Source organism: Nonomuraea sp. NPDC049378 (genome assembly GCF_055586745.1).
Genome location: NZ_JBVJHP010000028.1, coordinates 1 through 55297, shown reverse-complemented (window position 1 = coordinate 55297; position 55297 = coordinate 1). Strand labels below are relative to the sequence as shown.

The 55297-nt window shown below is 70.7% G+C and carries 58 protein-coding genes, 1 tRNA gene and 2 riboswitches (1 of these 61 cut by a window edge); of the genes, 31 read left to right on the top strand and 28 right to left on the bottom strand.

Features of this window, described 5'->3' with window-relative positions; all coding sequences use genetic code 11:
- The 8 genes from ACZ6SA_RS42470 to ACZ6SA_RS42435 all read left to right on the top strand — a co-directional run.
- On the top strand, positions 1-1173 hold the 3' portion of the coding sequence (locus ACZ6SA_RS42470) for a glutamine synthetase family protein (protein ID WP_347649839.1). 198 nt of this gene lie to the left of the window's left edge; the window shows 1173 of its 1371 coding nt (coding positions 199-1371); the start codon falls outside the window, past its left edge; its stop codon occupies positions 1171-1173.
- 10 nt (positions 1174-1183) lie between these two features.
- Positions 1184-2530: an aldehyde dehydrogenase family protein gene (locus ACZ6SA_RS42465; RefSeq protein ID WP_465834741.1), complete on the top strand. Its 1347-nt coding sequence runs from the start codon at positions 1184-1186 to the stop codon at positions 2528-2530.
- Between the two features lie 8 nt (positions 2531-2538).
- Positions 2539-3303 (top strand): 3-oxoacyl-ACP reductase, encoded by a 765-nt coding sequence (locus ACZ6SA_RS42460; RefSeq protein ID WP_465834739.1) that lies wholly within the window; start codon positions 2539-2541, stop codon positions 3301-3303.
- A gap of 10 nt (positions 3304-3313) precedes the next feature.
- Complete coding sequence (locus ACZ6SA_RS42455) at positions 3314-4006, top strand: gamma-glutamyl-gamma-aminobutyrate hydrolase family protein (protein WP_465834737.1); 693 nt, start codon at positions 3314-3316, stop codon at positions 4004-4006.
- 53 nt (positions 4007-4059) lie between these two features.
- Positions 4060-4157, top strand: a riboswitch (glycine riboswitch).
- 19 nt (positions 4158-4176) lie between these two features.
- Positions 4177-4276, top strand: a riboswitch (glycine riboswitch).
- 34 nt (positions 4277-4310) lie between these two features.
- Positions 4311-5396, top strand: coding sequence for a glycine cleavage system aminomethyltransferase GcvT (gcvT, locus tag ACZ6SA_RS42450; protein WP_347649835.1), 1086 nt, complete (start codon positions 4311-4313; stop codon positions 5394-5396).
- Entirely contained in the window at positions 5393-5782 is a 390-nt protein-coding gene (gcvH, locus tag ACZ6SA_RS42445; protein ID WP_465834734.1) for a glycine cleavage system protein GcvH, read from the top strand. Before gcvT ends, gcvH begins: the two co-directional genes overlap by 4 nt.
- Before the next feature lie 72 nt (positions 5783-5854).
- The gene (locus ACZ6SA_RS42440; RefSeq protein ID WP_465834732.1) at positions 5855-7231 is read left to right on the top strand and encodes an L-serine ammonia-lyase; all 1377 of its coding nucleotides are present in this window, start codon (positions 5855-5857) and stop codon (positions 7229-7231) included.
- The gene (locus ACZ6SA_RS42435) at positions 7225-7434 is read left to right on the top strand and encodes a Txe/YoeB family addiction module toxin (RefSeq protein ID WP_465834730.1); all 210 of its coding nucleotides are present in this window, start codon (positions 7225-7227) and stop codon (positions 7432-7434) included. The genes ACZ6SA_RS42440 and ACZ6SA_RS42435 overlap by 7 nt, the downstream gene beginning before the upstream one ends.
- A gap of 97 nt (positions 7435-7531) precedes the next feature.
- Here the strand turns inward: ACZ6SA_RS42435 and ACZ6SA_RS42430 are convergent.
- Both ACZ6SA_RS42430 and bcp read right to left on the bottom strand, forming a co-directional pair.
- Positions 7532-7614 (bottom strand) — tRNA-Leu (locus tag ACZ6SA_RS42430).
- 133 nt (positions 7615-7747) lie between these two features.
- Positions 7748-8221, bottom strand: coding sequence for a thioredoxin-dependent thiol peroxidase (gene bcp, locus ACZ6SA_RS42425; protein WP_347649830.1), 474 nt, complete (start codon positions 8219-8221; stop codon positions 7748-7750).
- Between the two features lie 150 nt (positions 8222-8371).
- Between bcp and ACZ6SA_RS42420 the strand changes: the two genes are divergently transcribed.
- Positions 8372-8704, top strand: coding sequence for a DUF3618 domain-containing protein (locus ACZ6SA_RS42420; RefSeq protein WP_465834728.1), 333 nt, complete (start codon positions 8372-8374; stop codon positions 8702-8704).
- 86 nt (positions 8705-8790) lie between these two features.
- On the opposite strand, the gene ACZ6SA_RS42415 is transcribed toward ACZ6SA_RS42420, so the two are convergent.
- Positions 8791-9984 (bottom strand): amino acid deaminase/aldolase, encoded by a 1194-nt coding sequence (locus tag ACZ6SA_RS42415; protein ID WP_465834726.1) that lies wholly within the window; start codon positions 9982-9984, stop codon positions 8791-8793.
- Positions 9985-10121: 137 nt separating this feature from the next.
- Between ACZ6SA_RS42415 and ACZ6SA_RS42410 the strand changes: the two genes are divergently transcribed.
- The 9 genes from ACZ6SA_RS42410 (at position 10122) to ACZ6SA_RS42370 (ending at position 20028) form a co-directional block, all read left to right on the top strand.
- Entirely contained in the window at positions 10122-10721 is a 600-nt protein-coding gene (locus ACZ6SA_RS42410) for a DUF6286 domain-containing protein (RefSeq protein ID WP_347649827.1), read from the top strand.
- Entirely contained in the window at positions 10721-11215 is a 495-nt protein-coding gene (locus ACZ6SA_RS42405; RefSeq protein ID WP_443155560.1) for a hypothetical protein, read from the top strand. The genes ACZ6SA_RS42410 and ACZ6SA_RS42405 overlap by 1 nt, the downstream gene beginning before the upstream one ends.
- A 247-nt stretch (positions 11216-11462) precedes the next feature.
- Complete coding sequence (locus ACZ6SA_RS42400) at positions 11463-12632, top strand: sensor histidine kinase (protein ID WP_465834723.1); 1170 nt, start codon at positions 11463-11465, stop codon at positions 12630-12632.
- 14 nt (positions 12633-12646) lie between these two features.
- Positions 12647-13297, top strand: coding sequence for a response regulator transcription factor (locus ACZ6SA_RS42395; RefSeq protein WP_347649824.1), 651 nt, complete (start codon positions 12647-12649; stop codon positions 13295-13297).
- Between the two features lie 115 nt (positions 13298-13412).
- Positions 13413-14159 carry an ABC transporter ATP-binding protein gene (locus ACZ6SA_RS42390; RefSeq protein WP_347649823.1) on the top strand — a complete coding sequence of 249 codons (747 nt, stop codon included), beginning with the start codon at positions 13413-13415 and terminating at the stop codon, positions 14157-14159.
- Position 14160: 1 nt separating this feature from the next.
- Positions 14161-16650: an ABC transporter permease gene (locus ACZ6SA_RS42385; RefSeq protein WP_465834720.1), complete on the top strand. Its 2490-nt coding sequence runs from the start codon at positions 14161-14163 to the stop codon at positions 16648-16650.
- A 197-nt stretch (positions 16651-16847) separates the two neighbouring features.
- Complete coding sequence (locus tag ACZ6SA_RS42380; protein ID WP_347649821.1) at positions 16848-17789, top strand: ABC transporter ATP-binding protein; 942 nt, start codon at positions 16848-16850, stop codon at positions 17787-17789.
- Positions 17786-18223, top strand: coding sequence for an ABC transporter permease (locus tag ACZ6SA_RS42375; RefSeq protein ID WP_465834718.1), 438 nt, complete (start codon positions 17786-17788; stop codon positions 18221-18223). Before ACZ6SA_RS42380 ends, ACZ6SA_RS42375 begins: the two co-directional genes overlap by 4 nt.
- A complete protein-coding gene (locus ACZ6SA_RS42370; protein WP_465834716.1) occupies positions 18220-20028 on the top strand; it encodes an alpha/beta fold hydrolase in 1809 nt (602 codons plus the stop codon). Before ACZ6SA_RS42375 ends, ACZ6SA_RS42370 begins: the two co-directional genes overlap by 4 nt.
- Before the next feature lie 14 nt (positions 20029-20042).
- Here the strand turns inward: ACZ6SA_RS42370 and ACZ6SA_RS42365 are convergent, their stop codons facing one another.
- The 5 genes from ACZ6SA_RS42365 to rph form a co-directional block, all read right to left on the bottom strand.
- On the bottom strand, positions 20043-20312 hold the full coding sequence (locus ACZ6SA_RS42365) for a hypothetical protein (RefSeq protein WP_347649819.1): 270 nt from the start codon (positions 20310-20312) through the stop codon (positions 20043-20045).
- A complete protein-coding gene (locus ACZ6SA_RS42360) occupies positions 20309-21349 on the bottom strand; it encodes a toxin glutamine deamidase domain-containing protein (RefSeq protein WP_465834713.1) in 1041 nt (346 codons plus the stop codon). The genes ACZ6SA_RS42365 and ACZ6SA_RS42360 overlap by 4 nt, the downstream gene beginning before the upstream one ends.
- Before the next feature lie 84 nt (positions 21350-21433).
- Positions 21434-23167 (bottom strand): molybdopterin-dependent oxidoreductase, encoded by a 1734-nt coding sequence (locus tag ACZ6SA_RS42355; protein ID WP_465834711.1) that lies wholly within the window; start codon positions 23165-23167, stop codon positions 21434-21436.
- 46 nt (positions 23168-23213) lie between these two features.
- Positions 23214-23804, bottom strand: a complete 591-nt coding sequence (rdgB, locus tag ACZ6SA_RS42350) for an RdgB/HAM1 family non-canonical purine NTP pyrophosphatase (protein ID WP_347649816.1) — start codon at positions 23802-23804, stop codon at positions 23214-23216.
- Positions 23801-24520, bottom strand: a complete 720-nt coding sequence (rph, locus tag ACZ6SA_RS42345) for a ribonuclease PH (protein ID WP_465834709.1) — start codon at positions 24518-24520, stop codon at positions 23801-23803. The genes rdgB and rph overlap by 4 nt, the downstream gene beginning before the upstream one ends.
- 53 nt (positions 24521-24573) lie before the next feature.
- Between rph and ACZ6SA_RS42340 the strand changes: the two genes are divergently transcribed.
- Positions 24574-25827 (top strand): MFS transporter, encoded by a 1254-nt coding sequence (locus ACZ6SA_RS42340; protein WP_347649815.1) that lies wholly within the window; start codon positions 24574-24576, stop codon positions 25825-25827.
- On the opposite strand, the gene ACZ6SA_RS42335 is transcribed toward ACZ6SA_RS42340, so the two are convergent.
- From ACZ6SA_RS42335 to ACZ6SA_RS42325, 3 genes are all read right to left on the bottom strand, one after another.
- Positions 25812-26564, bottom strand: a complete 753-nt coding sequence (locus ACZ6SA_RS42335; protein ID WP_347649814.1) for an MBL fold metallo-hydrolase — start codon at positions 26562-26564, stop codon at positions 25812-25814. The two genes, ACZ6SA_RS42340 and ACZ6SA_RS42335, sit on opposite strands and share 16 nt — an antisense overlap.
- Positions 26561-27502 carry a glutamate racemase gene (murI, locus tag ACZ6SA_RS42330; protein ID WP_465834706.1) on the bottom strand — a complete coding sequence of 314 codons (942 nt, stop codon included), beginning with the start codon at positions 27500-27502 and terminating at the stop codon, positions 26561-26563. The genes ACZ6SA_RS42335 and murI overlap by 4 nt, the downstream gene beginning before the upstream one ends.
- 123 nt (positions 27503-27625) lie before the next feature.
- Positions 27626-28417 (bottom strand): thioesterase family protein, encoded by a 792-nt coding sequence (locus ACZ6SA_RS42325; protein ID WP_347649812.1) that lies wholly within the window; start codon positions 28415-28417, stop codon positions 27626-27628.
- A 283-nt stretch (positions 28418-28700) separates the two neighbouring features.
- Between ACZ6SA_RS42325 and ACZ6SA_RS42320 the strand changes: the two genes are divergently transcribed.
- Positions 28701-30392 (top strand): DUF3352 domain-containing protein, encoded by a 1692-nt coding sequence (locus ACZ6SA_RS42320; RefSeq protein ID WP_465834703.1) that lies wholly within the window; start codon positions 28701-28703, stop codon positions 30390-30392.
- Positions 30393-30513: 121 nt separating this feature from the next.
- Here ACZ6SA_RS42320 and ACZ6SA_RS42315 read toward each other — a convergent pair whose 3' ends face one another.
- The 5 genes from ACZ6SA_RS42315 to clpS all read right to left on the bottom strand — a co-directional run bounded on the left by ACZ6SA_RS42315 (position 30514) and on the right by clpS (position 33192).
- Complete coding sequence (locus tag ACZ6SA_RS42315) at positions 30514-31461, bottom strand: PLP-dependent cysteine synthase family protein (RefSeq protein ID WP_465834701.1); 948 nt, start codon at positions 31459-31461, stop codon at positions 30514-30516.
- A gap of 1 nt (position 31462) precedes the next feature.
- The gene (locus tag ACZ6SA_RS42310; protein ID WP_347621821.1) at positions 31463-31735 is read right to left on the bottom strand and encodes a MoaD/ThiS family protein; all 273 of its coding nucleotides are present in this window, start codon (positions 31733-31735) and stop codon (positions 31463-31465) included.
- A gap of 216 nt (positions 31736-31951) precedes the next feature.
- On the bottom strand, positions 31952-32353 hold the full coding sequence (locus ACZ6SA_RS42305; RefSeq protein WP_132594099.1) for a M67 family metallopeptidase: 402 nt from the start codon (positions 32351-32353) through the stop codon (positions 31952-31954).
- Between the two features lie 10 nt (positions 32354-32363).
- Entirely contained in the window at positions 32364-32888 is a 525-nt protein-coding gene (locus ACZ6SA_RS42300) for a DUF2017 domain-containing protein (RefSeq protein WP_347649809.1), read from the bottom strand.
- Positions 32889-32898: 10 nt separating this feature from the next.
- Positions 32899-33192 (bottom strand): ATP-dependent Clp protease adapter ClpS, encoded by a 294-nt coding sequence (gene clpS / locus ACZ6SA_RS42295; protein ID WP_132330654.1) that lies wholly within the window; start codon positions 33190-33192, stop codon positions 32899-32901.
- Positions 33193-33238: 46 nt separating this feature from the next.
- Here clpS and ACZ6SA_RS42290 point away from each other — a divergent pair, with 46 nt between their 5' ends.
- Positions 33239-34522, top strand: coding sequence for a nicotinate phosphoribosyltransferase (locus tag ACZ6SA_RS42290; protein ID WP_465834698.1), 1284 nt, complete (start codon positions 33239-33241; stop codon positions 34520-34522).
- A 15-nt stretch (positions 34523-34537) separates the two neighbouring features.
- A complete protein-coding gene (locus tag ACZ6SA_RS42285; protein WP_465834696.1) occupies positions 34538-35107 on the top strand; it encodes a nicotinamidase in 570 nt (189 codons plus the stop codon).
- 10 nt (positions 35108-35117) lie between these two features.
- On the opposite strand, the gene ACZ6SA_RS42280 is transcribed toward ACZ6SA_RS42285, so the two are convergent.
- The 4 genes from ACZ6SA_RS42280 to ACZ6SA_RS42265 all read right to left on the bottom strand — a co-directional run bounded on the left by ACZ6SA_RS42280 (position 35118) and on the right by ACZ6SA_RS42265 (position 36601).
- Positions 35118-35321 (bottom strand): PIN domain-containing protein, encoded by a 204-nt coding sequence (locus ACZ6SA_RS42280; protein WP_465834694.1) that lies wholly within the window; start codon positions 35319-35321, stop codon positions 35118-35120.
- 111 nt (positions 35322-35432) lie between these two features.
- A complete protein-coding gene (locus ACZ6SA_RS42275; RefSeq protein ID WP_465834692.1) occupies positions 35433-35675 on the bottom strand; it encodes a ribbon-helix-helix domain-containing protein in 243 nt (80 codons plus the stop codon).
- A 144-nt stretch (positions 35676-35819) separates the two neighbouring features.
- A complete protein-coding gene (locus ACZ6SA_RS42270; RefSeq protein ID WP_347649804.1) occupies positions 35820-36191 on the bottom strand; it encodes an STAS domain-containing protein in 372 nt (123 codons plus the stop codon).
- A 185-nt stretch (positions 36192-36376) separates the two neighbouring features.
- The gene (locus tag ACZ6SA_RS42265) at positions 36377-36601 is read right to left on the bottom strand and encodes a hypothetical protein (RefSeq protein WP_347649803.1); all 225 of its coding nucleotides are present in this window, start codon (positions 36599-36601) and stop codon (positions 36377-36379) included.
- Between the two features lie 388 nt (positions 36602-36989).
- Here ACZ6SA_RS42265 and ACZ6SA_RS42260 point away from each other — a divergent pair, with 388 nt between their 5' ends.
- The 3 genes from ACZ6SA_RS42260 (at position 36990) to ACZ6SA_RS42250 (ending at position 39818) form a co-directional block, all read left to right on the top strand.
- Entirely contained in the window at positions 36990-38087 is a 1098-nt protein-coding gene (locus tag ACZ6SA_RS42260) for a helix-turn-helix domain-containing protein (protein ID WP_465834689.1), read from the top strand.
- Positions 38077-39222, top strand: a complete 1146-nt coding sequence (locus tag ACZ6SA_RS42255; RefSeq protein WP_465834687.1) for a hypothetical protein — start codon at positions 38077-38079, stop codon at positions 39220-39222. Before ACZ6SA_RS42260 ends, ACZ6SA_RS42255 begins: the two co-directional genes overlap by 11 nt.
- 92 nt (positions 39223-39314) lie before the next feature.
- Complete coding sequence (locus ACZ6SA_RS42250; RefSeq protein ID WP_465834685.1) at positions 39315-39818, top strand: GNAT family N-acetyltransferase; 504 nt, start codon at positions 39315-39317, stop codon at positions 39816-39818.
- 70 nt (positions 39819-39888) lie between these two features.
- On the opposite strand, the gene ACZ6SA_RS42245 is transcribed toward ACZ6SA_RS42250, so the two are convergent.
- The 6 genes from ACZ6SA_RS42245 to ACZ6SA_RS42220 form a co-directional block, all read right to left on the bottom strand.
- Positions 39889-41640 (bottom strand): DEAD/DEAH box helicase, encoded by a 1752-nt coding sequence (locus ACZ6SA_RS42245; protein WP_347649799.1) that lies wholly within the window; start codon positions 41638-41640, stop codon positions 39889-39891.
- 134 nt (positions 41641-41774) lie between these two features.
- Entirely contained in the window at positions 41775-42944 is a 1170-nt protein-coding gene (locus ACZ6SA_RS42240) for a hypothetical protein (protein WP_465834683.1), read from the bottom strand.
- A gap of 83 nt (positions 42945-43027) precedes the next feature.
- Positions 43028-44413, bottom strand: coding sequence for an MFS transporter (locus ACZ6SA_RS42235; RefSeq protein ID WP_465834681.1), 1386 nt, complete (start codon positions 44411-44413; stop codon positions 43028-43030).
- Between the two features lie 28 nt (positions 44414-44441).
- Positions 44442-45314, bottom strand: coding sequence for a zinc metalloprotease (locus ACZ6SA_RS42230; protein ID WP_347649796.1), 873 nt, complete (start codon positions 45312-45314; stop codon positions 44442-44444).
- Between the two features lie 76 nt (positions 45315-45390).
- The gene (locus ACZ6SA_RS42225) at positions 45391-45651 is read right to left on the bottom strand and encodes a DUF3039 domain-containing protein (RefSeq protein ID WP_132509798.1); all 261 of its coding nucleotides are present in this window, start codon (positions 45649-45651) and stop codon (positions 45391-45393) included.
- A gap of 93 nt (positions 45652-45744) precedes the next feature.
- Positions 45745-47352, bottom strand: coding sequence for a DHA2 family efflux MFS transporter permease subunit (locus ACZ6SA_RS42220; protein ID WP_347649795.1), 1608 nt, complete (start codon positions 47350-47352; stop codon positions 45745-45747).
- A 157-nt stretch (positions 47353-47509) separates the two neighbouring features.
- Here ACZ6SA_RS42220 and ACZ6SA_RS42215 point away from each other — a divergent pair, with 157 nt between their 5' ends.
- Positions 47510-48118 carry a TetR family transcriptional regulator gene (locus tag ACZ6SA_RS42215; RefSeq protein ID WP_347649794.1) on the top strand — a complete coding sequence of 203 codons (609 nt, stop codon included), beginning with the start codon at positions 47510-47512 and terminating at the stop codon, positions 48116-48118.
- A 22-nt stretch (positions 48119-48140) separates the two neighbouring features.
- Here the strand turns inward: ACZ6SA_RS42215 and ACZ6SA_RS42210 are convergent, their stop codons facing one another.
- On the bottom strand, positions 48141-48719 hold the full coding sequence (locus ACZ6SA_RS42210; protein ID WP_132331907.1) for a YqgE/AlgH family protein: 579 nt from the start codon (positions 48717-48719) through the stop codon (positions 48141-48143).
- Between the two features lie 112 nt (positions 48720-48831).
- Between ACZ6SA_RS42210 and ACZ6SA_RS42205 the strand changes: the two genes are divergently transcribed.
- A complete protein-coding gene (locus tag ACZ6SA_RS42205; RefSeq protein WP_443155583.1) occupies positions 48832-49338 on the top strand; it encodes a hypothetical protein in 507 nt (168 codons plus the stop codon).
- A gap of 16 nt (positions 49339-49354) precedes the next feature.
- On the opposite strand, the gene ACZ6SA_RS42200 is transcribed toward ACZ6SA_RS42205, so the two are convergent.
- Positions 49355-49972: a TetR/AcrR family transcriptional regulator gene (locus ACZ6SA_RS42200; RefSeq protein WP_347649792.1), complete on the bottom strand. Its 618-nt coding sequence runs from the start codon at positions 49970-49972 to the stop codon at positions 49355-49357.
- Between the two features lie 500 nt (positions 49973-50472).
- Between ACZ6SA_RS42200 and ACZ6SA_RS42195 the strand changes: the two genes are divergently transcribed.
- From ACZ6SA_RS42195 to ACZ6SA_RS42180, 4 genes are all read left to right on the top strand, one after another.
- Positions 50473-51222 carry an IclR family transcriptional regulator gene (locus ACZ6SA_RS42195; protein ID WP_465834676.1) on the top strand — a complete coding sequence of 250 codons (750 nt, stop codon included), beginning with the start codon at positions 50473-50475 and terminating at the stop codon, positions 51220-51222.
- Positions 51223-51302: 80 nt separating this feature from the next.
- Positions 51303-52796, top strand: coding sequence for a glycerol kinase GlpK (glpK, locus tag ACZ6SA_RS42190; RefSeq protein WP_347649790.1), 1494 nt, complete (start codon positions 51303-51305; stop codon positions 52794-52796).
- Positions 52793-54343 carry a glycerol-3-phosphate dehydrogenase/oxidase gene (locus ACZ6SA_RS42185; protein WP_443155585.1) on the top strand — a complete coding sequence of 517 codons (1551 nt, stop codon included), beginning with the start codon at positions 52793-52795 and terminating at the stop codon, positions 54341-54343. The genes glpK and ACZ6SA_RS42185 overlap by 4 nt, the downstream gene beginning before the upstream one ends.
- A 154-nt stretch (positions 54344-54497) precedes the next feature.
- Positions 54498-55034, top strand: a complete 537-nt coding sequence (locus ACZ6SA_RS42180; protein WP_465834673.1) for a hypothetical protein — start codon at positions 54498-54500, stop codon at positions 55032-55034.
- Positions 55035-55297 lie beyond the last annotated feature (263 nt).

Here is a 55297-nt window from a genome sequence, read left to right as displayed (position 1 = left end):
GACGTGGACATGAACACCGTGGCCGGCTACGCGATGTCGTCCTGGGAGCGCGGCTACGGCGACTTCGTGATGAAACCCGACCTGACGACGTTGCGCCGGGTGCCGTGGCAGGAGGGCACCGTCCTGCTGATGGCCGACCTGACCTGGGAGGACGGCGGCGACGTGCCGCCCTCCCCCCGCCAGGTCCTGCGCAGGCAGCTCGCCCGGCTCTCCGAGCGGGGGCTGGCCGCGTACGTCGGCACCGAGCTGGAGTTCTGCGTCTACGACGACACCTACGAGCAGGCGTGGCAGCGCGGCTACCGCGACATGTCGCCCGCCAACCTCTACAACGTCGATTACTCGCTGCTGGGCACCGCCCGCATCGAGCCCCTCCTCCGGCGGATCAGGCGCGACATGGAGGGCGCCGGGCTCTACGTCGAGTCCGCGAAGGGCGAGTGCAACCTGGGCCAGCACGAGATCGCCTTCCGCTACGCCGAGGCGCTGAAGACCTGCGACAACCACGCCATCTACAAGAACGGCGCCAAGGAGATCGCCGCCCAGGAGGGCAGGTCGATCACCTTCATGGCCAAGCCGAACGAGCGCGAGGGCAACTCCTGTCACATCCACATCTCGCTCAGGAGCCTCGACGGCGACCCCGTCATGGCCGGGCCGGGGCCCTACGGGCTCTCGCAGCTCGGCGCCCGCTTCATCGCCGGGCAGCAGGCCTGCCTGCGCGAGCTCACCCTCCTGTACGCCCCCAACATCAACTCCTACAAGCGTTACGTGCCGGGCAGCTTCGCCCCCACGGCGATCAAGTGGGGCGTCGACAACCGCACCTGCGCGCTCAGGCTCGTCGGGCACGGGCCGTCGCTGCGGATCGAGAACCGCGTGCCGGGCGGTGACGTCAACCCGTACCTCGCGGTGGCGGGAATGGTGGCGGCCGGGCTGCACGGCATCGACAACGAGCTGCCGCTGGAGGACGCGTTCGAGGGCAACGCCTACGACTCGGGCGCGGAGACCGTTCCGCACACGCTGCGGGACGCGCTCCCCCTGTTCGAGGGGTCGAAGCTGGCCCGCGAGGCGTTCGGCGAGGAGGTCGTCGAGCATTACGCGAACAACGCGCGCGTGGAGCTGGCGGCGTTCGACGCGGCGGTGACGGACTGGGAGATGTTCCGTGGTTTCGAGCGAATGTGACGGGTGACCGATGAAGATCGTCAATCCGGCGACGGAGGACGTCGTCGCCGACGTCGAACTGGCCGACGCGGCCGAGGTCGACCGGGCGGTGGAGCGCGCCGGGAAGGCGTACGCCGCCTGGCGGCAGGTGGCGCCCGGCGATCGGGCACGGCTGCTGAGGAGGTTCGCCGACCTGGTGGGCGAGCACAGCGAGGAGCTGGCGCGGCTGGAGATGGCCAACGCCGGGCACCCGATCGGCAACTCCCGCTGGGAGGCCGGCGCCGTACGCGACGTGCTGCACTTCTACGCCGGGGCGCCCGAGCGCGACCACGGCAGGCAGATCCCGGTGCCCGGCGGCGTGGACGTCACCTTCCAGGAGCCGCTGGGCGTGGTGGGCGTCATCGTGCCGTGGAACTTCCCGATGCTGATCATGTCGTGGGGGGTGGCCCCGGCGCTGGCGGCCGGCAACACGGTGATCGTCAAGCCGGCCGAGTGGACTCCCCTGACCGCGCTGAGGCTGGCGGAGCTGGCCCTGGCCGCGGGCCTGCCCGAGGGGGTGCTCCAGGTGCTGCCCGGGGCGGGGGAGGTCGCGGGCGCCCGGCTGGTGGAGCACCCCGGCGTGGCCAAGATCGTGTTCACCGGCTCGACCGAGGTGGGCAAGGAGATCGCGGCCAAGGCGGCGGCCCAGGTCAAGCGGGTCACGCTGGAGCTAGGCGGCAAGTCCGCAAATATCATCTTCGCGGATGCCGATCTCGACAGAGCGGCACAAGCCGCCCCCTACGCGGTCTTCGACAACGCGGGACAGGACTGCTGCGCCAGGTCCCGGCTGCTCGTCCAGTCAAGCGTGTACGACGCCTTCATGGAGCGCCTCTCCGAGGCCGTGCGCGGCGTCGTCGTCGGCGACCCCCGCGACGAGAGCACCGAGATGGGCCCGCTGATCAGCGCCGAGCACCTCGACCGCGTGCGCGGCTTCGTCCAGGACGGCGCCCCCTACCTCCAGGGGTCGTGCCCCGAGGGCAAGGGCTACTGGTTCCCGCCGACCGTGCTCACCCCGGACGTCACCGACCGTGCGTTCACCGAGGAGATCTTCGGGCCGGTCGTGTCGGTGGCGCCCTTCGAGGACGAGGCGGACGCCGTACGCATCGCCAACGACACCCCGTACGGGCTGAGCGGCTCCATCTGGACCCGCGACGTCGGGCGCGCGCTCCGCGTGTCCAGAGCGGTCGAGGCGGGCGCCCTGTCGGTCAACTCCAACGCGTCGGTCCGCTACTGGACCCCGTTCGGCGGCTTCAAGCAGTCAGGGCTGGGCCGGGAACTCGGCCCCGACGCCCTGGCGGCGTTCACGGAGACCAAGAACGTCTTCATCTCCTGGGAGTGAGGCAGCACGTGAAGAGATTGCAGGATCGGGTGGCTGTGATCACCGGCGCGGGCGGCGGCATCGGGCTGGCCACCGCGCGCAGGTTCGCCGACGAGGGCGCCAAGGTGGTCTGCGCCGACCTCGACGAGGAGGCGGGCGTCAAGGCCGCGAACGAGGTCGGCGGCCTCTTCGTACGCGTCGACGTGGCCGACGAGGACGACGTCGCCCGGATGTTCCGTACGGCGTTCGACATCTACGGCAGCGTGGACATCGCCTTCAACAACGCCGGCATCTCGCCGCCCGACGACGACTCGATCCTGGAGACCGGCATCGACGCGTGGCGCCGCGTCCAGGACGTGAACCTGACCAGCGTCTACCTGTGCTGCAAGCACGCCATCCCGTACATGCGGCGGCAGGGCAGGGGCTCGATCATCAACACCGCGTCGTTCGTGGCCGTCATGGGCTCGGCGACCTCGCAGATCTCCTACACGGCGTCCAAGGGCGGGGTGCTGGCGATGTCGCGCGAGCTGGGCGTGCAGTTCGCGCGCGAGGGCATCCGGGTGAACGCGCTGTGCCCGGGCCCGGTGAACACGCCGCTGCTGCAGGAGTTGTTCGCGAAGGACCCCGAGCGGGCGCAGCGGCGCCTGGTGCACGTCCCGGTCGGGCGCTTCGCCGAGGCGTCGGAGATCGCGGCGGCGGTCGCGTTCCTGGCCAGCGACGACGCGTCGTTCATCACGGGCAGCGAGTTCCTGGTGGACGGCGGCATCTCCGGCGCCTACGTCACGCCGCTCTAGGGGGGTCATCGTGCGACGTCCCGTCATCGGGGTCACGTGTTACGTGGAGCCGGCGACGTTCACGGTCTGGCAGGACATGCCGGTCGCGCTCCTGCCGTACATGTACGTCGAGCAGGTCGTCCGGGCCGGCGGCCAGCCGGTCGTGCTCCCGCCCGCGGGGGACGCCGCGCAGGTGGTGAGCCGCCTGGACGGGCTCGTCCTGGCCGGTGGCGGCGACATCGCTCCGGCGAGGTACGGCGAGACGCCGGCGGAGCGTACCGGCTACATCCGCGAATTCCGCGACCAGGCCGAGTTCGCCGTGCTGGCCGCCGCCCTCGACGCCGGGCTGCCCTTCCTCGGCATCTGCCGGGGCCTCCAGGTGCTCAACGTCGCTCTCGGCGGCAGCCTCCACCAGCACCTGCCCGACGTGGTCGGCCACCCGGGTCACTCCCCCGCGCCCGGACGGTTCGGTCACCTGCCCATCACCCCCGTCCCCGGCACCCGCCTGGCCAAGGCGCTGGGCACGGCGCCCGTGACGGTGCCGCACTATCACCACCAGGCCGTCGACCGGCTCGCCCCCGGCCTCACCGTGACCGCGACCGCCGCCGACGGCACCGTCGAAGGGGTGGAGCTGGACTCGGGGCCGTTCACCGTGGCGGCGCAGTGGCACCCGGAGGCGGCCGAGGACCACGCCCTCTTCGAGGCCCTGGTGGCCGCCTGCTGACCGGCGAACGCGACAAGACCCCCAAATCACTACTAGGCTGGCGGGACACACCAGCAAACCGTGCGGGAGAGCACCCTGACAGCCGGTCAGGGTCCCTGAAGGAGCAAGCCCTCCCCGCGAACCTCTCAAGGCAAAGGACCGCACGGCTGACCGGGAGCATGTCTCCTCGGAAGGTGACCTCTGGAAAGCAGGCCCGCAGGGTCTCGCCGAAGGTGAAAGTCCGGCAAAACTCGGGCGAAGCTCTCAGGCATCGATGACAGAGGGGGAGGATGCTGGCATCCAATCCTGTCCTGAGGTGCGATAAATGTCCCGACCTACTCCGCTACGAGACGTGCACGAAAGCCTCGGCGCGACGCTGACCGACTTCGCGGGCTGGCTCATGCCACTCCGGTACGGGAGCGAGTCCGCGGAGCACAGGGCCGTCCGCGAGGCCGCCGGGCTGTTCGACCTCTCGCACATGGGCGAGATCTTCGTGACCGGGCCGCAGGCCGCCGCCGCCCTGGACTACGCGCTGGTCGGCAACATGTCGGCCGTGACGCCCGGACGAGCCAGGTACACCATGATCGTCAACGAGCGGGGCGGGGTGCTGGACGACCTCATCGTCTACCGGCTCGGGGACGAGGAGTTCATGGTCGTCGCGAACGCCTCGAACTACGAGAAGGTCGCCGACGAGCTGGAGAACCGCTCCAAGGCGTACGACGCCGTGGTCGACGACCGTTCGCAGCAGTACGCCCTGATCGCCGTCCAGGGACCCCGCTCCCAGGAGATCCTCGCCACGCTCACCGACGCCGACCTGGCCGGGCTCAAGTACTACGCGGGCCTGCCCGGGCTCGTCGACGGGCGGCAGGCGCTCATCGCGCGCACCGGCTACACCGGCGAGGACGGGTTCGAGCTGTTCGTGGCCGGCCAGGACGCGGTGCCGCTCTGGAACGCGCTCGTGACCGCGGGCGAGCCGTACGGGCTCAAGCCCGCCGGACTGTCCAGCCGCGACACGCTCAGGCTCGAGGCCGGCATGCCCCTGTACGGCAACGAGCTGAGCGCCGAGCTGACCCCGTTCGACGCGGGGCTGGGCAGGGTGGTGAAATTCGACAAGCCGGGCGACTTCGTCGGCAGGTCGGCGCTCGAGGCGGTCAAGGACGACCCGCCGCGGCGCCGTCTCGTCGGTCTGGTCGCCCGGGGCCGCCGGGTGCCGCGCCACGGCTACCCGGTCACCAAGGACGGCGCCGTCGTCGGCGAGGTCACCAGCGGTGCGCCCTCCCAGACCCTGGGCAAGCCCATCGCGCTGGCCTACGTGGACACCGGCGCCGACTCAGGCCTGGCTGTGGACATCCGGGGCAGCCATGAACCCATGGACCTGGCCGAGCTGCCCTTTTACAGGAGGAACAAGTGAGCAACATCCCTGACGACCTGAGCTACACCAAGGAACACGAGTGGGTTTCCGGGGTCGAGGACGGCCTCACCGTGAGCGTCGGCATCACGGCCTACGCCGCCGACGCCCTTGGTGACGTCGTCTTCGTGCAGCTCCCCGAGGTCGGTTCGGTCACCGAGCCGGGCGACTCCGTCGGCGAGGTCGAGTCGACCAAGTCGGTCAGCGAGATCTACACGCCCGTCGGCGGCGAGATCGTCGAGGTCAACCAGGCCATCGTGGACGATCCGAGCCTGGCCAACAGCGACCCGTACGGCGAGGGCTGGATGTTCCGGGTGCGCATGGAGGGCGACCCGGAGGACCTGCTCTCCGCCGAGGAGTACGCCGCGCTCACCTCGGGCGAGTCCTGACCCTGCCAGGCCTCATCGGCTGACGCCGGGGCCCGCGTCCGGGCCCCGGCACTCATGAAGGGCGCATCATCAATGGCGATCAGCGTCTTCGACCTGTTCAAGATCGGTATCGGGCCGTCGAGCTCCCACACGGGAGGCCCGATGGCAGCGGCCCACAAGTTCGCCCGCGGCCTGCATGAGGACGGCCTGCTGCCGCGCGTGGCCAGGGTGGAGGCCATCCTGTACGGCTCGCTCGGCCTGACCGGGAAGGGCCACGGCAGCGACAAGGCGGTCCTGCTGGGCCTGTCCGGCGAGAAGCCGGAACTGGTCGACGTCGACACCGTCGAAGGGCGTCTGGCCGAGATGCGCGAGTCGGGCAGCGTCCGGCTGTACGGCACGCGCGAGATCCCCTTCGTCGTCGGCCGGGACCTCGTCTTCGAGCGCAAGATCTCGCTGCCCGAGCACCCCAACGGCATGCGCTTCACCGCCTACGACGCGGCGGGCGAGCAGCTCAGGGAGAAGACCTACTTCTCGGTCGGCGGCGGCTTCGTCGTGGACGAGAAGGCCACCGGCGCCGACCGCATCAAGCCGGACGACACCGTCCTGCCCTACCCCTTCACCACCGGGGAAGAGCTGCTCAAACACTGCACGAACACCGGCCTGTCGATGTCCGCGCTCATGCTGGAGAACGAGAAGGCGTTCGGGCGCACCGAGGAGGAGGTCCGCGCGGGCCTGCTGCGCCTCTGGCAGGTCATGTCGGAGTGCGTGCGCCGGGGCATCTCGAAGGAGGGCGTCCTGCCCGGCGGGCTCAAGGTCAAGCGCCGCGCCAACCAGTTGCACCGCCGCCTGCAGTCCGAGCCGGCCGAGAAGGACCCGCTGCAGGCCATGGACTGGGTGACGTTGTTCGCGCTTGCGGTCAACGAGGAGAACGCGGCCGGCGGCCGCGTCGTCACCGCCCCCACCAACGGAGCCGCCGGCATCATCCCGGCGGTCCTGACGTACTACACCCGTTTCGTCCCCCACGCGGACGAGGACGGCGTGATCCGCTTCCTGCTCACGGCCGGCGCGATCGGCGTGCTGTTCAAGGAGAACGCCTCGATCTCGGGCGCCGAGGTGGGCTGCCAGGGCGAGGTCGGCTCCGCCTGCTCCATGGCCTCCGCGGGCCTCACGGAGGTGCTCGGAGGCACCCCGGAGCAGGTCGAGAACGCCGCCGAGATCGGCATCGAGCACAACCTGGGGCTGACCTGCGACCCGATCGGCGGGCTGGTGCAGATCCCGTGCATCGAGCGGAACGCGGTCGCCTCCAACAAGGCCATCACGGCGGCCAGGATCGCCCTGCGCGGCGACGGCCGCCACTTCGTGGCCCTGGACAAGGCGATCAAGACGATGCGCGACACCGGCCGCGACATGCTGGACAAGTACAAGGAGACCTCACGCGGCGGCCTGGCCGTCAACGTGATCGAGTGCTGACCACCATCGAGTGGTACCGTAATCGACTCGAGCTCATCGAGGACATTCTGCGCGACCCGTGCGAGGGCATCGGCAAACCTGAGCCCCTCAAGTACGCGTTGGCAGGCGCATGGTCGCGACGTATCACGGATGAGCATCACCTGGTGTATCTCGCCGAGAGCGACGAGATCGTCATCCTGCAGGCCCGCTACCACTACGGCTAGAGGGCACGTGGATGCCGATTGTCGCGTTGGTCGAAAATGCCGGGCCAATACGGAGAAATAGCAAGCTAGCAGGAAGGGCCCGATGGGCGTTCGCTTGTGCGGGCGGGGGGATTCGAACCCCCACGGTGTCTCCACCAACAAGACCTAAACCTGCCGCGTATGCCATTTCGCCACGCCCGCGTAGTCCCCGCCGAAAGCGGGCTTCGGACAGTTTAGCGCTCCGGGTGAGGACGACGCGCATCCGTGATGAACGCCGCCCGGAGAAGGGCCCGGAGAAGGGCGCGGCCCCTTTTTCGCGGGCCCGCGAACCGGCTCAGGCCAGGCCCAGCTTCTTCTTCAACGAGGCCACGTGCCCCGTCGCCTTCACGTTGTAGAGCGCCTGCTCCACCTTCCCGTCGCCGTCGATGACGAACGTCGAGCGGATGACCCCCACGATCTCCTTGCCGTACAACTTCTTGGGGCCATAGGCGGCGTACGCCTTGTGCACGACGAGGTCGGGATCGGAGAGCAGCGGGAAGGTCAGCGCGTCACGCTCGACGAACTTGGCTAGCTTTTCCGGTTTGTCCTTCGACACGCCGAGGACCACGAAACCCTCTGCGGTCAACTGGCTGAGGTTGTCACGGAAATCGCAGGCCTGCTTGGTGCAGCCGGGCGTCATCGCGGCGGGGTAGAAATAGAGGATCACCCGCTTGCCGCGGTGGTCGCCGAGGGAAACGGTGGTTCCGTCGGCGGCGGGTAGCACGAACTCGGGCGCGGCGTCGCCGGGCGCGAGCTTGGTCTCTGTCATGGGGCCCTCCTCGGTTCTTCCCGCAAACCTACCGGCCTGGCCGCCGTGCCGTACGGCCCGCCGACCTGACAGACTGATCACGACCACTACGGCCGCAGCCCGCACGGCACACGAAGCGGGGGCGGCCACGCACGGTCGAAAGGAGAAGCCATGGCTGACACCGATCCCGACGAGCTGGAGCGGCGGATCGCGCGGACGCGCGCCGAGTTGGCGCAGACGGTCGACGCCATTGCCGACCGGGTGAGCCCCAAGCGCGTCGCCGAACGCACGGTGACCGACGTCAAGAGCAGGGCGGGGCACTTCGTGGCGTCCGTGGGCGACGCGCTCGGGGTGGCGCCGCGGCCGGCCGGCTACGCCGACGATGGCGAGCGGGCGTGGGACGATGAGCGGCCCGACCTGAGTCCCGTCCTCATCGGGGTCGGGGCGGTGCTGGTCGTGGGGGCGGCCCTCGTGTTCTGGCGCCGCCGCCGGCGGCGCGCCTGACGCTCCTGTGCACCGGCCGGGCACGCCGGGCGTGCCCGGCACTCCGCAGGCCGCCCGGGCTCGCCCGGCGCGCGTGGCGCCGGAGGTCAGAGGAAGGTCTTGCCCTCGCCTCTGTACGTCGGCACCGATCCGTCCAGGGTGTCGCCGTCGACGAGGTGGAGCGTGTCGAACCGCTCGCACATCTCGCCCGCCTTGGCGTGCCTGAACCACACCCGGTCGCCGATCCGCAGGTCCTCGGCGGCCTGGCCGAGCAGCGGCGTCTGCACCTCCCCCGCGCCTTCGTCCGGGGAGAAGCGCAGCCCCGCCGGCAGGTAGGGCTGCGGCAGGCGGCTCCCGCCCGCCGCCCCCGAGGCCGGATAGCCGCCCCCGAGCACGGTGGCGATGTCCGGAGCCGGGCGGCGTACGACCGGCAGGGCGAACAGGGCCGCCGGATGGCCGGTGAAGCCGCGGTAGAAGTCGAACAACCTCGGGTGGAAGAGCCCGGATCCCGCCGTCACCTCCGTGACGGCCTTCTCGCGTACGGTGCGCTCGATGGAGCCGGTGCCGCCGCCGTTGACGAATTCGAGGTCGGCGACCCGGCGGACGGCGTTCACGACGCGGCCGCGCCTGACGATGAGCTCCCGGGCGGAGCACGCCTGCATGACTCTGATGGCGCGGGTGAGCAGGGCGTTGCCCGGAGCGTCGTCGCCGACTCCGGCGATCTGGGCCTCGTAGGCCAGCAGCCCGGCCAGGCGGAGCCCGGGGCGTTCGGCGATGGCGGCGGCCAGGTCGGCGGCATGCTCGGGCTCGCGGATCGGGGAGCGCAGGGCTCCCGCCCGGAATCTCCCGCCCAGGGCGACGTAGCCGGCGTCGATGTCGAGGCAGATCCGGAGCTCGGCCCGGGGACGCACCCCTTCCACGGCGGCCTCGATGAAGTCGAGGTGCGCGAGCGAGTCGACGGTCACGGTGATGCGCCCGGCCGCGACCGCGTCCCCGGCCAGTTCGGCGAGCGCGTGCCGGTCGGCCGTCGGGTAGGCGACGAGGACGTCCGCGCACCCGTGCCGGGCCAGCCACAGCGCCTCGGGCAGGGTGAAGGCCATGACGCCCTGGAAGCCGTCCATGGCCAGGACGCGTTCGAGCAGCAGCCGGCTGCGTACCGATTTGCTCGCCACCCGGATCGGCTTGCCCGCCGCCCGGCGGACGAGGTCGGCCGCGTTGGCCCGCATGGCCGCCAGGTCGAGGATCGCGAACGGGGGCTCGAGCGCCGCGGTGGCACGATCATAGCGCTGGCGGGCATCCATACCAGCAGCGTAACGACATATCAGGCAAATGAATATGAGCGGCTTTCATATTAGTCCTCGTCCCCGTAATGATCGGGCAAATCGGCGGCGAGGGCGCGGTTCAGGCCATGCGGCTCCCCTGTACCTCTGTCCTTGTGATGACCACGCTTCAGCAGATACTGCCCGGCGCCGCCGCCACCCCGCGGCTCACCGGACTGCGCAGGGCGAACAGGGCACTCAGGCCGGCCAGGACCCTCCCAGGGGCCGTCGTGGCGATCGCACTGACCGCGGGGCTGGGCCTGACCACGGCGGAGCTGGTGTCGGGACTGCTCGGCGCGCCGCTCGGCTGGGTGCCGGTGAACGAGGTGGTGGAGCTGGCGGGCAGGACCGCGTGGCCGAAGGTGTCCACCGCCGCCCTGGTCGTGGGCGGCGCCGGCGTGCTGATGGTGCTGCTGGCCGTCGTGCCGGGCACCTCCAGGCTGGTCGCGGTGGAGACGTCCGACCCGCTGATCGTCATCGGCATCACCCGCCCGGGCCTGCGCCGTACGCTCGCCGCCGCGGCCCAGCAGGTGGCGGGCGTGGACAAGGCCCGGGTGCGCCTGCGCAGGCGCACCATCGAGGTCACCGTCGTGACCGACGCCGAGAGCACCGGGGCGATGCTCAGGCAGGTCGGCACCGCGGTGGGCGACCGGCTCGCGGGTGTGGGCACGCTCGGCACCGGCGAGGTCGTGGTCCGGCTGCGCAGGAAGGCACTGTGATGCGGCAGTACGCCGGCAACCGGGTCGGGCTGGCCGTCGTCGGCACCGTGCTGGCCGGGCTGGGCGCGTACGCGTGGTTGCGCGGCGAGGGCCGCCTGTCCGAGCTGCCGCCCAAGGGGAAGGTCCTGCCGGCGCAGCTCCACCGGACGCTGGCCGAGGAGCCGTGGAGCATGTGGCTGCTGGCCTTCGCCCTGCTGCTCCTGTCGCTGGTCTCGCTGCGCTGGCTGCTGCTCTGCCTGGGCTGGGGCCGTCGCGGCACGCCCAACGGCACGGGCACCGCCATGTTGTTCGTCGGGCTGAAGAACGTGGAGAACCTGGGCAAGACCAAGGTGCGGGTCGGCGATGACGGCCTGCGGATCAGCGTGACCTGCCCGTCGGAGGCGGACATGGGCGCGGTGGTGGGCAAGCTCGACCAGGACATCGTGGGGCGCATCCGGCGCGAGATCCGCGACGACGAGATGTGCACGGTGGTCCGCCTGCACGTGCGCCGTTAGGCTCCGGAGCGCCGGGGGCTACTGGGTCGCGCGGCGTTTCTTCGTCACCGCGCGACCCGGGCGTCTTGATCATGATCCGCCATCACGATCTCCCTTTACTCACCCACAAGGGGCGCTCCCGATGAGCAAGAATGCCCGATCGCCTGTAAGCCCGGCGTAAGGGAACGGTCACGTCAGACCTGGGTCGTACGCACACTTCACCCTCCAGGCTGACCAAGACCCCACTATAGATACATATCTTGAGGATGTGTTCGGAAGCGTACAGGCGTGGTCGAGGCGCCACGAGAAGCTGGCCGCCGTCCTGCGGGTGGCGCCGCTCGGCGCGCTGTGCCTCATCACGGCGGTGCTGTACGCGGGACGTGAGGCGCCGGGCGGTGGCGTCAACCCCGGCGTGATCTCGTACGTGGGCTTCTCCGCGGCGCTGGTCGTGCCGCTGGTGTGGCGCGACCGGCCACGCCTGTCCTTCGCGGTCATCGCGCTGGCCAGCTTCTTCCAGTGGGTGGCCGACGTCGACCCGATGCCCGCCAACATGGCGGTGCTGATCGCCCTCTGGGGCGTGGCCTACCGGTGCTCGTTCCGCTGGGCGCTGGCGGCGCTCCTCGTGTCGGAGGTCGGGGTGCTGCTGGTCCTGGTCAACTGGCTGGTGCCCACCTTCGGCATGTTCTTCAGCGGCTCGATCCTCGTGGTGACGATCTGGCTGACCGGCCTGTACGCCAGGACGCGCAGGCACTATCTCGAAGGGCTGGAGGAGCGCGCCGAGCGGGCCGAGCGCGAGCGGGACCAGCAGGCCAGGATGGCGGCCGCCGCCGAGCGCGCCAGGATCGCCAGGGAACTGCACGACGTCGTGGCGCACAACGTCAGCGTGATGGTGGTGCAGGCCGACGGGGCGGGCTACGCCCTCGACCACGATCCCGAGCAGGCCCGCCTGGCCGTCACGACCATTTCCAGGACCGGCAGGGCCGCCCTCGCCGAGATGCGCAAGCTGGTCGGGGTCCTGCGCGAGAACGAGAGCGCGGCGACCGACTACACCCCGCAGCCCGGCCTGGACGGGTTGGAGAAGATGGTGCGCGAATCGGCCGTGCCCGCCCGGCTGCGCATCGGCGGGAGCCCCGCCGACCTGCCCGAGGGCCGGCAACTCGCGGTCTACCGCATCGTGCAGGAGGCGCTGACCAACGCGCTCAAACACGGCGGACCCGGCGTGCGGGCGGACGTGGAGATCGACTTCACCGGCCCTGACCTGCTCATACGCGTGACCGACGACGGCCGGGGCGCGGCGGCGCCCACGAGCCATGACGGGCACGGCCTGATCGGCATGCGCGAGCGCGTCGCCATGTACGGCGGCGCGGTTTCGGCCGGCCCGCTGCAGGGCGGCGGCTTCGAGGTGCTGGCCCGGTTGCCCATGGCGGAAGCGGCGTAGGAGGAGGCGGCCGGGTGATACGCGTGATGCTCGTCGACGACCAGGAGTTGCTGCGGGCCGGGTTCAGGATGGTGCTGGGGGCGCAGCCCGACATCGAGGTCGTGGCGGAGGCCGGCGACGGCGTCACCGCGCTGGAGGTCCTCGAGTCCACCGAGGTCGACGTCGTGCTCATGGACGTGCGCATGCCCCGCATGGACGGCGTCGAGGCCACCCGGCTGATCGAAGGGGCGAAGGTGCTGATCCTCACCACGTTCGACCTCGACGAGTACGCGTTCGCGGCGATCAAGGCGGGCGCGGCCGGGTTCCTGCTGAAGGATGTGCCGCCGGCCGACCTGGTCAACGCCATCAGGCTCGTGCACGCGGGCGACGCCGCGGTGTCGCCGCGCACCTTGCGCCGGATGCTGGACACGTTCGCCGCCCAGCTCCCCGGCCAGGCGCCGGCGGCGGCGGACGACCTGACGCCGCGCGAGCGCGAGGTGCTGCTCATGGTGGCGCGCGGCCTGTCCAACGGGGAGATCGCGGCCGGGCTGGAGGTCGCGGAGGCGACGGTGAAGACGCACCTGGGCCGGGTGCTGGCCAAGCTGGGCCTGCGGGATCGGGCGCAGGTGGTGGTGTACGCGTACGAGGCCGGGCTGGTGGTGCCCTCCCATCGGCCGAAAGGCTGACCGGGGTCATCCGGGGGCGCACCTGAAGTCCCTCCTCAGGGCCCATGGATCCCGGAATCTCCGCCCCTAGCGTTGGTCGCGTTGAAGCCCGCGCCCCCAGGGAGAAGGAGTGAAGGTGACGCTCACCGAACGCCGAGCCGCGACCGCTGTCGTGGCCACGGAGCTGACCAAGGTGTACGGCCAGGGCGACGCCCGGGTGCACGCCCTGCGCGAGGTGAGCGTGGCCTTCGCCACCGGGGCGTTCACCGCCATCATGGGCCCGTCGGGCTCGGGCAAGTCCACGCTGATGCACTGCCTGGCCGGTCTCGACACGGCCACGTCGGGCACCGTGCACCTCGGCGACGTGGAGCTGACCGGGCTGTCGGACCGGCAGCTCACCCTGCTGCGCCGCGAGCGGATCGGGTTCGTCTTCCAGGCGTTCAACCTGCTGCCGACGCTGACCGCGGAGCAGAACATCCGCCTGCCCCTGGAGATCGCCGCCCGCCAGGCCGATGAGGCGCTGTTCGACCGGGTCATCGAGACCGTCGGGCTGACGGACCGGCTCTCGCACCGGCCGACCGAGCTGTCCGGCGGCCAGCAGCAGCGCGTGGCCGTGGCCAGGGCGCTCATCAGCAAGCCGCAGGTGATCTTCGCCGACGAGCCGACGGGGAACCTGGACTCCCGCGGCGGCGCCGAGATCCTGTCGTTCCTGCGCACGTCGGTGCGCGAGCTGGGCCAGACCATCGTCATGGTCACGCACGACCCGGTCGCGGCGTCGTACGCCGACCGCGTGGTGTTCCTGCGCGACGGCGAGCTGGTCACCGAGATCGCCGCGCCGACGCCGCAGACCGTGCTGGACACGCTCGTGAAACTGGAGGCGTGAGGTGCTGAGGACGGCTCTGGCCGGGCTGCGCGCCCACACGCTCCGGCTGCTGCTCACGTCGCTGGCGATCATGCTGGGCGTGGGGTTCATCGCGGGCACGTTCGTGCTGAACGACACCGTCGAGGCGGGATTCGCCCAGCGGGTCACCGCCGACGCGGGCAAGGTGGACGTCGCCGTCCTGCCCGAGGGCCCCGGCTCCGTGCTGCCCGAGCGCGTGCTGGAGCGGATCCGCGCCCTCGACGGCGTGACGGAGGCGCAGGGCCTGGTCCGCGGTGCCGCGCCGCTGCTCGGCAAGGACGGCAAGACCGTCGGCGACCTCCCCACCACGGCGATCTCGATCGTCACCGGCCCGCTGGACCGCGCCGACATCGTCGCCGGCACCGGGCCCGGCACCGACGACCGGGCCGCCGTGCTCGACGAGAACACCGCCAGGGCCCAGGGCTTCCGGCTCGGCGAGACCATCACCGTGCTCGACGCCGGGAAGGCAGAGCACCGGTTCAGGCTCGTGGGCCTCCTCGACACCGGCCTCGACCAGGACCTCTCCTTCACCGGCGCGGTCGGCTTCACCACGGCCACCGCGCAGCGCATGACGGGTGCCAGGGGCTACCGCGAGATCGACGTCGCGGGCTCGGCCCCCGGGCTGAAGCAGGCCGTCACGGCGGCCGCCGGCGGCGCGTACACCGTCAAGACCGGCGACGAGCTGGCCGCCGACCTGGCCAGGGCGGCCGGGGTCGAGACACGGATGTTCGCGCTGGGCCTGCTGCTGTTCGGGGCCGTGGCCATGATGGTGGCGGCCCTGGTCATCTACAACACGTTCACCATCCTCGTCGCCCAGCGCACCAGGGAGATGGCGCTGCTGCGGTGCATCGGCGCCACGCGGGGGCAGGTGTTCGGCTCGATCCTGCTGGAGTCGGCCGTCGTGGGCGCGCTCGCCTCCGCGCTGGGGCTGCTGCTCGGATACGATCTGGCCGCGCTCACGCTGACGGTGCTGGCCGCGGTCGACGCCCCGCTGCCCACCGACGCAGCCGTCACGCTCTCACCGGTCACCACGGCGGCAGGGCTGGCCGTCGGCCTCGCGGTCACGGTGTGCGCGGCCCTGCTGCCCGCCAGGTCCGCGACCCGTGTCCCGCCGGTCGCGGCGCTGCGCAGCCAGGCCGAGGAGCAGACGTTCCGCGCGGGCCTGCCGCGCGGGCTCTTCGCCGCCTTCTTCCTGGTGGCCGGGCTCGGCACCACCGCCGTCGGCGTGTTCGTGCTCGAACCCGGCCGGGAGATCTCGCTGCTCGTCGTGATGGCCGGGGGCACGCTGACGTTCCTGGCAGTGCTGATCTTCGGCCCGGTGCTGGTCAGGCCGCTGAGCGCGCTGGTCGGCTGGATCCCCGGCAGGCTGTTCGGGGTGCCGGGCCGCCTGGCCGTCGGCAACTCGGGACGCAACCCGAAGCGGGCCGCGACCACCACGGTCGCCCTGACGATCGGGGTGACGCTCATGACGCTGATCTCGGTGGTCACCGCGTCCACCAGGCTGACGATGACGGCCAAGCTCGACGAGCAGTTCCCCACCGACTACGTGCTGATGGACCAATCCCGCGACTCCGTCGTCCCGAGGACCGTCGCCGAGAGCCTGCGGGACGCGCCGGAGCTGGCCTCCGTGGTGCAGATCCGCCAGGCCGAAGCCACGATCGGCGGCCGGCACGTGATCACCGGCACGTTCCGCGGACCCGTCGAGCCCTACGTCACCGCCGGTTCCATGGCGGGTTTCGGCGCGGGCCGGGTGGCGCTGCGGGACAGCGAGGCCGAGGGCCTGGGCGTGCGGGTCGGCGACTCGGTGCGGCTCAGGACCGCGCGGGCCGGGACGGTGCCGCTGGAGGTGGTCGCGCTGCTCGACGGGAACCAGTCGGCGCTGCCGCCGGTCACCGTGGCGGAGACCGCCTTCGACACCTACTTCGGGGCGGTGCCCGACGCGCGGGTGATGATCCGCATCGGTGACGGCGTGCCTCCCGACCGCGCGCGCGAGGTCGTCGACGCGGCCGCGGCTCCCTATCCGAGCGTGAAGGTGTCGAGCTCGACGGAGGTACGCGGCCAGTTCGACGAGACGCTGGACATGCTTCTCATGATCATCACCGGGCTGCTGGGACTGGCGATCCTGATCTCGCTGCTGGGCATCGCCAACACGCTCTCGCTGTCGGTGCACGAGCGCACCAGGGAGTCGGCGCTGCTGCGGGCGCTGGGCCTGACCCGGCGGCAACTGCGCGGGATGTTGTCGGTCGAGGCGCTGGTGCTCGGGCTGATCGGGGCGCTGGTGGGCGTCGTGCTCGGAGGCGCCTTCGGGTGGGCCGCGATCATGGCCATGCTGGACGGCGCCGTCTTCTCGGTGCCGGTCGCGCAGATCGTGCTGTTCGTGGTGCTCTCCGGCGTGGCCGCGGTGCTGGCGGCGGTCCTGCCGGCCCGCCGGGCCGCCCGGGCGTCGATCACCGGTTCCCTCGCCACCGGCTGACCCGGAGCCTTCGAGGCTCGGGCGGAACGCTGGTCACGTGCTCAGGGCAGTGGGGCTGGGTCCACCTCCCGGGGTGGCGATTTTCCACCCCGGGAGGTGGACCGGCACCCATGGAGGCAGGCCCTCGTGACCGCGAGGCTGGACAGGCCCGATCAGAGCGAGCTGATCGTGCCCGGCCAGGCGAAGGAGAGCGGGACGTGATCGAAGTGAGGGGACTGAGCATGCGGTACGGCCGCACGCTCGCCGTGGACGACCTGACCTGCACGGTGAAACCGGGGCTGGTGACCGGGTTCCTGGGACCGAACGGAGCCGGCAAGTCCACGACCATGCGGGCCGTACTCGGGCTGGAGGTCCCCTCCTCGGGTGAGGCGCTGGTGGACGGGCGACCGTACGCGTCGCTGCGCCGGCCCATGCGCACGATGGGGGCGCTGCTGAACGCCGGGGCGGTGCACGGCGGCCGCTCGGCCCGCGACCATATCGGCTGCCTCGCGCGCAGCAACGGCATCGGCCGCGCCCGTGTGACCGCCGTCCTCGACCAGGCCGGCCTGACCGACGTCGCAGGCAAGAGGATCGGCGGCTTCTCCCTCGGCATGAAGCAGCGACTGGGCATCGCGGCGGCGCTGCTCGGGGACCCGGCGGTGCTGATGTTCGACGAGCCGCTGAACGGACTGGACCCCGAGGGCATCCGCTGGCTGCGCGGCCTGCTGCGTTCGCTGGCGGACGAGGGCCGTACCGTGCTGCTGTCCAGCCATCTGATGAACGAGATGGCATTCACCGCCGACCACGTCATCGTCATCGGACGGGGCCGGCTGATCGCTGACACCGGCATGAACGCCCTGGCCGGGCATTTCGAGGGCGACGTGCTGGTCCGCACGCGTCACCCGGAGCAGCTCACCGCCATCATGCGCGGGCACGGGGCGACGGTGGTGGCCGAGGACGACGGCGCCCGGGCCGTTGCTCTGTCCGTCCATGGGCTGGACGCGGCCGAGATCGGCGCGCTGGCGCTGTCCGCGGGGATCGCGCTGGTGGAGCTGTCTCCGCGCGCCGCGTCCCTGGAGGAGGCGTTCATGCGGCTCACGGAGGACAGCACCGCGTTCAGAAGCGAGAGCGGGAGCACTCAGAAGGAGGCCGTGCGGTGATCGACGTGATCGCTTCCGAGTGGATGAAGCTCCGCACGCTCCGCTCGAACGTCTACGTGCTGGCCTGCTCGGTGGCGGCCGTCCTGGCCTGCGCCGGGATCGCGTTCATGATCGGCCGCGGGTTCGACGGCCAGACGCTGGACGAGAAGATGGCCTTCCCCGGCAACGGGGACGGCATCGGCAACGGGATCGCGGTCGCCTACTTCGTGTTCGCCGTGCTGGGCGCGCTGGCGATCACCTCGGAACACAGCACCGGAATGATCCAGACGAGCCTGGTGGCCGTGCCACGCAGGCGGGTGCTCCTGCTGGCCAAGATTCCCGGCCTGGCCGCGGTCGCGCTGGTGGCCGGCCAGGTTCTGGCGTTCGTCATGCACGCGGCCTCCATGGCGGCGCTCGGCGACCGGGCCGGGCAGCTGCTCTCCGCGAAGGGGTGACGCTGGGCACGCCGCTGTCAGATCCGGGCGTGCTCGCCTCGGTGATCGTCGCCGGGCTGTCGATGGCCGCGGTCGCCCTGATCGGGCTCGGCGTCGGGGCCGCCGTCCGCTCCACCCCCGGCGCTCTGGTCGTGCTGGCCGTGATCATCGTGGTGCTGCCGGTGGTGGCCAAGACGCTGCCCATGCCGCTGCGCGCGCAGGCCGGCTCCTTCATGATCGAGAACCTGCCGCTCCAGATCGCGGGGGTCGGCGGCGGCATCCTGCCCCCCGCCGCGGCGGCGGGGCTGCTGGTGGCGTACGTGTTCGCCGCGCTGACGGCGGGCGCCACAGTGATCACGATGGCCGGGCGCCGGATCAAGGTGCTGGCGATCGGCGCTGCCGCAGCCGTCCTGGTCTCGGCTGTGCCTGCCGCCGCGGCGAGCTCGCCGGACCCCGCATCGACGATGGCCTGGGCGGACTGCGCGGACAGGACCCTCGTCAAGGAGATGCGCTGCGCCTCGATCAAGGTGCCCGTGAACTGGGCCGAGCCGTCCGGGCGGAAGATCGACCTGACCGTCGGGCTGCTGCCGGCCACCGGCGCCCAACGCAGGATGGGCACGGTGTTCGCGATCCCCGGCGGGCCGGGCGGCTCGGGCGTTGAGGATCTGAGCAGGAACGCGGGCAGCTTCGCCGAACTGCGCGATCGTTTCGACGTGGTCAGCGTCGAGCCCCGCAACACCGTCGACAAGGGCGTGCTGTCGTTCGACTGCCTGTTCTCCGGCCCGTGGATCACCTGGCCCGACACCCGCGCCGAGTACGCCGAGCTGGGCAGGCGCAACCGGGCGGCGGCGCAGCGATGCCGCGGCGCCGACCCCGAGTTCTTCGACCACATGGATTCCGCCTCCGTTGCGCGGGACATGGAGGCGATCCGCGTCGCTCTGGGAGAGGAGAAGCTGAGCTTCATCGCCAACTCCTACGGCGGCAGACCCGGAATCGAATACTCCCGGCTGTTCCCCGGCCGGGTGCGCGCGATGGTGTTCGACGGCGCGGTCAACCCGTACGAGCACCGTGCGCAGAGCAGGCTCTCCCATGAGGAGTCCTTCGCCCGCTTCGCCGCCTGGTGCGCGGCGAACACCACCTGCGCGCTGCACGGCCAGGACGTCGGCGAGGTCTGGAGGGCGCTGGTGGCGCGGGCCGACCGTGTCCCGGTGCCGGTCAAAGGCGAATCGCCGGCGGCCGCCTACAGCGGGTTCGACATCAAGGAGGCCGCCGCCCCCAGCATCATCTCGCCAGGTCAGGAGCCCGACCTCCCCCGATGGACGGAGCTTGCGGAGGCGATCGAGCGGGCCGTCGACGGTGACGCCTCAGGGTTCGCCGACTACGTCCGGCAGGCCAGGAAAAGCCCGAAGGTGCCCTCGTCCACCGGGATGAACATGACCCACTGCCTCGACGGCATCGTCTTCCGCGACTACGAGGAGTACCGGCAGAGGCGCCGCGAAGGTGAGCGCCTGCTGCCCAACATCGCCGGGACCGAGCTCTGGCACCCGCTCGGCTGTGTCGGCTGGCCGACCCCCGTGACCAATCCGCCCGGGCCGCTGCCCGCCGAGGAACTGCCGCCCTACCTGGGTGTCGGCTCCTGGACGGACTACGGCAGGAGCGCGGACATCGTACGGCGGGTACCGGGCTCGGCGGCGGTCCAGTACCAGGGACACGGCCACGGCCTCTACAACGCCGGGAACTCCTGCATCATCGGCCACGTCAACCGCTACCTGATCAGCCTGCGCCTTCCCGCGCGGGGCACCGTGTGCCCCAAGACCGTCACCTGACGGCCGCCCGGGTCTCAGCGGGGTCTGCGGCCGGGCCACAACTCGGCCACCGTCTCCGGGTCGAGGAGCGGCCTGGCCACCACCTCGCCCGTGGCCCGGTCGATCACGATGCACCCGCCTCCCACGGCGTCCGGCAGCCTGGCCGGGTCGTCGGGGTCGAGATCCCGCACCCAGGCGACGTAACCCGCGTCGAACGCGTACACCCCCACCGGCACCGCCTCATCGAGCGGGAGCACCCCGTTGAAATACTCCTCCGCCAGCGACCTGGCCTGGTCCAGGTTCATCGCGGCCGCCCCTGCCGGTCGAGCATCAGGCAGAACACCCCGGTCACCGTCGTGTACGGCGGCTCGACGGACATGTGCCCCCGCTGCGCGTCGATCCAGATCACCTCGCCGTCGGCGTTGACCGCGTTCCAGGCGTGGGAGCCGCCGCCGGGCCAGCGCACCACGATGACGGCGCTCGCACCGTGCCCGGCGTCGAGCAACCGCCGCGCGATCAGCGGGTAGGCGTGCCGCCCCTGCCCCGCGTACTGCAGGCGATGGCCCGCCCACCGCTCGATCCTGGCCGTGCTTCCCCGCTCGCCGGTCAGCACCGGCCGGCCGATCCTGTCGTACTCGGGCAGCCGGGGCGCGGCGGTCGCGGGCTCGCCGTGCCAGGTGGACAGCACGGCGAGCGCGCAGTCGGCGGCGTTGGAGGCCCGGAACGGGTCGTCGGCGGGCCCGCCGCCGTTGATCAGCCGCACCCAGGTGCCGCGCGGGTCGGGAAAGCGGGCGCCGGGCTGCAGCGACTCGGCGAGGTCCCGCTCGACCTGCGGGTCCGGCCTGGCCAGCCCGCCCGGCACGCCGTACGGCCGGCAGTCGGCGAGCCTGGGCGGCCGCCGCGGCAGATCGAACCAGTCGAGCTCCACCGGCTCCAGGGGCTCAGCGGATGCGTCGAGGTCCCCGGGCTCCCCGAACTCTCCGAGCTCACCGAGGACCTCGGGCTTCCCCGACTCTCCGAGCTCTCCGAGCTCCCCGGACTCCCTGGACTGCGCGGGCTGCACGGGCTGCACGGGCTCGTCGAGTTGCGCGGGCTCCCCCGGATCCGTGGTGGTGGGGCCTGGTGGTTCGTGCTCCGAGGTGGCCGGGTGCGCGGGGGCGGAGCCGCCGTCAGGGGGCGCTGCACCGGCCTCGGCGGCCCGCTCGTAGTCGAGCCACCGCACCCCTTCGGCCACCACAGGGTCGTAACGCCCCTCTGGAAGGACCCACCGGACACTCGGCTTGCGCTCGCGGAACACGGCCTGCCTCCTGTCATGCTCGACGACCGATCGTAGAGGCGTCACCACGGCAGGGAGGTGCAGTCAGGCAGATTGACCGCCAGAGTTCCCCCTCTCTACCTGGGCAAACAGCGCAAACCCCGACAAGGATCAGACGACGTTCACCGTGATCGTGTGCCAGCCCGTCGCGCCGTCCGGCGCCACCGGGGCGAAGTCGTCGGTCTGGGTGTAGCCGGACGCGTCCGTCGCGCGCACCTCGATGCGGTGCTCGCCCGGCCTGGCGTCCCAGTCGATCGACCACTGCCGCCAGGTGTCCGGCCCGGGCACCTCGGCCAGCTTCGCCTGCCTCCACTGCCCGCCGTCGAACCGCACCTCCACGGCGTCCACCCCCGTGTGCTGCGCCCACGCCACCCCGGCGACCGTGTTCCGCCCCGGCTTCAGCGTGTCCGCGGCCTTGGGCACGTCGATGCGCGACTGCGTCTTGATCGGGCCCTTGGCCGCCCATCCGCGGGGCGTCCAGTACGCCTCGTCCCTGTCGAACCGGGTCACCTTGATGTCCACGACCCACTTGGTGGCCGAGACGTACCCGTACAGGCCCGGCACCACCTGGCGCACCGGGAAACCGTGGTCGACGGGGAGCACCTCGCCGTTCATCGCGACCGCGAAGAGCGCGTCGCGCCCGTCCATCACCACGTCCACCGAGGTGCCGCAGGTGAAGCCGTCCGCGGAGGTGGACAGGAGCATGTCGGCGCCGGACCGGAGCCCGGCCTGGCGCAGCACCTCGGCCATGCGCACGCCCAGCCACCGGGCGTTGCCGGCCAGCGGGCCGCCGACCTCGTTGGAGACGCAGGTGAGCGTGACGTCCGCCTCGGTGAGCGGCATCCTCAGCAGGTCCGCGTAGGTGATCTCGACGGGCCGGTCGACCATGCCGTGGATGCGCAGCGTCCAGTCGCCAGGATCGACCTGGGGGACGACGAGCGCGGTGTCGACCCGGTAGAAGTCCTTGTTGGGCGTGATGAACGGCGACAGCCCGCCGATGCGCAGGTCCGCGCCGGCCGGGATCGGCCTGGCCGGGGTCGCGGGCCTGGGCAGCGCCACCCCCGCCCGCGCGGTGTCGACCATCTGCCGCCCCCCGAGGGTCTGCCCGAGCAGGTAGGCGGCCCCGGCGGCCACCGCGCCGCCCGCCGCGCCGGTCAGCAACCGGCGGCGGTCGAACGCCGGCGGCTCCCCCGCGACCCACATGACGGCGGGCCGCTCCACGGCACCCCCGCCACCGCTCGCGGAGCCGCTCGCGGATCCGCTCGACGGACCGCTTCCAGCGCCACCCGACGGGCCGGTCGACGGGCCACTCGACGGGCCGGCTTCGCCTCCGGCCGGGGCGCCGACCTTCGCGGGTTGCAGGGGCGGTCGCGCGTCGATCCCGTGGAAGGGGTCGCCGTCGCCGGTCGCCCGGCGTACGAGCCAGGCCAGAGCACAGCCGCCCGCGCCCACGCCGGCCAGGGTCGGAAGCACGTCCAGCACCCCCGCCTCCGGCCGGGTCAGCACCGCCAGCAGCCCCACCGCACCGAACACGGCCAGCCCCGCGAAGCCGTAGGAGAGCCGGCGCAGGGCCAGCATCCCGATGAGCGGCGCGACCCCGAAGAGCACCACCACCAGCACGCCGCCGACGAGAACGGCCTTGTCGCTCTCGCCGAACGTCCTGATCGCGAATTCCTTGACCGGCGCCGGCGTCAGATCGACCGTCGCATCGCCCACGGCGAGCACGGGAGACGTCTCAGGACCGACGAACGCGGCCACGAGCTGCGCGATCCCGAGAGCCACGCCCCCGGCGACCAGCCCCAGCAAGGCCCTGGCCCAGGCGGGCACCACCGATTGCCTCTGCACGTCTCGACGGTACGCCGCCCCGTGCCCGGCGGTTCTTACACGGTGGTTACGAGCCGAGCAGCTCGCGCACGATCGGGGTCAGCGCGCGGAAGGCCCGGCCCCGGTGGCTGATCGCGTCCTTCTCGCCGGGCGACATCTCAGCGGTCGTGCGGTCCTCACCGTCGGGCACCAGGATCGGGTCGTAGCCGAACCCGTTGCTGCCGCGCGGCGTGGTGACGAGCCGCCCCGGCAGGACGCCCTCGACCACCCGCGACTCCCCCGACGGCAGAGCCAGCGCGGCGGCGCAGGCGAAGTGGGCGGTCAGCCGGTCGGCGGGCACGTCGGACAGCTGGGCCAGCAGCAGGTCGAGGTTGGCCCGGTCGTCGCCGTGCCGGCCCGACCAACGAGCGGAGAACACGCCCGGCATGCCGTTGAGCACGTCGACGCAGAGCCCCGAGTCATCGGCGACCGCGGGCAACCCGGAGCCCTGGGCGACGGCATGCGCCTTGAGCAGGGCGTTCTCCTCGAAGGTGACGCCGGTCTCGGCGACCTCGCCGATCTGGGGGAACGCCTCCAGCCCGACGATCTCGAAACCGGCCAGGATGCGGCGCAGCTCCGCGATCTTGCCGGCGTTGCGGGTGGCCAGCACGATCTTCATGACTCCAGCGCCTCCTGCTGGATGAGCGTGAGCTCATCGCAGCCCGCCACGGCCAGGTCGAGCAGCTGGTCGAGCGCCGCGCGGTCGAACGGCGCGCCCTCGGCCGTTCCCTGCACCTCGACGAAGCTGCCCTCGCCGGTCATCACGACGTTCATGTCGGTCTCGGCGGCGACGTCTTCGGTGTAGCAGAGGTCGAGCATCGGCACCGATCCGACCACGCCGACGGAGACGGCCGCGACGGAGCCGATCAGCGGGTCGCCCGGGCACATCTTGCGCCCGCGCATCCACGCCACCGCGTCGGCCAGCGCGACGTAGGCACCGGTGATGGCGGCGGTGCGGGTGCCGCCGTCGGCCTGCAGCACGTCACAGTCGAGCAGAATGGAGTTTTCCCCCAACGCTTTGTAATCGACGCACGCGCGTAGCGAACGGCCGATCAACCGCGATATCTCGTGGGTCCTGCCACCGATTTTTCCCCGAACTGATTCACGATCGTTACGAGTATTGGTCGCACGGGGCAACATGGCATATTCGGCCGTAACCCACCCCTGCCCGCTGCCGCGGCGCCAGCGGGGCACGCTGTCCTGGACGGAGGCCGCGCACAACACCCTGGTGCCGCCGAATTCGACGAGCACAGATCCTTCGGCATGGGTGAGCCATTGCCTCGTGATGGTTATGGGACGTAGCTGGTCAGGGTTGCGGCCATCCTGTCGCGACATGCAGATCACCCTATCTCCGCGACACGACGCTCTTGACCAAATGTGTCCGACACATGGATCCTTACGCAATGACAACGGGGGTGTTGCGAAACCCTGACTTCCTACGGTTCCTCGGTTCTCACGTCGCCAACGAACTCGGCGCGAATATCTCGCGGGTGGCGCTACCGCTGGTTGCCGTGCTGGCATTACACGCCGGCCCCACCGAGGTCGGCGTGCTGTCGGCGTTGCAGACAACGGCGTTCCTTCTGATCGGCCTGCCCGCGGGGGTGTGGGTCGACCGGATGCGCAGGCGCCGCGTGCTCATGGCCTCCGATCTGGCCAGGTTCCTGCTGCTGGGCAGCATTCCCGTCGCGGCCGAGCTGGGGTTCCTGACGATCGAGATGATGTTCCTGGTGGCGCTGCTGGTCGGCGCGGCCCAGGTCTTCAACGACGTGGCCGACCGCACGTACCTGCCCGATCTGATCAGCACCGCGCAGCTCGGCGACGCCAACTCCAAGCTGGAGGTCGTGCGCTCCAGCGGGTCGCTGTCGGGCCCGGCCCTCGGCGGCGCGCTCGTGCAGTTGCTGGGGGCGTCCCGCACGCTGGTCGCCACCGCGCTCGGCGCGCTCGCCTCGGTGCTCCTCCTGAGCCGGATCAAGGCGCCGGACAGGCCGCCCGCCGTCACCGAGCCCACGCCGCTGATGCGCGGCATCCGCGAGGGCCTCGCGTACGTCTGGGACGACCGGCTGATGCGCACGTTCGTGATCACGTCGGCGGCCATGAACCTCTTCGTGAGCGCGGTCCTCGGCCAGTCGGTGTTGTTCCTGGCCGACGAGGTCATGCTCGCGCCCGGCCTCATCGGCGTGCTGCTCATGTCGGGCGGCATCGGCGGCCTGATGGGCGGCCTCAGCGGCGGCTGGCTGTCCAGGAGGTACGGCACCGCGCGGATGACCTGGCTGGCCGTCACCATCGGCTCGCCCTTCGGCCTGCTGTTGCCGATGACGCAGCCCGACTGGCGGGCGGTGTTCTTCGCGATCACGTCGATCGGCCTGTCGTGGAGCTCGGTCCTGCTGAACGTCGGCCAGGTCACCTACCGGCAGACCGTGACCCCCGAGCACGTCCTCGGCCGGGTCAACGCGTCGGTGCGGTTCATGACCTGGGGCATGATGCCGCTGGGCGCGCTGCTCGGCGGCCTCGTGGCCCAGCAGATCGGCGTGCGGCAGGCCCTGTGGGTGTTCATGGGGGGCAGGCTGCTGGCGTTCCTGCCGTTGCTGTTCTCGCCGCTGCCGCGCATGCGCGACTTCGGCGAGGTTCAGGCCAGGTCGTAGACGGCGCCGCTGCGGGCCAGCTCGAGCGGGCCGCCGTAGCCGCCTTCGGAGGCCTCCCTCAGCACGGTCGCCTGGTCGTTCCACGGGACGAGGTGGGTGAGCACGAGCCGGCCGACATCGGCCTTGGCGGCGTGCTCGGCCGCCTGCCGGCCGGTCAGGTGCAGGCCGGGCGGCAGCCCCGGCCGCTCGACGAACGACGCCTCGCACAGCAGCAGGTCGGCGCCAGCGGCCAGCTTCACCAGCTCGCCCGACTCGCCGGTGTCGCCGGAGTAGGCCACGGACCTGCCCCCACCGCTCACCCGGAAGCCGTACGCCTCGACCGGGTGGTTGACCAGGCCCGCGGTCAGGGTGAACGGCCCGATCTCGAACGTTCCAGGCTCCAGCGGCACGAAGTCGAAGGCTGTCTCGAGGCCGGGCTCGTCCGGCATGCCGTACGCGGCCGCCAGCCGGCGCGGCGCGTCCGCGGGCGCGTAGATCGGCACGATGGGGTACGGCGCGGCCGGCCCGTACGTGCGGACCACGTGGTAGCCGCAGACGTCGAGACAGTGGTCGGCGTGCAGATGGGTCAGGCAGATGGCGTCCACGTCGTACAGGCCGATGTGGCGCTGGAGCGCGCCGAGCGAGCCGCTGCCGAAGTCGAGCAACATCCTGAACCCGTCCGCCTCGATCAGGTAGCAGGACGCGGGACTGTCGGGGCCGGGATAGCTTCCCGAGCAGCCGACGATGGTCACCTTCATGTGGGCTCCTTCCCAGTACGACGCTCCGCGTCGCGGCTCGGCCCCTCGATCCCGGCGTCTTCCCTGGGCACGCCGGCGGCTGCGCTCCGGCCGCTGCGAAGGCCGGCCACGGATGCGGCCGAGTGGCCGTTCGAGGTGGTACCCCCCAGCGGTGCGACTTCGACCGCGTCGATCTCCGGCCCCAGGAAGCGCTGCCCGAGCCGGGCGAAGAGCAGGGAGTCGCCGGTGGCGCGGAAGCGGTGCCGGGGGGTGGCCTCGCCTCCCGCCGCCAGGCCGCGGTCGTGCAGGATCCGGTAGACGTCCTTGGCCGTCTCCTCGGCGCTGGAGACCAGCGTGACCCCGTCGCCGGCGACGTAGGAGATCGCACCGGTGAGCAGCGGGTAGTGGGTGCAGCCGAGAATGAGGGTGTCGCACCCCGCGGCCCTGATGGGCTCCAGGTAGTCGCGCACGACCTCGATGAGCTCGTCGCTCATCGTCTCCCCTCGCTCGACGTACTCCACCAGGCGCGGGGCGGCCACGCCGGTGAGCTGCACGTCGGGGGCCGCGGTGAAGGCGTCGTGATAGGCCATCGAGTCGATGGTGGCCCTCGTGGCGATCACGCCGACCCTGCCGGTGCGGGTGGCGCGCACGGCCCTCCTGGTGGCCGGCTGGATCACCTCGACGACCGGGACGTCGTAGCGCTCGCGTGCGTCGCGCAGCACGGCGGCGCTGGCGCTGTTGCACGCGATGACGAGCATCTTGACGTCGTGCTCGACGAGGTGGTCCATGACCTCCAGGGCGTAGGCGCGGACCTCCGCGATGCTCTTCGGCCCGTACGGCTGGCGGGCCGTGTCGGCCACGTACGTGATCGACTCGTAGGGCAGCTGGTCGATGATCGCGCGGGCGACCGTCAGGCCGCCGACCCCGCTGTCGAAGATCCCAATACTCGCGTCCGGCACGCCTTCGAGGGTAGGCGACCTGCCCGATCAACTCTGCGTAAGAATGCTCACAGTCGCGCGCCGCGCTCGCTCATGTGGGAAACATGGTCGTGATGTGGTGGCGCCTTGGTCGCGGCCACACGCTCATCCCCTGCCGACGCGGGCCAGCTGGCGCGACTGGGCCACGAGCCGGCCGGTCGAGTCGCGCACCTCCGCCTCCTCGTCGAACCAGCCGTCGGAGACGAGCCGGCCGCCGCAGAGCACGGTGAGCCAGCCTGGCGCGGGCAGGGCGCGCAGGTGCAGGGTGAGGTCCACGGTGGGCGCCCAGCCGCGCGCGCCCGCGGAGAACACCACGGGCGGCAGCGCGTCCACGGCCAGGGCCAGCACGTACGGGTCGGGGTCCTGGGGCTCGGCCATCCTGAAGTAGGCCCGCGACTCGGGCCTGCCGCTGGGCTCGCCCTTCAGCCAGGCGACCGTGGGCGGGTCGAAGAGCACCTCCATCTGGGCGTTCAGCATCATGCCCGACTCAGGCTTGGGGTCGGGGAGCGCGACGCAGTCGTCGATGCTCGGCATGGCGCAGGCCGGTTCGCCGGCGTAGACGGGCTCGGCGCCGTGCAGGGTGGCCGTCGTGATCGAACTCGCGATCTGCGCGACGCCGTCCTGCACGAGCGTGGCCCTGGCGAATGCAGCCGTCCTGCCCGCTTTGAGCGGCTCTATCTTGACCTGGGCGGGACCGGGGACCGGCGCCTTGAGGAACTGCGCGCTCGTGGTCACGGGGTGGTCGAACGGCGAGGCCTCCACGGCCGCACGCATGATCACGGCCAGCAGGTAGCCGCCGTTGAGCGGGCCGCCGATCCCGTATCCGGGGTCGAGGCACACGTCGTAGGTGTTGTCGTCGACCCTGATCGCCTGCGTCGCCTCGTCGAACTTCGTCATCCGCACCCACCTCGTATGGAACTTAGTTCTAGTGCTTCCACACTCTAGCGGCGTGACGGGGAGACTTACCGCTACGGAAGGGGTTCAACCGGGCACGAAGTCGTACTTCAGCGCATTGCAAGCGGCGGTCTACCAACATCAGCTACCTTCGCTGTGGTCATTAGTCCACTTTGTGAGTTGAGTGATGTCTGTGAATAATCCCCCCTCTGGCCAGGACCCTGACCGGACCACGGCATACAACTGGAACCAGGGGCAGCAGCCGGTGAACCCCCCGACGATGCCGATGTCATCGGGTGAGCCGTACCCACCGCAGCAGCCTTACGGCCAGCAGGCCCAGGGGGGCTATGGCCAGCAGCAGCCCCGGCAGGGATGGCAGCAGCAGGGGTACGGGCAGCAGCCGCAGCAACCCCAGCAGCAGTGGCAGCAGGGCGGCTGGCAACAGCAGCAACCCCAGCAGGAGCAGGGCTGGCAGCAGCAGAACCAGCACGCGCAGGGCGGCTGGCAGCAGCAGGGCCCCGAAGGCTTCGGTCCCGCCGAGCCGGCCAAGAAGGGCCCCAAGGCCTGGATCATCGCCGTCGCCGCCGCGCTCGCGGTGGTGCTGCTCGGCGGCGGCGCCGTGTGGGCCGTGGGCGCCATCGGCGGTGGCGGCACCCAGCCGCACGAGGTGCTGCCCGCCAACAGCATCGCCTACGCCAGGCTCGACCTCGACCCGGCGGCCAACCAGAAGGTGGCGCTGTTCGAGCTGGCCAGGAAGTTCACCGTCACCAAGGACACCTTCTCCGGCGAGGACCCGCGCAAGGCGCTGTTCGACACGATCACCAAGGACGGCGACTCCAAGGTCGACTTCGCCAAGGACGTCGACCCGTGGCTGGGCAGCAGGATCGGCTTCGCCGCCGTCCCGTCCGGCAATGACGAGCCCGACCTCGCCGTGGCCGTCCAAATCACGGACGAGGAGCTGGCGAAGGCCGGCATCGCCAAGCTGATGGAGGGCGACGAGTACGGCATCGCCTTCCGCGAGGACTACGCGATCATCACCGAAAAGCCGGAACTCGCCGCCAAGTACGCGCAGGCCGAAGGCAGCCTGGGCGACAACGCCGACTTCAACGACGACCTGGCCGCGCTCGGCGAGCAGGGCGTGTTGTCGTTCTGGACCCACATCGGCGGCCTCGCCGAGGCGACCGAGAAGAACATGACCCCCGAGCAGAAGGCGAGCCTCGAGCAGGTCAAGAACGCCAGGTTCGCCGGCGCGCTCCGCTTCGACAGCGCCTACGTCGAGCTGGCGGGCGTCGTCAACGGCGCCAAGGGCATGGCCCCCGAGGGCGAGCTGGCCCCGGCCAACCTGGGCGTCCTGCCCGCGAGCACGGCCGGCGCCCTGTCGATCTCCGGCCTCGACCAGGTCTTCACCAAGAACTGGGCCAACATCGAAAAGCAGGCCCTGGCCCTCGGCTCCACCCAGGCCCAGCAGATGCTCGCCCAGGCCAAGACCCGCCTGGGGCTGGACCTGCCGGGCGACCTCGCGACGCTCGTCGGCAAGAACTTCACGTTCGCGGTCGACAGCGAGGGCCTGAGCAACAACCAGTTCAAGGCCGGCGCGCGCATCGCCACCGACCCGGCCAAGGCACAGGCCATCCTGGACAAGGTCCAGCGGGCGATGGCCACCGGCGCGCAGGGCGCTCCGCAGCTCGCCAAGGTCGCCGGCGACGGCGTCTTCACCGTGGCGACGACGGACGACTACGCCAAGAAGCTGGCCGAGACGGGCACGCTGGCCGACTCGGAGACGTTCCAGACGGCGGTCGCCAACCCGGAAGAGGCCAACATGGCGCTCTTCGTCGACCTCGACAAGATCGAGAGCCTGTACCTGAACTCCATGCAGGGCGACGACAAGGCCAACGCGCAGGTGCTGAAGGCCGTCGGCATGAGCACGTCGATGACCGACAGCTCGGCGACGTTCTCGCTGCGGGTGCTGTTCAACTAGACACCGGGACAAGGAAGCCAGGCACGCGACGAGGGCGGCCGGTCAGCGAACCGGCCGCCCTCGTGCTTTCCGCAAACACTGGCGCAGCCTCCTGGGCTGTGCCGTCACAGTCCACCGGCGCTCAGGCCCAGAGCTGGCCCTCGAGGCGGTCCTCCGCCTCCTCGAGCGTGCCTTCGTACGCGCCCGTGGACAGGTATTTCCAGCCGCCGTCGGCCACCACGAAGACGATGTCGGCGCGCTCGCCCGCCTTGACCGCCTTCCTGGCCACGCCCAGCGCCGCGTGCAGCGCCGCACCGGTCGAGACCCCGGCGAAGATGCCTTCGGAGGCCAGCAGCTCGCGGGTGCGCCGCAGCGCGTCGGCCGAGCCGACCGAGAAGCGCGTGGTCAGCACGGACTCGTCGTAGAGCTCGGGGATGAAGCCCTCGTCCACGTTGCGCAGCCCGTAGACCAGCTCGCCGTAACGCGGCTCGGCGGCGACGATCTGCACATCGGGCACCTGCTCGCACAGGAACCGCCCGACCCCCATCAGCGTGCCCGTCGTGCCGAGCCCGGCCACGAAGTGCGTGACGGTGGGCAGGTCCGCCAGGATCTCCGGGCCCGTGGACTCGTAGTGGGAGCGCCAGTTGGCGGGGTTGCCGTACTGGTAGAGCATCACCCACGACGGGTTCTTCGCGGCGAGTTCCTTGGCCACGCGCACGGCCTCGTTGGAGCCGCCCGCGGCGGGTGAGGAGATGATCTCGGCGCCCCACATGCGCAGCAGCTGGCGGCGCTCCTCCGAGGTGTTCTCCGGCATCACGCAGATCAGGTTGTAGCCCTTGAGCTTGGCCGACATGGCCAGCGAGATGCCGGTGTTGCCGCTGGTGGGCTCGAGAATCGTGCAGCCGGGCGTGAGCCGCCCGTCCTTCTCGGCCTCCTGGATCATCCAGAGCGCCGGACGGTCCTTGATCGACCCGGTCGGATTGCGGTCTTCGAGCTTGGCCCAGATCCGCACGTCGGAGGCGGGTGACAACCTCGGCAGCCCCACCAGAGGCGTGCGGCCGACCGAGTCGATCAACGAGTCGAAACGCATGTCACCCACCGGCGACGGCGGGAAGCACGGTCACCGTGTCGCCGTCGGACAGCGGCGTGCCCAGGCCGCCCAGGAAACGTACGTCCTCGTCGTTGAGGTAGACGTTGACGAAACGGCGCAGCGCGCCCTGGTCGACCAGGCGGTCCTTGATGCCGGGGTGGCGCGACTCGAGATTGCTGATCAGCTCGTCGAGCGTGGCGCCCTCGGCGTCGACGGCCTTGGCGCCGTCGGTGTAGTTGCGCAGGATGGTCGGAATGCGAACCTCGATGGCCATCGCGGTCAGTCTCCTCAGGTCAGTCGTCGTCCCATCGGCAGCAACGCCGACGGCAGGATGCGGATTCCGGGGAAGTTCCACCAGGAGATCGGCTCGCCGGACCGCCGTGCCCGTCAGGGCCGTGACGGCAGCCCGCGCAGCGGATCGCTCACGGACAGTCGTAGACGACGACAGCCGCGGTGTGCGCGAAGAGGAAGCTCTGCACCTGCCGGACCATCATGGGATGAACCTTACCTCTTCCTCGGTGATGACGCCTTCGAGGATGCGGTAGGAGCGGAACTCCACCTCGGTGTCGTCCTTGGTGGAGACCAGGACGTAGTGGGCGTTCGGCTCGGAGGCGTAGGACACGTCGGTGCGCGACGGGTAGGCCTCGGTGGCGGTGTGGGAGTGGTAGATCACGACGGGCTCCTCGTCGCGCTCGTCCATCTCCTTCCAGACCCTGAACTGCTCCATCGAGTCGAAGCGGTAGAAGGTCGGCGAACGCTCGGCGTTCTCCATCGGGATGAACCGCTCGGGCACGCCGCCCCGGCCCGCGATGACACCACACGCCTCGTCGGGATGATCGGCGCGAGCATGCGCGACGATCTTGTCCGCGAGTTCCTGCGAGATCGACAGCATGCCCCGGAAGTTACCAGAGGGCCCGGACCAGGCTGTCCTGCAGGTAGGTCAGCCAGTCGTAGGTGACGTAGGCCGGGTAGCGGGGGTCGTCTTCCGACATCATCGCGATCTCGTCGTGCACCTCCTCGGTCACGTCGAGCTTGACGCCGAGCGTCAGGCGCACGTCGTTGAGCGAGCGCAACCACGCCTGGGCCTGCTCGGCCGTGAGCTCGGCGTGGCCGGGCTCGGCGGTGTCGAAGACGGTCTGCGCGTCCGCCCGCTTGCCGTCGCGCAGCGTCGCCTCGGTGTAGCGGCGGAACTCGGCGGAGTCCTTCTCGTCCTCGTACGCCGACGGGAACAACCTGGCCAGCACCGGATCGGACGGCACCGCCGTGTCACCGATGCCGAGCGCCCGCTCCAGCGGGTCGTCGCTCGTCCGCCCCGGAGAGACGATGCCGAGCATCATCGACACGAGCGAGCGCAGCAGCGAGACCTCCGCGGCCTCGAAAACCGCGATCACGCCGCCGTTCCTGCCCGGCTTGAACCCCGAACTCACCCGTGCCGCCTCACTTGACCGAATCCGGCTGGACCGTCGCCCACAGGCCGTAGGAGTGGAGAATCTGCACATCGCGTTCCATCTCTTCACGCGTGCCACTGGACACGACGGCCTTGCCCTTGTGGTGGACGTCCAGCATGAGTTTCTCGGCCTTCTCCCTGGTATAGCCGAAGACCGTTTGGAAGACATAGGTCACGTAGGACATGAGGTTGACCGGGTCGTTCCAGACGATGGTCACCCAAGGCAGATCGGGTCGGACGTCCGATGACGGACGCTCAACGGCGATTGGAGCGGTGCTACCCACATCCCCGAGTCTGCCCTATCTGAGCCGTAGTCTTCGACTCGTGACAATGACCATGAGCACTGCGTTGCTCACAGATCACTATGAGCTGACGATGCTGCAGGCGGCCCTGCGAAGCGGCGCGGCGCACCGGCGCGCCGTCTTCGAGGTGTTCGCGCGACACCTGCCGGGCGGGCGGCGTTACGGGGTTGTCGCCGGGACGGGACGTGTCCTGGACGAGCTTGAACGCTTCCGCTTCGGTGACGAAGAACTCACCTACCTGCGCGAGCACCGGGTCGTCGATGAATCCACCCTGGCGTTTCTCGCCGATTACCGGTTTTCGGGGAACATCTACGGCTATCGCGAGGGCGAACTCTACTTCCCCGCCTCCCCCATCATGATCGTGGAGGGCACCTTCGCCGAGGCCGTGCTCCTCGAGACGATCGCGCTGTCCATCCTCAACCACGACTGCGCCATCGCCTCCGCCGCCTCCCGCATGGTCAACGCCGCGGGCAAGCGCCCCCTCATCGAGATGGGCTCGCGCCGCACGCACGAAAGCGCCGCCGTGGCCTCCGCGCGGGCCGCGTACATCGCCGGGTTCGCCTCGACCTCCAACCTGATGGCCGGCCGCGTTCACGGGGTCCCCACGGCCGGCACGGCGGCGCACGCGTTCACCCTGCTGCACGACTCGGAGCGTGACGCGTTCGAGGCCCAGATCGCCTCACTCGGGCAGGAGACGACGCTGCTGGTGGACACGTACGACGTGGCCGAGGCCGTCCGCACGGCCGTCGAGCTGGCCGGGCCCAAGCTCGGAGCGGTCCGCATCGACTCCGGCGACCTGGCGGCGGCCGCGCAGGAGGTGCGCGAGCAACTGGACGCGCTCGGGGCGTTCAACACCCGCATCCTCGTCACCTCCGACCTCGACGAGTACGCCATCGCCGCCCTGGCCGCCGCCCCGGTGGACGGCTACGGCGTCGGCACCTCCCTCGTGACCGGGTCGGGCGTGCCCACGGCGGCTCTGGTGTACAAGCTGGTGGCGCGGGAGACGGCAACGGGCAGGCTGGAGGCCGTGGCCAAGCGCTCGGTGGGCAAGCCGTCGCGCGGGGGCCGCAAGGAGGCGTACCGGCTCTTCGACGAGACGGGCCACTGCGACACCGAGCTGATCACGACCGGCGGGCTCGCCCCCGAAGGCGGCATCCCCCTGCTGCACGAGCTGGTACGCGACGGCGAGGTCGTCGGCGGGGAGCCCCTGTCCGCCGCCCGCGATCGTCACGCCAGGGCCATCACCACCATCCCCCTGGACGCCCTCCACCTCGGCAGGGGCTATGCGGCGATCCCCACCGAATTCGCCTGACGTATCGTGGCCCGTATGGGCAGCGCGCTGATCATCGTCGACGTGCAGAACGACTTCTGCGAGGGCGGCAGCCTGGCCGTCACCGGCGGCTCGCAGGTGGCGGGGGCGATCACCCGTCACGTGGCCGACCACCCCTACGACCATGTGGTGGCCACCCGCGACCACCACATCTCGCCCGGCGACCACTTCTCCGACACCCCCGACTACGCCTCCACCTGGCCCGCCCACTGCGTCGCCGGCACGCCCGGCGCCGACTTCCACCAGGCCTTCGACCTGTCGGAAGTGGACGAGGTGTTCAGCAAGGGCGCCTACGCCGCGGCGTACAGCGGGTTCGAGGGCACCTCACGCGACGGGGTGCCGCTGAAGGAGTGGCTCCAGGAACGCGGGGTGCGCGAGGTCGACGTGGCGGGCATCGCCACCGACCACTGCGTGCGCGCCACCGCCCTCGACGCGCTCCGACACGGGCTGGAGGTGCGGGTGCTGCTCGACCTCACGGCGGGCGTGGCACCGGCGACCACGGAGGCGGCGCTGGCGGAGCTGAAGTCCGCCGGCGCCACCCTGCGCGGGACGCCCGTACTGGGCTGACCTGGGCCGGTCAGTTGGCGTCGGCGGGGAGCACCGTGAAGGCGTCGCCCCAGAGCGGCTTCATCGCCCGGAAGTGCCGCTGATCTAGCGTCAGCACCCTGGTCGTCTGGTAGCGCGCGGCCAGCAACGCGACGGACGCGTCCGTCAGCCCCACCGCCATGTCGCCATCGCGGTTGATCAGGTCTGCCGCCCGCTCGACGTCGTGTCGGGTCATGGGGATGAGGTCATACGTCCCCCGCCCGACCTCCCGAAGGTAGTCGAGCTCGGTGCTCCTTGGCGGCCTTGTCGACGGCGGCGAGTGCACCACTCGTGTCGAGGATGAGCATCAGTCGAGCCCGTCCCTTCCGAACCCTTGCGCCAGGACGTCGTCGACGCTTCCGGCGAAGCTCGGGTCGCCGCTGTCGAACAGCGGGAGTTTGGGACGGGGTCGTTCGCCGACGATCTCCTCGGCGAGAGCGCGTGTGACCGCCTCGCGAATGTAGTCCCCTTCGGACATCTCGTGCGCGCGGGCCGCCTCGGCGACCCGGCTCAGGACGTCCTCGGGCAGGTACAGGCTCACTTCAGGCACCTCTCCACGGTAACCCGGCACCCCTGCGGCACCGGCGATCACGAAGAGTACTCACATGGCGACGCTACGGTCATGTGTAGGTCAACGCCCGCCGGAGGCAACCTCATACGGCGAGGGAAGAATCTTCACCCGCGCGACAGATTTTCAGACCCGGGTCAGCCGCAGGGCGTCGTCGGTGTGGTCGAAGACCTCGAAGGCGTGCCGGAGACCGGTGATCGACAACACCCGCTCCATCACCCCCTGCACCCCTCCGAGCAGCAGCCTGGTCTCCCTGGCCTCGCAGCGCTGCAGGACCTCGACGAGCTCGTTCATGCCCATCGAGTCGCAGAACCAGACCGCGCTCAGATCCATGACCAGGAACGGCTTCGGGGGCAGCTCCCACACGCGCTGCAGGTGCTCTCTCAGCACCGGCAGCCCGTTGACGTCGAGCTCGCCTTCGAGTCTGATGATGACGGCGTTGCGAGAGAGGCCGGAAGTGACGATCAGCGTCGACCTGCCGGTGGCCTCAGACGACATGGGCGGAGCCCTTCTGCATATCCCAAGACAGCCAATCGTGGTTGTTGCCGCTTGAGTCGAGCTTCTAACAGGAGGTCACTGCTCTGTGTCCAAACACACAGAGTCACTCAGCGTGACCGCGCCCGCGGCGGCGCGGTCGGCACGCGCGCAGCGCAGGGGGCGGTGCGCCGCGCGCGGTGACCTCCTCAGGTCGCTCCGAAGGTGATCAGGTAGGCGAGGGCGAGGACGGAGAGGACCACGAGCAGGGCGCTCGTGCCGCTGACCACCATGATCAGGCGCGTACGCTTGAGCAGCCCGCGGATCGCGGCCAGCGTCAGCGTGATCATGGTTGCCAGCATGAAGAGGGACATGGTCCGGGAGTCGGATGACATGGGCGTGGCCACCGAGAGGTGGAGGACTAATGTGGTCATGAAGGTTTCCCTGGTGCGGAGACGCGCTCTGACAAGAAATCCGGGATCGCGGGCCACCCTTCGCTGTCGTCTCAGGGGTGCCTGCGCTCGTTTTCCGCGCGGGATGCCGCTCTGGCCTGGTACGGCTCATGGGACTCGGGTCGCGATACCACCTCCACCTCTATTCAGTAAACTTCAGCTTTCATTAACTGAATCTCTATGTGCAGAGATTTACCCACTCTCAACCCACACATTCCCCCTTGGCAGCCACGGAGCTGTGGCTAGACTGGTGCTTCCTGTGCGATCCGTTCGCGCACGTAGCCCGGTTGTGCTGCCCTAGCTGCGACTTCTTCACCGACTTCGTCACTGGGGTTTATATTCACTGAAGTTCACTTGAATGAGGCTTGGCATGAGCGGTGACGAACCCGCGCGGACCGCGCTGGCGCGCCGGCTGCGCGAGCTCCGCGACAGCCGATGGCCCGGGCTGCGGGTCACCCAGGCACAGTTGCGCGACGCGTTCGGGGTCAGCGTTCCGCTGATCTCGTCGTGGGAGTCGACCCACCTGATCAAGATCCCGCCCGTGCACCGCCTCGAGAAGTACGCCGCGTTCTTCGCCACCCGGCGATCGCTGGCCAACGGGCACGCCCGCGTGCTCCCCCTGTCGGACATGACGGCCGAGGAGCTGGCGGAGCACCGCGCCCTGCTCGACGAGCTCACCCGGCTGCGCAAGAACGCGCTGCGCTTCCAGGGGGCCGAGAGCTCCGACCCGGAGCCGGACGCCCTCCATGACGGACCGTGGCACTTCGCCGACGGCGAACCGATCACGATCATCTGCTCGCAGATCCCCCACGACGAGCGGGAGAAGATCACCTACGCGGACCCGTCGAGCCCCGACTACATCGAGCTCTACAAATACTCCGATCTTGACTCCCTGTTCGAGCTGTGGGGCCATGTCAGAGCCGCCAACCCGCACAGCCTCGTGACGCTGCGCGCGACGGAGGACCTTCGCGCCGACGACCTCACCACCCACGTGGTGCTCCTCGGCGGCGTCGACTACAACGAGGTCACCGCGTACATGCTCTCGCGGATCGAGCTCCCGGTGCGGCAGGTGCCCGACTGGGAGGGCGAGAGGGGGCCGTACTTCGAGGTCGACGAGGGCGGCGAAACGCACAGGCACTACACCGTCACCAGCGGCTCAGGCGATGGCGTGCGGCTCACAGAGGATGTCGGCTTCTTCTACCGCGGCGTCAACCCGGACAACACCAGCCACACCTTGACCATCTGCAACGGCATGCACTCGCGAGGCGTCTACGGCGTGGTGCGCGCGCTCACGGACGCGCGCTTTCGCGACCGGAACATCGCCTACCTGCGTGACCGGTTCCGCGACGCGGAGGCGTACAGCCTCCTCACGAGGGTCAGGGTGCAGGGCCGCGTCGCCGTCACACCCGACTGGACGGTCGCCTCGTACCGGCTACACGAATGGCCGGGTCCCCTCCATGGAGCATGAGAGAGCGCAAGCCGGCACGGAGCATCATCACGGCTCCCACAGGCACCTGGTCGACCTGTACCACGAGCACGCGGGGTCCGGGACCGTCGACGCGATCGTCGTACCGACGATCCGGCATCCCAGCTGGCTCGGCCACGCGATCCGCCTGGCCGTCGCACTGGACTGCCCGCTGGTGACCCTGCACAGCCGCAGGTGGAGCCGCCCGGACGAGGCGGCGGCGCTCCTGCTGCCGACCGGCGTGGACCACATCGTGATCGACGTCGACGACACGGCCCGGCTCAACCTGCCGGACTTCGCGACCTCCGCGCTGGTGAAGGGCACGCCGTTCCACCGCGCGACCGATCTCAGCGCCAAACGCAACACCGGGCTGCTCCTCTCCCGCCTGATGGGCTGGCAGCGCGTCGTCTTCCTGGACGACGACATCGTGGTCGGAGGGCACACGGAGGTCGCGGCGGCGGCGGCCCTGCTCGACGACTATGACGCCGTGGGCATGCACATCGGCGGTTACCCGGACAACTCCGTGGTGTGCCACGCGCATCGGCTCACCGGCGGCGACCAGGACTCGTTCGTGGGCGGCGGCGCCCTCGCCGTCGAGACCACCCGCAGGCCGTCGTTCTTCCCGAACATCTACAACGAGGACTGGTTCTACCTGCTGGGCGAGACGTCGCTGCGCCGGCTCGCGGTGACGGGCATGGTGACCCAGCGCCCGTACAACCCGTTCGACCGGCCCGTCCGCGCCCGTGACCAGGAGCTCGGCGACGTGCTGGCGGAGGGCGTCTACTGGCTCCTCGACGGCGACGGGGCCAGCTGGGAGGCCGCGACCCGGCCGGCGCACTGGACGAGTTTCCTGGCCAGGCGCAGGGCGTTCGTCGAGGACGTGCTGCGCCGCGTCAGGCTGCGGCCCGGCTCCACCGACCGCACCGCCATGGAGGAGTCGCTGCTGGCCGCGCTCGGCCGGCTCAAGCTGATCACCCCGGACTTCTGCGTCTCCTACCTGCGGGCATGGAAGGCGGACCGCCATCGCTGGGCCGGCCACCTGGCCGGGATCCCGCAGCTCGAATCAGACGTGGCGGACGCCATGAAGTGGGTGGTCCGGCCGGGGGCCAAGCCGCTGCGCTGGTGGGCGTCCCGGTAAACGCCTGTTGATTCAGGGGAGCGGCATCCGGGAATCTGTGGTCCGTGGGGGCCTCCGAAATTCGCAAAGCCATCCATACTGACCTTCCTGCCATGGTCCGGTCCCTCGGCCAGGAGGCCTATTTCGCCGACCGGCTGGGCAGGCAGGACACCGGCCACGGACTCCTGCTCGTCGCCTGGGACGGCCAGGAGGCGGTGGGCGACGTGTACGTCTGGCTGGCCCCGGCGGAGGAGCCCGAGTTACGCGCCCATCTACCGGGCGTGGCCCTGCTCACCCACCTGGAGGTCGTGCCCTGGCGGCGCAAGCAGGGCATCGGGACGGAGCTGCTGTGGGCGGCCGAGGACCGGCTCTCCGCCCTGGGCCACGACCGGATCGCCCTGGGCGTGGGGCTGGACAACGGGGACGCGCAGCGGCTCTACCTGCGTCTCGGATACGCCGAATGGCCGTACGGGCAGGTCGCCACGACAGAGGTCGTCTACCACCCGGACGGCCGGCGCGAGCTCCGGCCTGAGCGGTGCCGCATCATGGTCAGGCGCCTCGCCGCGTCGGACGAGCCGCCCGCCAGAGGTGGCGGGCGAAGCCCTCCCGTCAGGTGAAGACACCATCTCCACCACGACGGGAGCCGTCCCATCGGGCCGGCACGTCACCGGTCTCTGGCAGGTGCGCCTAGCGCCGCTGGGTGGCCCAGCGGCGGATGGTGGCGATGCGCTCCTGGATCTGCTCGGCGGTCGCCTGGGCGATCGGCGGGCCGCCGCAGGCGCGGCGCAGCTCGGAGTGGATGACCCCGTGCGGCTGGCCCGTGCGGTGGTTCCATGCGCCGACCAGGCCGTTGAGCTCGCGCCGCAGCTCGGCGATCTGCTCGTGCGGCGCCAGCGTCTGCCGCGGCTCGTCGGCCGGCTGCTTGCGCTTGGCGGCCTGCTGGTCGGACTGGCGCTTGCGCAGGAGCGTGGCCACCTGGTCGGGCTCGAGCAGGCCGGGCAGGCCGATGAAGTCTTCTTCCTCGGCCGAGCCGAGCTCGGCCCCCGTGCCGAACTCGCCCCCGTCGAACAACACCCGGTCGAACGTGGCCGACGTCTGCATCGTCTCGAACGGCAGCTCGTCGCCCAGGACGTCGGGGTTGTCCTTCTCGCGGTTGGCCTGTTCGAGGAGGGTGTCGTCGAGGCCGTCCTCCGGCGGCCGCTTGTTGAGGACGTGGTCGCGCTCGACCTCCATCTCGTTGGCCAGGCCCATGAGCGTGGGCACCGAGGGGAGGAAGACGGACGCGGTCTCGCCGCGCTTGCGGGCGCGGACGAACCGGCCCACGGCCTGCGCGAAGAAGAGCGGGGTCGAGGTCGAGGTGGCGTAGACGCCCACGCACAGGCGAGGGATGTCGACGCCCTCGGACACCATGCGCACGGCCACCAGCCAGCGGTCCTGGGACGCGGCGAACTGCTTGATCTTCTTCGACGCGCCGGGGTCGTCGGAGAGGACCACGGTGGCGCCCTCGCCGCTGATGTTGCGCAGGTGGCGGGCGTAGGCGCGGGCGGTCTCGTGATCGGTGGCGATGACCAGGCCGCCGGCGTCGGGGACGCCCCTGCGCACCTCGGTGAGACGGCGGTCGGCGGCCTGCATGACCTGGCGGATCCAGTCGCCCTTCGGATCGAGCGCGGCCCGCCACGCCTGGGAGAGCTGGTCCTTGGTGAGCGGGGTGCCCAGGGTCGCGGCGATCTCGTCGCCGGCCCGCGTGCGCCACTTCATCTCGCCGGAGTAGGCCAGGAAGATGACCGGGCGCACGACCCCGTCGTCGAGGGCGGGGCCGTAGCCGTAGGAGTAGTCGGCGACGCTGCGCTTGAGGCCCTCAGCGTCCTCCTCGTAGGCGACGAACGGGATGGGGTTGTCGTCGGACCTGAACGGGGTGCCGGTGAGCTGGAGCCGCCGTGCGGCGGGCTCGAACGCCTCGCGCACGCCGTCGCCCCATGACTTGGCGTCGCCCGCGTGGTGGATCTCGTCGAAGATCACCAGGGTCTTGCGCGCCTCGGTGCGCGCCCTGTGCAGCGCCGGGTGCATGGCGACCTGCGCGTAGGTCACCGCCACCCCGGTGTAGTCGCGCGACGTGGCGCCCTGGCTGTTCTTGAACTCGGGGTCGATGTTGATGCCCACCCGCCCGGCCGCGTCGGCCCACTGGCGCTTGAGGTGCTCGGTGGGCGTCACGACGGTGACCGCTCTGATCACCCCGTTGGCGAGCAGTTCGCTGGCGATGCGCAGGGCGTAGGTCGTCTTGCCCGCGCCCGGGGTCGCCACGGTGAGGAAGTCGCGCGGGTCTCGCCTGAAGTAGAGGTCGAACGCCTCCTGCTGCCACGCGCGCAGCTTGGGGGCGGTGCCCCATGCGGCTCGGTCGGGATAGGAAGGCGAAAGGTGGGACGCGGCGAAGGTGCTCACCGCATCACCTCTGGGGTTGGTGTGCTTCGCTTTCTCACAGTGACCCTAGAGTAATCGGGCCCACCGACAAGACGTGCCGTGAGCCGAGGATTCTGGCCAAGGTGATCCTCACGTGTTAGGGGGCGGGCGGGCTCTCATCCCGGCCGCAGGCTCGTCATGACCGTGTCGAGTTCCTGCCTGCGCTCGGTGCCGGCGGGCTGGAGCAGCCCGACGAGCAGGACGGCCCTGGCGCCGCGAGTGAGGAGCATCACTCGCAGGAAGGCCGGCCGGTTGACCACGTCCCGATATTCCGCCCGCAGTGCCCGGGTGTGGCCACCCGGAACCTGCCTGTCCTCGACGACGGTCACGCGGTCCCCTTTGAGCAGGAGCCTGGAGTAGAGCGCCGCCGCCTCCTTGGCGGCCTTCCCCGCGTCCTTCACCGACGGCATCGGTCTGGCCATGACGAGTGCTCCGGCGTCGTCCCTGATGACCGAGGTGAACCCGGTCACGGGCGGCACCGGCCCCTCGCGCCACCCCTGCGGCAGCGCCGCCGACACCCCCGCCCGCGAGTCGCTCAGCCGGCCCGTCTCCGCCGGCGGGGCGGTGAACCGCAGCACCACGACGGCCACCACCACGATCAGCCCCGCCCCGGCAGGCAACGCCACCAGCGCTCCCGCCCACCGGCGCCACCTCCTGCCGCCCACCCGCCCGCGCGCGCCGGGATCGGCCGGAGAGCCGTAGAGGCGGGCCGACGGCGGCAGGGGCTCGCCGGCCGGCGACTTGGCGCTCCCACGGCCGCGTCCGCCGCCGAACCCGTTGTCCTGCCCGTTGTCCGCGCCGTTCCGAAGGCCGGGGTACGTGGCCCGGCGGATCCGCGGGTTCCACGGCTCCTCGTCCTCCGGGGCAGGGCCGAGGTCCAGCGGATGGGACCGTTCCCGTCGTCTCCGCGACGGCCCGTCATCACGCTCTGGGAGGTCCCCCCAGCCCGTCTCGTACGGGACCTCGGGAGAAGCCCCCCAGCCGGTGTCGCCAGGCTCGGACGCAGACCCCCAGCCCGCCTCCTGAGCAGGATCGGGCACGGACCTCTCGTTCCGCTCCGGCGCGGGATCCGCGGGCGCGGGAGGGCGCCTGGCATCGGCGGCGGTGTCCCTGACGCTCGCGAAGGGGTTCTTGCCCCGCCGCGGCCTCCCGTCGCGGTGCGCGCCCCACACGGGCTTGCCGTCCTCAGGAGAGGTGCGGCCCTCGGGAGGGGTGCCGTCCTCGGGAGGGGTACGGCGGTGCCGGGCGCCCGTCTGCGGGGGCCAGACACGGTGATCACCCTCCATGACACCTCCTTGTCCCGCTGTCCTATCACTCCTCGCGACGAGGATCAGGCGATCCGTTGTCGTTGTGACAGGAGAGGCGGAATTCAGCGGGTGCGGCCGGCGAGCACGGTGCCGCTCAGCGCGATGGTGGCCATGAGGATCGAGATGACGACGAACCCGGTGGCGATCTCGGAGGAGGAGTGCCCGATCAGGTTGACCAGCGCGCCGCCGACGCCGATGGACAGCGCCGAGCCCAGCATGTCCGTCACCGACAGCGACGCCGAGTTGGCTCCCTGCTCGTTGACCGGCGACTGCTTCAGCGCCGTGATGCTGACCGTGGTCATGCCGAACCCCATCCCGAAGCCGGCGATGATCCACGCGGGCACGGCGATCCATCCGCTCACCCCGGGCAGGACGGCCAGCAGGCAGAGCAGGACCGCGACGGCGATGCATCCCATGCCCAGCCGGATCCGCAGGTGCGCCTGCCCTTCTTTCCTGCTCTGCAGGTAGGAGCCGGCGGACCAGCCGAGCGCCCCGGTGGTCAGCGCGACGCCCGCGCTCGACAGGTCGAAGCCCTTCACCTCCTGCAACACCAGCGGGATGAAGGAGTTGACGCCGAAGAAGGCGGCCGAGAAGAAGCCGCGCATCATCACCGTGGTGGGCAGCCCGCGCCCGAACCGCAGCGCCCGTGGAGGCAGCAGCCGGAACAGCCCGTACGACAGGGACGCCAGCCCCGCCACCGTCTCCAGGGCCCCCGTGACGGGATGCAGGTGCAGCCGGTCGACGCCGTGCAGCAGCACCCCCGCGCCGGCGGCCGCGGCGGTGGCGGCCAGCGTCATGGCCACCGGCCTCGACCTCGGCCCGCCCGACGAAGCCTCGCCCGGCGATGAGGGCTGCCGCAGCGCCGGGACGAGCATCACAAGCGCGGGCACCACCAGCGGGATGATCCCGAAGAAGACGAAGCGCCAGCCCCAGTTCTCCGCCACGAATCCGGCCACGGCCGGGCCCACCATGGCGGGCACCACCCAGGCCGCGGAGAGGGCCGCGAACGCCTTGGGCCGCGACTCCACCGGATAGACCCGGGCGATCATCACGTACAGCGCCACGATGGTGGTTCCCGCCCCCAGCCCCTGCACGGCCCGCGCCACGAGGAACATCACCGCCGACGTCGCGACCCCGGCCAGTGCCATCCCGATGACGAACAGCACCACTCCCGTCACGAACGGGACGGGGTAGCCGCGTCGGTCGGACCAGAGGCCGGCCACCACGTTGGCGAACAGGCTGGCGATCAGGAAGGCCGAGAAGCTGATCCCGTAGAGGTTGAGCGCGTCGAGCTCCTCGGCGATGGCGGGCATGGCGACGCCGACCGACATGCCTTCGAAAGCGACCAGCGTGACCACGAGGAGGATGCCGAGGGTCGCGGTACGGTAGCGCGAACCGAAGATTCGCGGCGGCTGGTATGGAGTGTCGAGTGCCTTCGGTGCTGTCACCAGCACATCGTAGTCAGCGCCGCATCGCTCACGGCGTCGCCTGCCGGTACGCCGCCCACATCTCGTGCATCCGCTTGGCCTGTCCTTGGGTGAACTCCGACATGCACCGGTCGTGGGCGTAGTCCATGAAGTTGTGCACGGGGTCAAGGCCCGCCTTCGCGCAGGAGTCGGCGCGCTCGGGGCAGCCCTTCGTCGGTTTGGCCTGGGCGGGGGTGTCGTCGATGCCGTCGCCGGGCTCCTTGCAGCCGTTCTCGAAGGTGTGGAACAGCCCGAGCCAGTGGCCGATCTCGTGGACGCCGGTGAAGCCGCGGTTGTAGTTGGTCATCGCGCCCCCGGGCAGTCCGCGCCAGTCGATGACCACGCCGTCGAGCACCGGCGCGTCGGTGTACCAGTAGGGGTAGCTGGCGAAGCCCAGCATGTGCTCGCTGAGCTGGGCGATGTAGAGGTTGAGCGTGCCGGGGCCGCCCTGGTGCAGCGCGCTCTTCATGGCCCGCTCGTGACCGACGGGGTCGCCGAACCAGGCGGCGTTCTGCCGGACCGTGATGGCGTCGAGCCGGAACTGCACGCCGGTGTCCACGCCGCCGAAGCGGCCGGCGTACGCGGAGTTGAGCACGTTGATCTGCGCTTCGACCGCCTCGTCGGAGACCTGGCGGTCAGGCCGCGCGATGACGTGCACCACGGTGGGCACGGTGATCTGAGTCGGCGGCGTGACGCCAGCCAGGCGCCGGGCGAGCTCGGACCGGACCTTGGCCACGTCTCCCGGCTGGGGCGAGCGCGGCCAGGGCTCCTCCGGCGCATGACGGCTGCAACGGGCCGCGTAGGCGGCGCCGGCCTGCACCGCCGGGGCGAACCATACCGCCAGCAGGCATGCCAACGAGGCGGCCGTCGCACGCCGAGCCATAGATCCTCCACCACGGAATGAGCCGATATGGCTACAGACCGTAGCTGTTTGGCGGAGGATTACCGCTCAGCAACACTCACTGCTTGTCGTCGCCCTCGCCGTCACCAGAGGGAAGGCCCTCGTAGATCTCTTTGCACTCCGGGCAAACGGGGTATTTCTTGGGGTCACGGCTGGGCACCCAGATTTTGCCGCACAGGGCGCGGATGGGCGTGCCCGTCACCATGCTCTCGGTGATCTTGTGTTTGTCCGCGTAGTGGGCGAAGCGCTCGTGATCGCCGTCGCCGTGCGAGGTCCGCGGCGTGGTCTCCTGCTCTGGGAGGATCTTCGTGCTGCTCACCCCACCGAGTTTATGCCCGCTCGCGACCGCGTCCTCCACCCGGCGGTACGGCCCCCGCCGCGAAGGCGAGGGCCGCCCGGTCAGCCCGCCCGGTCAGCCCACATGGACCTGCACGCCCTCGGCCTTGCGCCCGGCCTTGACGAACAGCGTCAGCAGGGCGGTCAGCACGGCGATGCCGGTGCTCACCAGGAAGGCGAGGTGCATGCCGTCCATGAAGGAGTGGTGCACGGCGTCGACGATCGGCTGCGGCACCCCGGGAGGCGCCGCGCCGAAGGCGGCCGCCTTCTCCAGCCCGATCATCTGCGCGGGCGGGATCGTCTGCGCGGCGGGGCCGAGGTAGCCGGGCAGCGTGCCGGAGATCTCGGCGGCCATGACGGCGCCCAGGATCGCGGTGCCCAGCGCGCCGCCGACCTGCATGGCCGACTGCTGGACGCCACCCGCGACACCGCTCAGCTCAAGCGGCGCGTTGCCCACGATGATCTCCGTGGCGCCCACGAAGACCGGCGACATGCCGAAGGCCAGCAGCACGAACGGGATGGCGCTCGCGAGGAACGACGCGTCGATGCTGAGCTGGGACATGAGGAACATGGCGAACGCGGTGATCAGCAGACCGGCCGCCATCGTGATCTTCGGCCCCAGCCTGCCGATCGCCATGCCCGCCAGCGGCGAGGCGACGATCATGCCGGCGCTCATCGGCAACATGCGCAGGCCGGCCTCCAGCGGGGTCAGGCCGTGCACGCCCTGGAAGAAGAAGCCCAGGAAGAACATCGCGCCGAACATCGCGAACGCCACCATCATCATCAGCACGGTGCCGATGGAGATCGAGACGTTCCTGAACAGCGACAGCGGGACCAGCGGCTGCCTGCCGATCTTCTGCGCCCTGTTCTGCCAGAGGATGAACGCGGCGATCAGCACCGCGAACGCGCCCAGGAAGGTCAGCGTCGTGCTGTCGCCCCAGCCCCAGTCGGGGGCCTTGATGATCGTCCACACCAGCGAGAACATCGCGCCCGACAGCAGCAGCACGCCTAGCCAGTCGATCCGCGCCATCGTCTGCGCGCGGTTGTCCTTGATCAGGAAGACGCCCATGACGAGGGCGATGATCCCGACCGGCGCGTTGATGAAGAAGACCGACTCCCAGCTCACGTTCTCGACCAGCACACCGCCCACGATCGGCCCTGCGGCGCTGGACAGGCCGATGATGCCGCCCCAGGCTCCCATCGCCTGGTTGAGCTTCTCCCCCGGGAACGCTCCACGCAGCAGCGCCAGGGCGGCGGGCTGGAGCAGCGCGCCGAAAAGACCCTGCAGCACACGCAGGCCGATGAGCGCGCCGACGGGCGAGAGGCCGGGAATGACGCCGGCCAGTTCGGCGCTGAGACCGATGCCCACGGACGTGATCGCAAAGCCGGCAACACCGATGAGAAAGACGCGCTTGTGCCCGAACAGGTCGCCGAGCTTGCCCGCGGTGATCAGGAACACCGCCAGCGCCAGCAGATAGCCGCTGGTCACCCACTGCAGGTCCGACAGCGTCGCCTTCAGGTCGGCCTGGATGACCGGGTTGGCGATGCCCACCACCGTGCCGTCGAGCATCACCATGATGACGCCCAGGCTGACCGCCAGCAGCACCAGCCACGGATTGCCGCCGGCCCCCGTCCGGTCCGGGCCGGGCGACGACGGCGCGTTGACCGCCTTCGCTTGAGCCATGACTCCCCCTCAAATGACATATAGCCCCAGATCAGGGCATAGATATCGCAAGCCTCACTAATTTATGGCAGCCGACGACTTCAGACAACCGACTTTCACATGACGGCGTATGACTTATGGCACACTATGACAGAAAGGTTTCGAGGGAGTGACCGCTGTGGGTCTGCGTGAACGCAAGAAGGAGAAGACGCGCCTGGCGATCCTCGACGCGGCGCTCGACCTGTTCCTCGAACAAGGATACGAGTCGACCACCGTCGAGCAGATCGCGGGGGCCGTCGAGATCTCCCCCCGCACCTTCTTCCGCTACTTCACCAGCAAGGACCACCTGGTGCTGTGGTTCCACGACCACGGCGAGCAGCTCATGGTGGAGACCCTGCGCTCCCGCCCGCAGGACGAGCCGCCGTTCACGGCGCTCATGCACGCGGTGCGAGCGGTGATGAGCGACATGGAAGGCTCAACGGAGGACGAGCACCAGAGGTTCCTCAAACTCCGCCGGATCCTCGACGAGAATCCGCAGCTGATCGGCCAGTCGGTGGCCAGGAGCGCCGGCACGGAGCGCCGCCTCGCGGAGCTGGTCGCCGGGCGCAGGGGTGTGGACGCCGACACCGACCAGCTCTCCCACCTGATCGTCGCGTTCGCCATGTCGGCGATGCGCGTCGGCTTCGAGTGCCCGCGCCGCGACGGCTCGGTGCCGGAGATCACCGGCCGCATGGCAGAGACGATCGAGCTGGCCGAGCGCTCGCTGCGGCCGGGGTGGGACCTCTGAGGCGCGGGGCTCGCCGAAGGGCTCAGTTCATCGTCGGATCGTCCGGGCAGGTCGCCACGAAAGCCAGCTCGCCGTGCTGGCGCCGCAGCACGTGCCGCCAGAGCGAGCCCGGATCGGCGTGGAAGGTGTCGCCGACCTCGGAGTCGACGACGTACCAGGCGCCCTCGGCGATCTCGCTCTCCAGCTGGCCCGACGTCCACCCCGCGTACCCCGCGAAGATGCGCATCTGCGCGATCTCCCCCTGCAGGATCTCGGGCGGCGCGTCAAGGTCGACCGTCCCCAGCCTTGACACGGCCGGGGTGCCGGCGTGCAGCCTGCGCCAGCCGAGCGGCTCCTCACCGCTCGGGACCGCCGCCAGCGCGAGCGCGCTGTCGGTCTGCACCGGCCCGCCCTCGAAGAGCACCGGAGGCCCCGTGACCAGCGGATCCCACACGGGCAGCACCTGCGTCACCGAGATGTCGCTCGGCCTGTTGAGCACCACGCCCAGAGTGCCCCCGTCGTGGTCGTGTTCGAGGATCAGCACGACGCTACGCCGGAAGTTGGGGTCATCGAGGAGCGGCGTCGCCACCAACAACCCGCCGACGTAGATCGCTTCCGCCATACATCCATCATGGCGTGTATCCGGGGGCGTCCGCTCCCCTCGTGAGTCGATGTTACTTTTCGTGTCCCCTTGGGCACCTTACGTAGCAAAGATCACACTCCGGGGGGAGCGCATGCGTATCGGTACTCGTGTCGTCCTGGCCACGCTGCCCATGACCGTGGCACTGCTCCTCCCTGCCACCGCCTGGGCCTGGCCGCGGCTGGATCCGGGAGACCCGTTCACCATGACGGTCGACGACGTGGCCTGCCGCTCCGGCCGGGCGACCGTCACGCTCCGCAACGTGACCCGCCAGCTGGCAAGGTACGACCTGCGGGCCGACGGCAGGACGGTGGCGAGCGGCTCGATCCCGGCGCGCAAGACGGTCGTCAAGCAGGTCCGGGTGGGGAAGGGCAGCCGCGCCGAGATCGAGGCGTACTCGGTCGCCGAGCACAACCCCGACACGCTGATCGACTCGACCGACGTGGAGAACGACTGCCCCTGGGGCCACCACCTCGACCGCCTCCCCTTCACAGGTCCGCCCGTGGACCTCATGGCCAAGCTGGCCACGGCGGGCGGACTGGTGATCATGGGAGGCATTCTGTGGTGGTACGGCTGGATCTGGCCGCGCTCGGCCCCGTGAGCCCGGACGGCGCCCGCTAAGAGTCGGCAACGAACGCGCCGGCCCGCGCGGCGGCCAGCCCGCGCGACACCGAGCGCTCGGCGTCCCGCCGCGTCACCGGCTCCCTCGTGACCACCAGGCGGTAGTAGAGCGGGGCCGAGATCGCCCTGACCAGCTCACCGCCGTCGGTCCCCTCGGGCAGCTCTCCCCGCTTGACGGCCAGGTCAACGACGGTGGCCCACTCGTCGATGCGGCGGGTGAAGAAGGCCCGCAGCGCGTCGGCGGCCTCCTCGTCGCAGGTCCCGGCCGCGATCACCGCCTGCAGCGTGGCGCCGAGCCGCCCGTCGGTGACCGCCTCCCAGACGGACACGGCGTTGGCCAGCAGGTCACGCTCGACGTCGCCCGTGTCGGCGTGCGGCGACGACTGGTTGGCCAGCTCTTTCATGAGATCGGTCACCAGGCCGGGGGTGCTCCCCCAGCGCCGGTAGACCGTGGTCTTGCCGACGCCGGCCCTGGCCGCCACCTGATCCATGGTCAGGCCGTGGAAGCCGTGCTCGACCAGGATGTCCTGGGTGGCCTCGAGTACGGCTGCGCGTACCCTCGCGGTGCGGCCCCCCGGCCGCACGGTTCCCGCCAGACGGGAAGGTTGTTCCATCTAAACTCCTCACCGCATACCGGCATGCCCGGCTAACGGGACTCTCATCCCGTTAATGGCGCATGTTCTTACGACCCCGGCCTTTTACGGCCCGCGGCGGACCAGGTGGCCCTGCTCATCGACAGGGCCGCCGGTCTGGTCAGGCGGCGCGGGCATCTCCTTGTGGGCATGGCGTGCTCGGGCTCTCCTCATTCACGGGAGGGCTGGCGACCTCGCCGGGGTTGTGCTCGTGGCAGGTGACCCGGGGACTCGCCTCCGCCATCGCACGCCCGCCGGGCTCTCCCTGCTGACCATGTCGTTGCTGAGGGGGCATTCCGGGGTCGGGCGCGGGGCTGAACGGGGCGTTGTGGTCTGCCGGGTTCACCGCTGGCGCCATTCTAGGCCGACTCCGGCTGCCGCGCTGCTGGTGGGCGGGCACCTTTTCACGAACCGCGCGCCCGTCGACCGCCGCACGACCACCGTTCGGCAATATCGAACTCCTCTGCACTAAGGTGCGAGGTGTGGGAGAGACGATTCAATCGGTCGAGCGGGCGGCCGCGATCCTGCGGTTGCTCGCCTCGGGCCCGCGCCAGCTCGGCGTGGCCGAGCTGGCCAAGGCGCTGGGCCTGCCCAAGGGGACGCTGCACGGCATCCTGCGCACGCTGGTCCGCGTGGGGTTCGTCGAGCAGGACCGGACGACGGGGAAGTACCGGCTCGGCGCCACGCTGCTCCACCTCGGCAGCAGCTACCTCGACGTCAACGAGCTGCGCACCCGCTCGATCAACTGGGCCGACGCCCTGGCGGGGCGCAGCAGGGAGAGCGCCTGGATCGGCACCCTGCACGAGAGGCACGTCCTGGTGATCCACCACGTGTTCAGGCCGGACGACAGCATGCAGACCCTCCAGGTCGGCACCTACCTGCCGACGCACGCCAGCGCCCTCGGCAAGGTCCTGCTCGCCCACGACCCCTACGGCGAGGCGCCGGCCGCGCCGCTGCGGGCGTACACGAGGGCCACGCTCACCGATCCCAAGGCGCTGGAGGCCGAGCTCGACCAGGTCAGGACCCGCGGCTGGGCGGCCGAGACGGAGGAGCTGACGGAGGGCGAGGTGGCCATCGCCGCGCCCATCAAGGACGCGCGCGGCATCGTGGTCGGCGCCATCGGCATCCGGGGCGCCGTCGAGCGGCTGGCCCCGGACGGAGCCCTGCACATGGAGTACGTCTCGTACGTACGCGACGCCGCCCGCGCGATCACGCGCGCCCTCGCCCGCTGACTTGTCCACCCCCATGACGACCGCCTAACATTTCTCACGTCGTTCGACATTGTCGAACCCTGATCCAAGCGAGGAAGCTCGTGCCTCGACCGCACTACGTCGCAGCCATCGACCAGGGCACCACGTCCAGCCGGTGCATCGTCTTCGACGAGGCCGGCAACATCATCTCCGTCGCCCAGCGCGAACACCGCCAGATCTTCCCCAGGCCCGGCTGGGTGGAGCACGACGCGGACGAGATCTGGCAGGCCGTGCGCGGCCTGCTCGGAGAGGCCGTGAGCGGCGCCGGCATCGAGGACGCCCAGATCGCCGCGCTCGGCATCACCAACCAGCGCGAGACCACCGTGTTGTGGGACCGCGAGACCGGCCGGCCCGTCCGCAACGCGATCGTCTGGCAGGACACCCGCACCGACGCGCTGACCCGATCCCTGGCCGAGCACGAGAGCCTGTTCAAGGAGCGGGCCGGGCTGCCGCTGGCCACCTACTTCTCCGGGCCGAAGATCCGCTGGCTGCTCGACGAGACCCCCGGCCTGCGGGAGCGGGCAGAGCGCGGCGAGGTGCTGTTCGGCACGATGGACAGCTGGTTGTTGTGGAACCTCACGGGCCGCCACATCACCGACGTGACCAACGCCAGCCGTACGATGCTGATGAACATCCACACGCTGGGCTGGGACGACGAGCTGCTGGCCGCGATGGGCGTGCCGCGTGCGATGTTGCCGGAGATCCGCCCGTCCGCCGAGGTCTACGGCCGCACGGCGGGCGGCGTCCCGGTCGCCTCCGCGCTCGGCGACCAGCAGGCCGCGCTGTTCGGGCAGACGTGCTTCGCCCCCGGCGAGACCAAGAGCACCTACGGCTCCGGCAGCTTCCTGCTGATGAACACCGGTCACGAGCCGGTCGTCTCCAAGCACGGCCTGCTGACCACCGTCGGCTACCAGATCGGCTCGGGCCCGGCCACGTACGCGCTCGAAGGCGCCATCGCCGTCACCGGCTCCCTGGTGCAGTGGCTGCGCGACAACCTGGGCCTGATCTCCAGCGCGGCCGAGATCGAGACACTGGCGAGGACGGTCGACGACAACGGCGGCTGCTACTTCGTGCCGGCGTTCTCCGGGCTGTTCGCGCCCCACTGGCGCTCCGACGCGCGCGGGGTGATCGCGGGACTGACCGGGTTCGTCAACAAGGGCCACCTCGCGCGGGCCGTGCTGGAGGCCACGGCGTGGCAGACCCGCGAGGTGGTCGACGCGATGAACGCCGACTCGGGGCTCGACCTGACCACGCTGCGCGCCGACGGCGGCATGACCGCCGACAACCTGCTCATGCAGACGCTCGCCGACGTGCTGGCGGTGCCGGTCATCCGGCCGATGGTGGCCGAGACCACCGCGCTGGGCGCCGCCTACGCGGCGGGACTGGCCACCGGCTACTGGCCCGACGTCGACAGCCTGCGGGCCAACTGGCACAAGGCCGCCGAGTGGCGTCCCGCGATCGACGAAACCGTACGCGAGCGCGAATACCGCAACTGGAAGAAGGCCGTGGCGCGCACCCTCGGCTGGGTGGAGCAGGAGGAGGGGAGCAGAGCATGACACTCACGATCGGCACCGACCGCGCGGAGACCAGGCACGAGCTGGCCGGCACCGCATACGACCTGCTCGTGATCGGCGGCGGCATCCTCGGCACGTCGGTGACCTGGATGGCCGCGCAGGCGGGACTGCGGGTGGCGATGGTCGACGCGGGCGACTTCGCCGGCGCCACCTCCAGTGCCTCCTCCAAGCTCGTCCACGGCGGCCTGCGCTACCTGCAGACCGGCAACGTGCGGCTGGTCGCGGAGAACCACCGCGAGCGGCGCGCCCTGGCCGCCGACATCGCACCCCACCTGGTCAAGCCGCTGACGTTCGTGGTGCCGATCTACAAGGGCGGCCCGCACGGCGCCGCCAAGCTCGGCGCGGGAGTGTTCCTCTACTCCGCGCTGTCGGTGTTCGGCGACGGCATGGGCCGGGTGATCACGCCGCAGCAGGCCATGGCCAGGGTGCCCGCCCTGCGCTCCGACGGCCTGCGGGCCGCCGCCGTCTACGGCGACCACCAGATGAACGACAGCCGGGTCGCGGTCATGACCGTGCGGGCCGCGGTGGACGCGGGCGCGGTCGTGCTCAACCACGCCGAGGTCGTCGGGCTGCGCCAGACGGGCGGCACCGTGACGGGCGCCGACCTGCGCGACCGGCTCGACGGGACCGAGTTCGGCGTGTCGGCCAGGCTCGTGCTGAACGCCACCGGGCCGTGGGTCGACCACCTGCGCCGCATGGAAGACCCCTCAGCGGCGCCCAGCATCCGGCTGTCCAAGGGCGCTCACCTGGTGCTGCGCAGGCAGGAGCCGTGGAAGGCCGCGCTGACCACGCCCATCGACAAATACCGCGTGTCGTTCGCCATCCCGTGGGAGGACCACCTGCTCCTCGGCACCACGGACGAGGCGTACGAAGGCGACCCGGCCGCGGTGCGGGCCACCGAGGCCGACATCGCGCAGATCCTCGACGAGGCGGGCCACTCCGTACGCGACTCCCAGCTCAGGCGCGAGGACATCACCTACGCCTTCGCCGGGCTCCGGGTGCTGCCCGGCGGCCCCGGGCAGGTCGCGGCGGCCAAGCGGGAGACCGTGGTGACCAGCGGCTCGGGCGGCATGCTCTCCGTCGCCGGCGGCAAGTGGACCACCTACCGGCACATCGGCAGGCACGTGCTCGACACGCTCGCCCGCCTGCCTGGGCAGCCGCTGGGCGACGATCTCGCCGACATCCTGCCGGCCGTGCCGCTGCCGGGGCTGGCCAGTCCCGACGCGGTGGCCATGCGGCTGTGGACCGACCGCGACCCGGGCACGCGCATGGACCCGCTGGTGGCCAGGCACCTGGCCACGCACTACGGGTCGATCGCGTTCGACCTGGCGCGGCTCATCCGCGAGGACCCGGCGCTCGGCGAGCGCATCCACCCCGACGGGCCGGACATCTGGGCCCAGGCGGTCTACGCCCGCGACCGCGAGTGGGCGGCCACGGTGGACGACGTCGTACGCCGCCGCACGACGCTCACGGTGCGCGGCCTCGACACGCCCGACGTGCGCGCCAGGATCGAAAAGCTGCTCGGCTGACGGACCTGGTCCGGGTACGCGGGTCGGCGCGGCGGCCCCGGGGTTCGGCACGCGGTTCGGCGCGGCGGGTCCGCGGCGCCGAGTTCGGAGCGCGGCGGGACGGTGCCGGGGCCCCGGGAGGTGGCCTGGCGACCCGGCTGGGCAGGGGGAGGGCATGCGAACTGCCATCAACGAAGCCCTGCTCAGGCACTTCCGTGACCTGCGCGACGGCACTCATGGGCAGGCTGTCTCCCGGGACGACAAGGAGCAGGTGTTCATCACGGCGGTCGGGCTGCTGGACCCGGTGGCGCGCACCGCCCTGGACGAGCTCAACGCCGACCTGCTCCTCGGCGCCGGGGAGGTGGTCGCCAGCGGCGTCACCCGGTCACGCGAGGGCGGGCTCAACGCGATGTGGTCGCTGACGTGGCAGGAGCAGCGCGCGTGCCACGCCCAGCCGGTCGCGGTGGTCGCCCACTACGGCAGCGACTTCAACCATCCGCACCTGCGGGGCAACACCGTGGGCGACTGGCCGCTGAACGTCTTCGACGAGGCGGACGCCGCGGCGCAGCTCGGCACGTTGCGGGTGATCGCCGCCGGGGACGCCCACAACCTGGTCTTCCAGGAGAGCTATCGTCTGATGCCCGCCCTCACCCGGGAGGAGCCGGGCCAGGAGGGCCTCACACTGCCCGACGGCACGCGGGAGACCACGTAACCGGCCCGCCAGGCGCCGTGACGGCGGGATTCCATGTGCGGGTCAGCGAGCGTCTCCCTGGAGGCCCTCAGCCGCGTGCGGCGGGCGGCGTGACCTTGGCCGTGCCGTAACAGAAAATGATCTTATGCTTCGGTGAAGCCCCGCGCGCGCCCGCCGGCCGACTCGCGGACGGCGGCGGCGACGGCGGTGGACACGTCGGGGTGGAAGACGCTCGGGATGATGTAGTTGGGGCCGAGCTCCTCGGGCGTGACGACGGCGGCGAG

Bases quoted from the DNA above. Each gene is read 5' to 3' on its own strand.
- ACZ6SA_RS42465 (WP_465834741.1), top strand. From the start codon at position 1,184: ATGAAGATCGTCAATCCGGCGACGGAGGACGTCGTCGCCGACGTCGAA.
- gcvT (WP_347649835.1), top strand. From the start codon at position 4,311: ATGTCCCGACCTACTCCGCTACGAGACGTGCACGAAAGCCTCGGCGCG.
- ACZ6SA_RS42440 (WP_465834732.1), top strand. From the start codon at position 5,855: ATGGCGATCAGCGTCTTCGACCTGTTCAAGATCGGTATCGGGCCGTCG.
- bcp (WP_347649830.1), bottom strand. From the start codon at position 8,221: ATGACAGAGACCAAGCTCGCGCCCGGCGACGCCGCGCCCGAGTTCGTG.
- ACZ6SA_RS42420 (WP_465834728.1), top strand. From the start codon at position 8,372: ATGGCTGACACCGATCCCGACGAGCTGGAGCGGCGGATCGCGCGGACG.
- ACZ6SA_RS42415 (WP_465834726.1), bottom strand. From the start codon at position 9,984: ATGGATGCCCGCCAGCGCTATGATCGTGCCACCGCGGCGCTCGAGCCC.
- ACZ6SA_RS42410 (WP_347649827.1), top strand. From the start codon at position 10,122: ATGACCACGCTTCAGCAGATACTGCCCGGCGCCGCCGCCACCCCGCGG.
- ACZ6SA_RS42405 (WP_443155560.1), top strand. From the start codon at position 10,721: ATGCGGCAGTACGCCGGCAACCGGGTCGGGCTGGCCGTCGTCGGCACC.
- ACZ6SA_RS42365 (WP_347649819.1), bottom strand. From the start codon at position 20,312: ATGAACCTGGACCAGGCCAGGTCGCTGGCGGAGGAGTATTTCAACGGG.
- rdgB (WP_347649816.1), bottom strand. From the start codon at position 23,804: ATGAAGATCGTGCTGGCCACCCGCAACGCCGGCAAGATCGCGGAGCTG.
- rph (WP_465834709.1), bottom strand. From the start codon at position 24,520: ATGTCGCGACAGGATGGCCGCAACCCTGACCAGCTACGTCCCATAACC.
- ACZ6SA_RS42340 (WP_347649815.1), top strand. From the start codon at position 24,574: ATGGATCCTTACGCAATGACAACGGGGGTGTTGCGAAACCCTGACTTC.
- ACZ6SA_RS42335 (WP_347649814.1), bottom strand. From the start codon at position 26,564: ATGAAGGTGACCATCGTCGGCTGCTCGGGAAGCTATCCCGGCCCCGAC.
- ACZ6SA_RS42325 (WP_347649812.1), bottom strand. From the start codon at position 28,417: ATGACGAAGTTCGACGAGGCGACGCAGGCGATCAGGGTCGACGACAAC.
- ACZ6SA_RS42320 (WP_465834703.1), top strand. From the start codon at position 28,701: ATGTCATCGGGTGAGCCGTACCCACCGCAGCAGCCTTACGGCCAGCAG.
- ACZ6SA_RS42315 (WP_465834701.1), bottom strand. From the start codon at position 31,461: ATGCGTTTCGACTCGTTGATCGACTCGGTCGGCCGCACGCCTCTGGTG.
- ACZ6SA_RS42310 (WP_347621821.1), bottom strand. From the start codon at position 31,735: ATGGCCATCGAGGTTCGCATTCCGACCATCCTGCGCAACTACACCGAC.
- ACZ6SA_RS42305 (WP_132594099.1), bottom strand. From the start codon at position 32,353: ATGCTGTCGATCTCGCAGGAACTCGCGGACAAGATCGTCGCGCATGCT.
- ACZ6SA_RS42290 (WP_465834698.1), top strand. From the start codon at position 33,239: ATGACCATGAGCACTGCGTTGCTCACAGATCACTATGAGCTGACGATG.
- ACZ6SA_RS42285 (WP_465834696.1), top strand. From the start codon at position 34,538: ATGGGCAGCGCGCTGATCATCGTCGACGTGCAGAACGACTTCTGCGAG.
- ACZ6SA_RS42280 (WP_465834694.1), bottom strand. From the start codon at position 35,321: ATGACCCGACACGACGTCGAGCGGGCGGCAGACCTGATCAACCGCGAT.
- ACZ6SA_RS42270 (WP_347649804.1), bottom strand. From the start codon at position 36,191: ATGTCGTCTGAGGCCACCGGCAGGTCGACGCTGATCGTCACTTCCGGC.
- ACZ6SA_RS42265 (WP_347649803.1), bottom strand. From the start codon at position 36,601: ATGACCACATTAGTCCTCCACCTCTCGGTGGCCACGCCCATGTCATCC.
- ACZ6SA_RS42260 (WP_465834689.1), top strand. From the start codon at position 36,990: ATGAGCGGTGACGAACCCGCGCGGACCGCGCTGGCGCGCCGGCTGCGC.
- ACZ6SA_RS42255 (WP_465834687.1), top strand. From the start codon at position 38,077: ATGGAGCATGAGAGAGCGCAAGCCGGCACGGAGCATCATCACGGCTCC.
- ACZ6SA_RS42250 (WP_465834685.1), top strand. From the start codon at position 39,315: ATGGTCCGGTCCCTCGGCCAGGAGGCCTATTTCGCCGACCGGCTGGGC.
- ACZ6SA_RS42240 (WP_465834683.1), bottom strand. From the start codon at position 42,944: ATGGAGGGTGATCACCGTGTCTGGCCCCCGCAGACGGGCGCCCGGCAC.
- ACZ6SA_RS42230 (WP_347649796.1), bottom strand. From the start codon at position 45,314: ATGGCTCGGCGTGCGACGGCCGCCTCGTTGGCATGCCTGCTGGCGGTA.
- ACZ6SA_RS42220 (WP_347649795.1), bottom strand. From the start codon at position 47,352: ATGGCTCAAGCGAAGGCGGTCAACGCGCCGTCGTCGCCCGGCCCGGAC.
- ACZ6SA_RS42210 (WP_132331907.1), bottom strand. From the start codon at position 48,719: ATGGCGGAAGCGATCTACGTCGGCGGGTTGTTGGTGGCGACGCCGCTC.
- ACZ6SA_RS42205 (WP_443155583.1), top strand. From the start codon at position 48,832: ATGCGTATCGGTACTCGTGTCGTCCTGGCCACGCTGCCCATGACCGTG.
- ACZ6SA_RS42200 (WP_347649792.1), bottom strand. From the start codon at position 49,972: ATGGAACAACCTTCCCGTCTGGCGGGAACCGTGCGGCCGGGGGGCCGC.
- ACZ6SA_RS42185 (WP_443155585.1), top strand. From the start codon at position 52,793: ATGACACTCACGATCGGCACCGACCGCGCGGAGACCAGGCACGAGCTG.
- ACZ6SA_RS42180 (WP_465834673.1), top strand. From the start codon at position 54,498: ATGCGAACTGCCATCAACGAAGCCCTGCTCAGGCACTTCCGTGACCTG.